General features: G+C 60.0%; 41 protein-coding genes and 1 pseudogene (1 of these 42 only partly in view). 35 read left to right on the top strand and 7 right to left on the bottom strand.

The genetic code is table 11. The features are described 5' to 3' along the window. From EB231_RS30405 to EB231_RS30315, 19 genes and pseudogenes are all read left to right on the top strand, one after another. A protein-coding gene (locus EB231_RS30405; RefSeq protein WP_172352099.1) for a dipeptide ABC transporter ATP-binding protein crosses the window boundary here: on the top strand, nucleotides 1-1357 show its 3' portion. Its footprint begins 515 nt before the window's first position; only the last 1357 of its 1872 coding nucleotides appear in the window; its start codon lies beyond the left edge, outside the window; its stop codon occupies nucleotides 1355-1357. 67 nt (nucleotides 1358-1424) lie between these two features. Then, entirely contained in the window at nucleotides 1425-3023 is a 1599-nt protein-coding gene (locus EB231_RS30400; RefSeq protein WP_172352098.1) for a GMC family oxidoreductase, read from the top strand. A gap of 16 nt (nucleotides 3024-3039) precedes the next feature. Beyond that, a complete protein-coding gene (locus EB231_RS30395) occupies nucleotides 3040-4476 on the top strand; it encodes an aldehyde dehydrogenase (protein ID WP_172352097.1) in 1437 nt (478 codons plus the stop codon). Nucleotides 4477-4487: 11 nt separating this feature from the next. Further along, nucleotides 4488-5897 (top strand): annotated as a pseudogene (locus EB231_RS30390) (M20 family metallopeptidase). Between the two features lie 528 nt (nucleotides 5898-6425). Next, nucleotides 6426-7523 carry an ABC transporter substrate-binding protein gene (locus tag EB231_RS30385; RefSeq protein WP_172352096.1) on the top strand — a complete coding sequence of 366 codons (1098 nt, stop codon included), beginning with the start codon at nucleotides 6426-6428 and terminating at the stop codon, nucleotides 7521-7523. Between the two features lie 11 nt (nucleotides 7524-7534). Further along, entirely contained in the window at nucleotides 7535-8308 is a 774-nt protein-coding gene (locus EB231_RS30380; protein ID WP_172352095.1) for an ATP-binding cassette domain-containing protein, read from the top strand. A gap of 8 nt (nucleotides 8309-8316) precedes the next feature. Beyond that, on the top strand, nucleotides 8317-9537 hold the full coding sequence (locus EB231_RS30375) for a sugar ABC transporter permease (RefSeq protein WP_056567810.1): 1221 nt from the start codon (nucleotides 8317-8319) through the stop codon (nucleotides 9535-9537). A gap of 97 nt (nucleotides 9538-9634) precedes the next feature. Then, nucleotides 9635-11758, top strand: coding sequence for a N,N-dimethylformamidase beta subunit family domain-containing protein (locus EB231_RS30370; protein ID WP_172352094.1), 2124 nt, complete (start codon nucleotides 9635-9637; stop codon nucleotides 11756-11758). 145 nt (nucleotides 11759-11903) lie between these two features. Then, nucleotides 11904-12815, top strand: a complete 912-nt coding sequence (locus tag EB231_RS30365) for a dihydrodipicolinate synthase family protein (protein WP_140774858.1) — start codon at nucleotides 11904-11906, stop codon at nucleotides 12813-12815. Between the two features lie 114 nt (nucleotides 12816-12929). Next, a complete protein-coding gene (locus EB231_RS30360) occupies nucleotides 12930-14576 on the top strand; it encodes a choline dehydrogenase (RefSeq protein WP_172352093.1) in 1647 nt (548 codons plus the stop codon). 137 nt (nucleotides 14577-14713) lie between these two features. Then, nucleotides 14714-15862, top strand: a complete 1149-nt coding sequence (locus EB231_RS30355) for an ABC transporter substrate-binding protein (RefSeq protein ID WP_172352092.1) — start codon at nucleotides 14714-14716, stop codon at nucleotides 15860-15862. Nucleotides 15863-15932: 70 nt separating this feature from the next. Next, entirely contained in the window at nucleotides 15933-16814 is an 882-nt protein-coding gene (locus EB231_RS30350) for an ABC transporter permease (protein WP_172352091.1), read from the top strand. Further along, a complete protein-coding gene (locus EB231_RS30345; RefSeq protein ID WP_172352090.1) occupies nucleotides 16814-17602 on the top strand; it encodes an ABC transporter permease in 789 nt (262 codons plus the stop codon). Before EB231_RS30350 ends, EB231_RS30345 begins: the two co-directional genes overlap by 1 nt. A gap of 8 nt (nucleotides 17603-17610) precedes the next feature. Next, nucleotides 17611-18723: an ABC transporter ATP-binding protein gene (locus EB231_RS30340; RefSeq protein WP_172352089.1), complete on the top strand. Its 1113-nt coding sequence runs from the start codon at nucleotides 17611-17613 to the stop codon at nucleotides 18721-18723. Between the two features lie 93 nt (nucleotides 18724-18816). Beyond that, entirely contained in the window at nucleotides 18817-19500 is a 684-nt protein-coding gene (locus EB231_RS30335) for a GntR family transcriptional regulator (protein ID WP_056567835.1), read from the top strand. 95 nt (nucleotides 19501-19595) lie between these two features. Beyond that, entirely contained in the window at nucleotides 19596-20624 is a 1029-nt protein-coding gene (locus EB231_RS30330; protein WP_172352088.1) for a proline racemase family protein, read from the top strand. Between the two features lie 76 nt (nucleotides 20625-20700). After that, nucleotides 20701-21276, top strand: coding sequence for a DUF1349 domain-containing protein (locus EB231_RS30325; protein ID WP_172352087.1), 576 nt, complete (start codon nucleotides 20701-20703; stop codon nucleotides 21274-21276). Between the two features lie 59 nt (nucleotides 21277-21335). Then, a complete protein-coding gene (locus EB231_RS30320; RefSeq protein WP_172352086.1) occupies nucleotides 21336-22799 on the top strand; it encodes an aldehyde dehydrogenase family protein in 1464 nt (487 codons plus the stop codon). A 28-nt stretch (nucleotides 22800-22827) separates the two neighbouring features. Further along, nucleotides 22828-23847 (top strand): Gfo/Idh/MocA family protein, encoded by a 1020-nt coding sequence (locus tag EB231_RS30315; protein WP_172352085.1) that lies wholly within the window; start codon nucleotides 22828-22830, stop codon nucleotides 23845-23847. Nucleotides 23848-23915: 68 nt separating this feature from the next. Here the strand turns inward: EB231_RS30315 and EB231_RS30310 are convergent, their stop codons facing one another. The 3 genes from EB231_RS30310 to EB231_RS30300 form a co-directional block, all read right to left on the bottom strand. Continuing rightward, nucleotides 23916-24128 (bottom strand): DUF768 domain-containing protein, encoded by a 213-nt coding sequence (locus tag EB231_RS30310; protein WP_172352084.1) that lies wholly within the window; start codon nucleotides 24126-24128, stop codon nucleotides 23916-23918. Between the two features lie 93 nt (nucleotides 24129-24221). After that, nucleotides 24222-25721 carry a M10 family metallopeptidase C-terminal domain-containing protein gene (locus EB231_RS30305; protein WP_172352083.1) on the bottom strand — a complete coding sequence of 500 codons (1500 nt, stop codon included), beginning with the start codon at nucleotides 25719-25721 and terminating at the stop codon, nucleotides 24222-24224. 224 nt (nucleotides 25722-25945) lie between these two features. After that, nucleotides 25946-28711, bottom strand: coding sequence for an AMP-binding protein (locus EB231_RS30300; RefSeq protein ID WP_246740776.1), 2766 nt, complete (start codon nucleotides 28709-28711; stop codon nucleotides 25946-25948). A gap of 295 nt (nucleotides 28712-29006) precedes the next feature. On the opposite strand from EB231_RS30300, the gene EB231_RS30295 reads away from it, so the two are divergent. The 6 genes from EB231_RS30295 (at nucleotide 29007) to EB231_RS30270 (ending at nucleotide 39419) form a co-directional block, all read left to right on the top strand. Further along, nucleotides 29007-30224 carry a glycosyltransferase family 4 protein gene (locus EB231_RS30295; RefSeq protein ID WP_172352081.1) on the top strand — a complete coding sequence of 406 codons (1218 nt, stop codon included), beginning with the start codon at nucleotides 29007-29009 and terminating at the stop codon, nucleotides 30222-30224. Next, nucleotides 30221-31480 carry an O-antigen ligase family protein gene (locus EB231_RS30290; protein ID WP_172352080.1) on the top strand — a complete coding sequence of 420 codons (1260 nt, stop codon included), beginning with the start codon at nucleotides 30221-30223 and terminating at the stop codon, nucleotides 31478-31480. Before EB231_RS30295 ends, EB231_RS30290 begins: the two co-directional genes overlap by 4 nt. Before the next feature lies 1 nt (nucleotide 31481). Continuing rightward, nucleotides 31482-33479 carry an asparagine synthase (glutamine-hydrolyzing) gene (gene asnB / locus EB231_RS30285; RefSeq protein WP_172352079.1) on the top strand — a complete coding sequence of 666 codons (1998 nt, stop codon included), beginning with the start codon at nucleotides 31482-31484 and terminating at the stop codon, nucleotides 33477-33479. A 1-nt stretch (nucleotide 33480) separates the two neighbouring features. After that, nucleotides 33481-35691, top strand: a complete 2211-nt coding sequence (locus tag EB231_RS30280; protein WP_172352078.1) for a GumC family protein — start codon at nucleotides 33481-33483, stop codon at nucleotides 35689-35691. Between the two features lie 73 nt (nucleotides 35692-35764). Then, nucleotides 35765-37996, top strand: coding sequence for an oligosaccharide flippase family protein (locus EB231_RS30275; RefSeq protein WP_172352077.1), 2232 nt, complete (start codon nucleotides 35765-35767; stop codon nucleotides 37994-37996). 235 nt (nucleotides 37997-38231) lie between these two features. After that, nucleotides 38232-39419 carry an acyltransferase family protein gene (locus tag EB231_RS30270; protein WP_172352076.1) on the top strand — a complete coding sequence of 396 codons (1188 nt, stop codon included), beginning with the start codon at nucleotides 38232-38234 and terminating at the stop codon, nucleotides 39417-39419. Nucleotides 39420-39645: 226 nt separating this feature from the next. Here the strand turns inward: EB231_RS30270 and EB231_RS30265 are convergent, their stop codons facing one another. Then, nucleotides 39646-40776 carry an NAD-dependent epimerase/dehydratase family protein gene (locus EB231_RS30265; protein WP_246740775.1) on the bottom strand — a complete coding sequence of 377 codons (1131 nt, stop codon included), beginning with the start codon at nucleotides 40774-40776 and terminating at the stop codon, nucleotides 39646-39648. A 180-nt stretch (nucleotides 40777-40956) separates the two neighbouring features. Beyond that, nucleotides 40957-41634: a helix-turn-helix transcriptional regulator gene (locus tag EB231_RS30260; protein ID WP_172352075.1), complete on the bottom strand. Its 678-nt coding sequence runs from the start codon at nucleotides 41632-41634 to the stop codon at nucleotides 40957-40959. 290 nt (nucleotides 41635-41924) lie between these two features. On the opposite strand from EB231_RS30260, the gene EB231_RS30255 reads away from it, so the two are divergent. Next, the gene (locus EB231_RS30255; RefSeq protein ID WP_172352074.1) at nucleotides 41925-43667 is read left to right on the top strand and encodes a PAS domain S-box protein; all 1743 of its coding nucleotides are present in this window, start codon (nucleotides 41925-41927) and stop codon (nucleotides 43665-43667) included. Nucleotides 43668-43757: 90 nt separating this feature from the next. Here EB231_RS30255 and EB231_RS30250 read toward each other — a convergent pair whose 3' ends face one another. Further along, nucleotides 43758-44432: a LuxR C-terminal-related transcriptional regulator gene (locus EB231_RS30250; protein ID WP_172352073.1), complete on the bottom strand. Its 675-nt coding sequence runs from the start codon at nucleotides 44430-44432 to the stop codon at nucleotides 43758-43760. Between the two features lie 558 nt (nucleotides 44433-44990). On the opposite strand from EB231_RS30250, the gene EB231_RS30245 reads away from it, so the two are divergent. From EB231_RS30245 to EB231_RS30205, 9 genes are all read left to right on the top strand, one after another. Continuing rightward, complete coding sequence (locus tag EB231_RS30245) at nucleotides 44991-45713, top strand: nucleotidyltransferase family protein (protein WP_172352072.1); 723 nt, start codon at nucleotides 44991-44993, stop codon at nucleotides 45711-45713. Nucleotides 45714-45764: 51 nt separating this feature from the next. Next, entirely contained in the window at nucleotides 45765-46901 is a 1137-nt protein-coding gene (locus tag EB231_RS30240; protein WP_172352071.1) for a DegT/DnrJ/EryC1/StrS family aminotransferase, read from the top strand. Next, on the top strand, nucleotides 46898-47572 hold the full coding sequence (locus EB231_RS30235) for a sugar transferase (protein WP_172352070.1): 675 nt from the start codon (nucleotides 46898-46900) through the stop codon (nucleotides 47570-47572). Before EB231_RS30240 ends, EB231_RS30235 begins: the two co-directional genes overlap by 4 nt. 45 nt (nucleotides 47573-47617) lie before the next feature. After that, entirely contained in the window at nucleotides 47618-48622 is a 1005-nt protein-coding gene (locus EB231_RS30230; protein WP_172352069.1) for an NAD-dependent epimerase/dehydratase family protein, read from the top strand. Beyond that, nucleotides 48619-49887: a hypothetical protein gene (locus EB231_RS30225; RefSeq protein WP_172352068.1), complete on the top strand. Its 1269-nt coding sequence runs from the start codon at nucleotides 48619-48621 to the stop codon at nucleotides 49885-49887. Before EB231_RS30230 ends, EB231_RS30225 begins: the two co-directional genes overlap by 4 nt. After that, nucleotides 49874-51133: a polysaccharide biosynthesis/export family protein gene (locus tag EB231_RS30220; protein ID WP_172352067.1), complete on the top strand. Its 1260-nt coding sequence runs from the start codon at nucleotides 49874-49876 to the stop codon at nucleotides 51131-51133. Before EB231_RS30225 ends, EB231_RS30220 begins: the two co-directional genes overlap by 14 nt. 82 nt (nucleotides 51134-51215) lie before the next feature. Then, nucleotides 51216-52133 carry a class I SAM-dependent methyltransferase gene (locus EB231_RS30215; RefSeq protein ID WP_246740773.1) on the top strand — a complete coding sequence of 306 codons (918 nt, stop codon included), beginning with the start codon at nucleotides 51216-51218 and terminating at the stop codon, nucleotides 52131-52133. 379 nt (nucleotides 52134-52512) lie between these two features. Then, the gene (locus EB231_RS30210; protein ID WP_172352066.1) at nucleotides 52513-54264 is read left to right on the top strand and encodes a type I secretion system permease/ATPase; all 1752 of its coding nucleotides are present in this window, start codon (nucleotides 52513-52515) and stop codon (nucleotides 54262-54264) included. Nucleotides 54265-54290: 26 nt separating this feature from the next. Further along, nucleotides 54291-55634 (top strand): HlyD family type I secretion periplasmic adaptor subunit, encoded by a 1344-nt coding sequence (locus EB231_RS30205; RefSeq protein WP_172353090.1) that lies wholly within the window; start codon nucleotides 54291-54293, stop codon nucleotides 55632-55634. Between the two features lie 46 nt (nucleotides 55635-55680). On the opposite strand, the gene EB231_RS30200 is transcribed toward EB231_RS30205, so the two are convergent. Further along, on the bottom strand, nucleotides 55681-57057 hold the full coding sequence (locus tag EB231_RS30200) for a hypothetical protein (RefSeq protein WP_246740771.1): 1377 nt from the start codon (nucleotides 57055-57057) through the stop codon (nucleotides 55681-55683). Nucleotides 57058-57671: the final 614 nt, after the last annotated feature.

The following is a 57671-nucleotide window of genomic DNA, read 5'->3' as shown; positions in this document are numbered from 1 at the left end:
CGACGCGCTCGTCACAAATCCGGACCTGCTGGTGGCGGACAACATCACGCAGCCGCTCGACGTGACGGTGGCGGCCCAGATCCTGCGCCTCCTGCGCGATCTGCAGCGCGACTTCTCGACAGCGATCATCTTCGTCTCGTCGGCGCTCGGGGTGCTGAACGAGATTGCGGACAACATTCTGGTGCTGGCCGATGGCCGGGTCGTCGAATGTCAGGACACGCGCGGCCTCATCGAGAAACCGGAACACAGCTACACCCGCAATCTCATCGAGAGCCTGCCTCGCATATGGGATGCCCAACCGACGGCGGCCGCGCCGGAAGAAGCTGTGGACGACAAGCGCGAAGTCATCCTCTCGGTGCGTGACGTCTATCGCTCCTACGCCACGAAGGATCGCCAGAGGCTGTTCGCGCATCGCGTGGTGCAGGCCGTGCGCGGCGTCTCGTTCGATGTCTACAAGGGTGACAATCTCGGTATCGTGGGCGAATCCGGCTGCGGGAAATCGACGTTGTCACGGCTGCTCAGCCGCCTTGAGGCTCCGAACAAGGGTCAGATACTGTTCAAGGGACAAGACATCGCCCGTCTGGGCGGCCGCAAGCTGATGGACTTGCGCCACCGGTTCCAACTGCTGCTTCAGGATCCCTACAACGCGATCCCGCCACACCTGACCATCGGTCGCACAATCGCGGAGCCGCTGCGTATCCACGGTGGGTTGGCCGCCAAGGAGATCAGGGAACGCGTGGCGGCCACGATGAACGAGGTAGGCCTGCGGTCCGATCTTACGGACAGACTGCCGGTGGGCCTCAGCGCCGGTCAGCGCCAACGTGTCAACATCGCGCGCGCCATGGTGCTGGAGCCGGAACTGCTCATTCTCGACGAGACCTTGTCGGCGCTCGATCAGGTCGAGCAGGGAAAGTTGCTGGACCTGTTCGAGGGGCTGCAGAACCGGCACGGCATCACTTATGTCTATATTTCCCACGATCTGAGCATGGTTCGCCGCGTCTGCAACCGCGTAGCCGTCATGTATCTCGGTCGCGTAGCGGAACTTGCCGGCAACAGGGCCACGTTTTTCGATCCCGCGCACCCTTACACCCGGGCATTGCTCAGCGCGGTGCCAGCCATTGAGCACAAGCCGTACGATACCGGGACTTACCTGCTGGAAGGCGAGCCGCCCGATCCGATCGACATCCCTCCGGGCTGCAGTTTCCGCACACGCTGCCCCTTCGCCTTCGCACGTTGCGTGAGCGAGGACCCCATGCTGATGAAGCGTAGCGGCGACGACTATGCTGCCTGTCATCTTGTCACCGCCGGAGCCGCCGCGCCGGCGAGGATGCCCGCCGTTGAGGTGAGGGCATCGTGAGGATAGCTAGATTTCCAACCGCGTCCGGCGGAGCGATGCGGCTTGCCGCGCCCGCCTCAAACTTCTGATGAGCACGTCCACGATGGAATTCGATTATATTGTCGTAGGGTCGGGCAGCGCCGGCTCACCGCTCGCGGCGCGTCTGGTCGAAAAGGGCGCGAGTGTCCTTCTCCTCGAGGCGGGCAAAAGCGAAAAGCTGCATCTGACGCGCGTGCCGGCCGCGCTGATGCATACGATCGGCAACGTCCGCTACGACTGGAATTACGTGACCGAGCCCGATCCCAGTCGCAATGGTCTGCAGGAATCGTGGCCACGGGGGCGCGTGCCAGGCGGATCCTCGGCCATCAACGGCATGATCTTCATTCGCGGAGCCGCGGCCGACTACGACGCCTGGGAGGCGATGGGCAACAAGGGGTGGGGATGGAATTCGGTGCTTCCCTATTTCCGCAAGATGGAGACCGCCGATAACGACAAGGATAATGCCTATCGCGGCGGCATGGGACCTCTCCGTGTGTCGGCCTTACGCTGGAAGCACCCGATATCGGCCAAGTTCATCGACAGCTTCGTCAATGCGGGCGTGCCCCTGAACCCCGACCTCAACGGAAGGTCCCACGAGGGCGTCGCCTGGAATCAGGGTTCCACCAGAGGCGGCGTTCGTCACTCGGCATTCGACGCGTTCATCTTGCCTCGCCTCGGTGACGCCAAGCTCACATTCATGGACGATGCGTTGGTCGAGCGCATCGTGCTGGAAGGCAAGCGGGCTGCCGGCGTCGACATCCTGCGCGGCAGCCAGAAGGTACGAGCCAAGGCACGGCACGGCGTGGTCTTGTCGGCCGGATCCATTAACTCGCCGCAGATACTGATGCTCTCGGGCATCGGCGATCCGGACCAACTGGCCCGCCATGGGATTGGCGTGCGGGTCGCAAGTCCCGAGGTCGGCCGCAACCTGATGGAACATCCGGGCCTCTATGTCCGTGCGGAGATGAACGTCAAGACGGGGAATGCCTATGCATCGCCAATCGGGCGGGCAAAAGCGTTCGCCGAATGGATCCTTTCGCGCAACGGTGTGTTGAGCGTGCCCACCGCCCAGGTGCTCGCCTTCCTGAAATCCACGCCGGATAGGGAGATGCCGGACCTCCAGTTCCATCTCTTCCCCTTTGGATACTTCAACGAGAACGGCCGTCTGCACGTGCCGACGCGCAACCTTGTTACCATCCTAGCCAACGTCAACTATCCCAAGAGCACCGGCCACCTCGAGCTTCGTTCCAGCGACCCGAGACAGCCAGTGGCGATCTATCCGCGCCTGCTCGACCATCCAGACGACATTGCCTGCGTGCTGCGCGGCTTGGATTGGATACGCAAGCTGGCCTCTACGCCCCCATTCGGCAGCCATGTGCGCGAGCTGATCGAAGTGCCGGCTGAAGGCGCGGGGCCTGCTGCGGACGAAGCCTATGCGCGCAAGGCCACGGTGCCGTTCCTGCATCCGGTGGGCACTTGCCGGATGGGGGCGGACGAAAGCGCTGTCGTCAGCCCGGAGCTTCGCGTACGCGGCACCGAAGGGCTCTGGGTCGCGGATGCCTCGATCTTCCCGCGTCATATCGCCGGCAACACCAACGCGACGGCGATCATGATTGGCGAGCGTGCGGCCGACCTCATCCATCCGTAGCGGAGAACTGGTTACCATGACGCGGAATTTCACGCAGAACTTCGTCGGCGGCAGGCGCGTGGATCCCCTGGGCGCCGATTTCATCGAGGTCCGCTCGCCCTACGACGGAAGCCAGGTCGGCGCGGTGCCGCTGGCAGCGCAGGCCGACGTGGATCTTGCGGTCGCGACGGCGCGCAAGGCATTCGATGAGGGCGCTTGGCCGCGCATGCCGGTGGTCGACCGTATTGCTGTCATCCGCAGGTTCGCGGAACTCTACGAGACCCGCTCCGACGAGTTCGCCGGTTTGGTGACGGCGGAGATGGGCGCGCCGGCCTGGTTTGCCAAAGCCATCCAGACCCTCATTCGTGATCAGGGCCAAGCCTATCTGGTTGCCGCCGAGGAGTATCCTTGGGAAGTGCATCGCGCTGGCTATCCGCGGGGTAGCGCAGTTTGGGTCCGTGATCCGGTAGGCGTGGTCGCCGCTGTCATCCCGTGGAACGCGCCACATCAGGTCGCTCTGGCGAAGCTCTTTCCGGCGCTGCTCGCCGGCTGCACGGTGATCCTGAAGCTGGCGCCGGAAACCGCGATTGACGGCCAGTATCTGGGCGAGTTGTTCAATGAGGCGGGACTGCCGGAAGGCGTCCTGAGCATCCTGGTTGCTCACCGGGAGGTCAGCGAATATCTGGTGACGCATCCGGGCGTGGACAAGATCGGCTTCACCGGCTCCACTGTTGCCGGCAGCCGCATCGCCAGCCTGGCGGGCGCACAACTGAAGCGCGTCAGCCTTGAGCTCGGCGGCAAATCCGCGGCGATAGTGCTGGACGACGCCGATATAGGCCAGACAGTCGATGCGCTCCGCTATCGTTCCTTTCCCAACAATGGGCAGGTCTGCGTCGCACAAACGCGTATCCTCGTGCCGCGCCGGCGCCACGATGCCTTTGTCGACGCGCTTGTGGACAATGTCTCCGACATGACGATTGGCGATCCGGCTGATCCTGAGACTTTTCTGGGGCCGCTGGTGGCGGAACGCCAGCGGCAGCGTGTGCTCGATTTCATCGCTGCGGGCATCGAAAGCGGAGCCGATCTTGCCGTCGGTGGGCTCGGGATGCCGGAAGGCATCAATCACGGCGCCTTCGTCAAGCCCACGGTTTTTGCCAATGTCAACAACGCCTCGCGCATCGCTCAGGAAGAAATCTTCGGCCCGGTCGTGTGCGTCATTCCCTATGACGGTGTGGAGGATGCCGTTCGGCTCGCCAACGACTCTATCTACGGCCTGTCGGGGTCGGTGTGGACCTCCGATCCTGATCGAGGATTGGAGATCGCGCGTCGCATCCGCACCGGGGGTGTGACCGTCAACAACGCTGCCTCCGATCTCCTGTCGCCATTCGGTGGCTTCAAGCGCAGTGGAATTGGACGCGAATTCGGTCCCGAGGCGATCAACCACTACATCGAACACAAGACCATAGCTGTCTGAGCAGGGCCGACATGAGCAATAGTCCTGCCGTCTGGGGGCACGTTGAGGCATTGGGGGGCGCGCTTTGTTGAGCTGAGCGACAGGGTGTGGGCAACGCCCGAACTCAACTATCAGGAACACCGCTCGTCAGAGGCGCACGCGCGCATGCTGCGGGAGCAGGGTTTTCGGGTCTAGACGGGGCTCGCCGGAATGCCGACCGCAGTCATGGGAGAAGCGGGGGAGGGCGGACCGGTATAGCCTTCCTTGGAGAGTTCGATGCGCTGCCGGAACTCAGCCAGGAGGCTGGCGCGGCGGAGCACAGGCCTCTCGCAGGAAACGGGCTAGGCCATGGCTGCGGCCACAACCTTCTGGGGTCGGGCGCGATGCTGGCCGCCACGGCGGTGAAGGAATGGCTGGCCGCGGGCAACCTGCCCGGCCGCGTGCGCTACTATGGCTGTCCGGCGGAGGAAGGCGGGGCCGGCAAGGCCTTCATGGTCCGTGACGGCATTTTCGATGATGTGGATGCGGCGATCTCGTGGCATCCCTTTGCATTCGCCGGCGTGATGGAGCCAGCCGCGCTCGCCTATGCCATTCTCGATTTTTCCTTCACGGGGCGCTCGGCTCATGCTGCTGGCTCACCGCACCTTGGGCGTAGCGTGCTCGATGCCGTCGAACTGATGAGCGTTGGCTCGAACTACCTGCGCGAGCACATCCCCTCCGACTGCCGGCTTCACTACGCCTATCTCGACGCAGGTGGTCCGGCACCCAACATCGTACAGGCTCAGGCGACGGTGCGTTACATCGTCCGATCGCCCCGCGCCCGCGAAGTCGTGGCGCTTGTCGACCGTGTCAAGGGCATCGCCGATGGCGCTGCCCTGATGAGTGAGACCACAGTAAAGTCGCGCCTCGTATGTGCCATGAACAGCTTGCTTGGGAATCGCGTGTTGGAGCGGGCTTTGGCCCGCAATTTCGAAATGCTCGGGCCACCGGAATTCGACGCGGAGGACGAGGCCTTCGCGCAACGGATACAGGCAACCCTGACGCAGGATCACGTGCGGTCGGCATATGCAATGTTCGGGCTGGAGCCCGGCGCAACGGCATTGTGCGACCGCATTGTTGGAGTGGGATCGAGCGGCAGGCAGATGCTCGGATCGACTGATGTAGGAGACGTGAGCTGGAAGGTACCCACGGTCCAGGCTTATGGCGCCACTATGGCGATCGGGACGCCGCTTCACACCTGGCAAGTCACAGCCCAAGGCAAATCGCCTCATGCCCATAAGGGCATGGTGCATGTTTCGAAGGTGATGGCAGCCACCGGGGCGGACCTGCTGAGCGACGCTGCCATGTTGACCGAGGCGAAGAAGGAGCACGCCTCCAGACTGGCGCGCGATCCTGTCGTGAACATTCTTCCGTCCGACCTCTCCCCGCCGCTTCTTGGCTAGTCCGGCGCGTGCACCGGGACGCGGGGTTGGCTCCAATTCTTGTTCGTGCCCCAGCCATGGGCTTCGCGACAGGAGACGCGAGCCTGCCCTGATTGAGTTGTACGGGTGGAGCATATTGGCGAATCCGATCGCTGTACTGAAATGGCTGCCTCATTGTGAACTCAGCTCGAGCCGGCTTCGGTCAGTCCGGGATTGCGACGTCCGACAGGGTGAATCGGTGACAACTGCGAAAGTGGAACCGAGTTCGCGCCGGGCAGGATAACCGAGTCGGCAATGCGGATTCGTGGTCGCCATATCGATCGTGAACCAACGCTTGGATCGCTGGCGATAAGACTAGTCCAACCTCGATCTCCACGGCCGCTCTTCGCACGAAATTGCGGATTCAGCGCGTGAACATCAGCGCGCGCCTGCTCAAGGGCGAACCGCTTTTTTTGAAGCCCAGGCCCTCATACCCGTCACCATGCGACTTGACAGCCTTCTTTTTTGTATCCAATATCCTTTATAAATATGAGAACCAAGGGGAATGGTATGAAACTCACCAGGAATGCTGCGCGTGGCCTGTTCGCATTGACGATCGCCTTTTCGGGATTGGAGACCCCGGTGGCCCAAGCCGAGGAAGTCGCCTCAAAGATCGAGGGAACGGTATATTTCCTTACGCCCAATTCCCAAATCACGCGGTTTGAAGCCTATGACAAACCGGGGATGGATGAGGCACTGAAGAAATACGCTCCCAATCTGAAGCTTGTCGTTCTGAGCGCCGACAACGATCCGTCGAGGCAACTCGAGCAGGCCCAGGCAGCCGTGACCCAAGGCGCCAAGGCAATCATTCTGGCGCCGGCTGTGCCCAATCAAAGCCAGGGCATTGTGCAGGTGGCGCACGACGCCAGCATTCCGATCGTCGGGTATGCCTACAATTCCGACAACAGCGACATCGACTACTATGTCACCGTGCCGTTTGAGCCGATCGGCGAGGCGGCTGCCAATTTCGCGATCAAGACGCTGGCCGATGCAAAGAAGCCGATCCGAATTGGCCTGATTACGGGCGACCCATCCTTCTTCTTTGACCGCGAGATCGTCAGCGGCACGGAGAAGGTCCTCGCCCCCCTGGTTCAAAAAGGCGAGGTCGAGATCGTCTGCAAGAGCGACAACCTGCAGCTCTCGGAGGAAAATGCCCGCGTCGCGACGGACGGTTGCCTGCAGCAGGCCGGTGGCGATATCGACGCGTTCCTTGTCCATAATGACAGTTCCGCGAACGGCACCATAGCCGCGCTGGCGGCACAGGATCTGCTTGGAAAGGTCAAGGTTTTCGGCGGCTATGACAGTCAGGCCGGGACGATCCAGCATCTTCTCGCCGGCAACATCGAGAACGATATGGTGCCGCCATATCGTGCGATGGCCGACAGCGCCGTCCGGCTGGTCGTCGCCCTTCTCGAAAAGAATGGCGAAGAAAAGAAGATGGTGAACGGGACCTACGATAACGGCATGAAGGCGGTTCCGGCGATCTTCAACGAGAACGTCTTCATCACCCGCGACAACGTGCAGGCGGAACTGATCGACAAGGGAATTCTGACACGCGAGGAAGTCTGCGCGGGTCCCGCCGTCAAGAGCGCCTTGTGCACCAAGTGACGGTGAGCGCGATGGGTTCCACAAACACGAACAGCCAGCCCGTTCTTGAACTCATAAATATCAGCAAGCACTTCGGCGGCGTCCACGCTCTCGAAAGCGTATCCTTGGCGGTTCGTCCTGGAGAGGTTGTCGCACTGGTTGGCGACAATGGCGCCGGAAAGTCGACTTTGGTCAAAACCATTGCCGGCATCAACACGCCCGATGCCGGGGAAATGCGGGTCAATGGCGCAAAAGTCAGGATCACCGCCCCACATGATGCAATGCGGCTGGGTATCCAGACCGTCTATCAGGATCTCGCCTTGTGCGACAATCTCGATACGGTCCAGAACCTGTTTCTGGGACGTGAACTGCAGGGCGGGATCCTGACCGCCGGCCGTTTGCGTCGTGCCGACATGGAGAGCCGGGCGCGAAAGGTGTTGCGCGAACTGGGAGTCAGTACATTGCGCGACCTCACGGTGCCGGTGGGCAGTCTCTCGGGGGGGCAACGCCAGTCGGTCGCCATCTGCCGCTCGGTGCTCTGGGAACCGAAAGTTGTATTGCTCGACGAGCCGACGGCGGCGCTGGGGGTTGCCCAGCGCAAGGAGGTCATGGCGTTGATCATGCGACTTCGCCAGACCAATCATGGCGTCATCGTCATTTCGCACGACCTGGCCGATGTACAGGAGATGGCCGACACGGTTGTCGTCCTGCGGCTTGGGCGCAAGGTGGCTGAATTCAGCCGTGGAACATTCTCGCGCGACGATCTGGTCTCGGCAATCACCGGCCTGTCCGCATCAGCCGCCTAGGAAAGCCCATGAACAATTCAAAAGGCCTGCGGATAAGCAAGGGGGCCAATTTGCAAAATGATCGTACAGGCTCCCGGGATCTGCAGAGACGGATACTGAGTGGGGTCAGCGGCAAGTATCGGTTTATCCCCGTCCTTATCGCGATCGCGCTCGTCTGGGCTTTCTTCTATGCGATGAACGACCGCTTCCTCTCGCCGCGAAACCTGACGAACCTCGCCGTTCAGATCGTTGTGACGGCTATGCTGGCGCTGGGTCTCGTGCTCGTTCTCATCGTGAAGGAGATCGATCTTTCGGTGGCCGCACTCAGTGCGGTGGCATCCGGTGTCATGGGTTATCTGTTGGTAACGGTCGGTCTTCCGTCGTGGCTGTGCCTGTTGGCGGCAATTGTCACGGGATCGGCGGTCGGCTTGGTCCAGGGTCTGATCATCTCGAGATTCCGGGCGCCCGCTTTCATCGTTACCTTAGGCACCTCGCTTGCCATGCAGGGCGTGCTGCTGATGCTCTTGCCGAGGAGCGGGTCGATCCCGCTATCGGGGACCGATATCCAGTGGATCGCCAACAGCTTCTTGCCGCCGATGGCCGGCTACCTGCTTCTGGCCATCGGTATCGGCGTGGTTGCCGCGCTCCTTGTCCAGTCGTCAAACCACAAGAGGCGTCTCGGCATCCATCAATCAATCCCGAGCAATGTTTTGCTGCCAATCGCGGCCTTGAGCCTCGCCGGTGGTCTCGTTGTCGCCATTCTCAATCTCGATCGCGGCGTTCCAACGCCGGTGGCGATATTGATCGTTCTCCTCTCGATCATGGCCTATGTCACGACCCAGACGAAGTTCGGCACGTATCTCTACGCCATTGGCGGGAACGTGGAGGCCAGCCGGCGCGCCGCCATCAATGTTGGCCAGATCCGCATTTACACGTTCATCATCGCTGGCGCGCTGGCTGGCATTGCCGGCATCATCTCCGCGTCACGCACATTGGGGGTTTCCGCGCAATCCGGCAGCGGAACGCTCTTGCTCGAGGCGGTGGCCGCCGCTGTCATCGGCGGGGCCAGCCTTTTTGGCGGCCGTGGGTCCGTATGGGCGGCCCTTCTTGGGGCCTTGCTTATCGGCAGCATCACCAATGGGCTTTCGCTGCTCAGTGCCCCCACCGAGATCAAGTACCTGGTTCAGGGGTTGATACTGGTGCTTGCCGTCACCGCCGATGGGCTCCTGTCCCGGGATGCAAAATCATGAGTTTGCCGACGCAACTCGGTTCGGTCGCGGCTTTAACCGGGTGTGCAGCAGCGTATTTCGAGGAAACACGGTGAAGATCCTAGGGTATGCAAGTCATGTGAGCATCCAGCCGGGTGGTACGATCGATTTCAAGGTCAGTGCGGCCCAGGCGCCATATTCGGTCGAGTTTGTTCGGCTGCATGGCGTAGCCATCAATGGCGATGACCAATCAGTGAGAGAAGAGAGCATTGGCAACGCGGCGGCCGGTTTCTACCAGGGGCGGCTTCAGGACCTTGATCCGGGTTCGTACGCGATCGTGGTGCCAACGTTTTCCCCGGTGATCTCGACTTTTGGTTTCGAGGTCTGGGTCCAGCCAACTCTCAAGGATCGCGAGTGCCAGACAATCCTGGCTGTCGCCACCGACCGGACCACGGCTTCCTGGTCTCTCGTCATCGCGAGAGACCAGCTTGAACTGCGCGTCGGCTGGGGAGAAGACGCCAGGATTCTTTCCATGAACCTCAATGATCACGAGGGGAAGTGGATCCATATCAAGGGCGGGCGCAGCGATCGCGGCATCGCCCTTGAGTTTGCCGTCGACGGATTATGGCCATCCCAACGTTTTGGGCAAACGCGGTTTCTCGCGCTGCCGGATACGCCGGAGCCAGCCCGAGTCGATCGCATTCTCATCGGTTCCAACCTGGATGAGCGCGACCGCCCGGTGGACCGGTTCAACGGCCGGATCGACAATCCCTCCGTGTTGTCTGCACCCGGAGAGGGGGCAAAGCCGATCGCGTCATGGGACTTTGCGATGGGGATCGACACACTCATCGTCACCGATGTTTCCGGCAACGACCTGCATGGGACGCTTGTCAATCGGCCTGCTCGCGGGGTTCGGGGCCATCTGTGGAAAGGAACGAAGGTCCGCTATCAGGAAAATCCATCCGAGTGGTCCGCCATCCATTTCCATGAGGATGATCTGAACGATGCACGATGGGAAACTGATTTCAGTGCCACGTTTCCCGAGGCGACGCCGAGCGGCATTTATGCCGCCAAGCTCACACAGGGCGACCAGGTCGAACATCTGCCCTTCTACATCCAGCCGACCGAGCGATCCAAAAACAAGGTCCTGTTTCTGGCGCCCACGAACACCTATCTCGCCTATGCCAACGAGCATCTGGGATACGGTGAACGCGGCGAGGCTCACCAAAAGCGCATGCGCGACAAGATCCAGCTCAATGAGACGGATGTTTTCGTTCATACGCACCCTGAACTGGGGCTTTCGATTTACGATCGGCATGCGGATGGCAGTGGTGTCATGCATTCCTCGTGGAAGCGGCCTGTCGTCAATTTTTCGCCCAACTACATCACCTGGCTCAACGCCGCGCGCCGGCATTTTGCGGCTGACTTTTACATCACCGGCTGGCTGGAGAGATCCGGCGTCGGTTTCGACGTGGCGACGGACGAGGACCTGCATCGCATGGGCCTGGAACTTCTGGCCCGCTATGATGTCGTTGTCTCAGGATCTCACCCGGAATATCCGACATCACTGGAGATGGATGCGCTGAAGGCCTATGCCGGACAGGGCGGGAGCCTCATGTATCTCGGCGGCAACGGCTGGTATTGGGTGACGAGCTATGACGGCGACGACACCATGACGCTGGAGTGCCGGCGCGGCTATTCGGGTGAGCGCAACTGGACGTCTCATCCGGCTGAGTTGATGCATGCCACGACGGGAGAGATCGGAGGCCTCTATTCGCACCGAGGTCAAAGCAGCCGCCTGTTTTTCGGCGTCGCCTCGGCCGGCGTCGGTTGGGGCACCGCTTCGGGCTATTCTCGCACGCAGGACTCCTACAGTCCCGACCTTGCCTTCATGTTCGAGGGCATCGGCGATGAGATGATCGGTGACTTTGGCTATGTCCTCGGTGGCGCCGCGGGCGACGAGTTGGACAGCGCTGACTTCGCGGCCGGGACGCCAAGCAATGCCCGCGTGATCCTGAGCTCGCGGCACAATGATACCTACTACCCGTTCCTCGAGTCCGTCACGCAGGTCGAGCCGAATGTCAGCGGACCGAACAACCCGAATGTCAGGTCCGATGTCGTCTTCATCGAAACCGGAGCTGGAGGCGGGATATTCTCCGTCGGGTCGATCTGTTGGGCCGGATCGCTTGCCTACGACAACTACGACAACAACGTTGCGACGCTGACGGGCAACGTGCTCCGTCACTTTCTGCGGGAGGCGTAGGCCACTCCATTCCGAAAAAGGAGTTGAGCTTTTCGTCCAGAGTCTTCGAATTGCCAGGAAGGCCAGGGCTGGACTCGAAATATTGGATATTGTAGATTGGATATAGTGATGGCGTAAGGTATGCCATCGAACGCAAGAGGAAAAAATGAACAACTGGACTGGGGTGTTTCCCGCCGTAACCACCAAGCTGAATCAGGACGGCTCGATCAATGTACAGGCTAATCAGTCTGCCATTGACAGGCTGATCACCAACGGGGTTTCGGGCGTGATCGTTTTGCCGATGCTCGGCGAAAATGCCTGCCTCACTCCTTCCGAGAAGGAACTCGTCATCCGTAGCGCTCAAGAAGCGGCCGGCGGGCGGGTTCCAGTTCTGTCCGGACTTGCCGAGATCACCCAGGCTGACGCCAATTCTCGTGCTCGTGAATTCGAGAAACTTGGTGTGGAGGGCCTGATGGCGTTCCCCACCCTTGGGTACAAGTCCGATGCTCGAGAGACAGCCGAATGGTACAAGAGCCTGGCCAGGGCCAGTGGGCTACCGATCATGATATACAACAATCCGATCGCCTACGGTGTCGACGTTACCCCTCGGGTTTTGCAGGAACTGGCCGACTCGCCGACCATCGTAGCCGTCAAGGAAGAGACCGGCGATGTCCGTCGCGTGACCGACATGTATGTAGCGCTCGGCAATCGGTATCAGATTTTCTGTGGCGTCGACGATCAGGTCGTCGAGAGCGTCGCGCTCGGTGCGGTCGGCTGGGTGTCGGGCATGACAAATGTATGGCCCAAGGAATGCGTCACGCTGTTCAACCTTTGCAACCAGGGGCGCAAGGATGAGGCGCTGCAGCTTTACAGATTGCTGACACCGGCTTTCCATCTCGATACTCACGTGAAGCTCGTCCAGTACATCAAGCTCTCCGAGAGCCTGGTCTATGGCGCGCCCGAATGGGTGCGTGGACCGCGCTTGCCGCTCGTTGGCGACGAGCGGGAATTCGTGACGCGTACCATCAAGGACGCGATCAAGCAGCTCGAAAACTACTCGCTACCGCAGGCCGCATGATCTCTAAGATCATCATCATGATCTTCGGATCGTCATATTGAGAAGGACCGGCGGACAGTGGCACTAGGTTGTCCGCCGGTTTCATCGCCGAATTTTGAAGCCGGAGTGAGACAGGTGCGTTCGAAGAAATACGATTACATTGTCGTGGGATCTGGAGCGGCCGGCTCCATTGTCGCCGCCCGGCTCGGCGAGGACCGTAATGTCAATGTTCTCGTCCTCGAGGCGGGGCCGCACGACAATTCGATCTATGTTCGAATGCCTGCCGCAATGTCCTATCCGCTGACTGACAAAAAGCGGACGTGGGAATTCGAAACAGGGCCCGAGGCGGCTCTCGATGGCCGCATGGTCACACATCTTCGCGGCAAGATGCTTGGCGGCTCGGGATCCCTGAATGGCATGGTCTATGTGCGGGGAAATCCACGCGACTTCGACCGCTGGGCGGAAAATGGTCTTCCCAACTGGTCCTATGCCCATTGCCTTCCCTATTTCAAGAAACTGGAATCGTATGACAAGGGGAGCAATGAATACAGGGGCGGGCAGGGGCCAATACGGATCACGACGCTGAAGGCCGAGCTCGAGCCCTTCCGTGCGTTCCTGGAAGCCGGGCAGCAGGCCGGGCACCCGTTGAGCGAAGACTACAACGCCTATCGCCAGGAAGGCGTCCACGCCTATCAGGCCAACATCGACAATGGTATCCGCGCGAGTGGGGGGAGAGCCTATCTTCGCCCAGCCATCAAGCGCGGTAATGTCGAGCTGCTTTTGAACGCCCTGGTTCACAAGGTCGATTTCAGTGGGCGGAAAGCTGTCGGCGTCACCTTCGAGAAAGATGGCGTGGTTCAGTCAGTTGAAGCCGAGCGCGAGGTTATCCTGTGCGGCGGCGCCTTCAACTCGCCGCATGTGCTTCTCCTTTCCGGTGTTGGTCCCGCCGCGGAACTTGCCGCGTATGGCATCAAGGGCGTGGCTGAGGTTCCCGGTGTGGGAAAAGGCTTGCAGGATCATGTCGCCGTATCCGTCAAGTATCGTGCCTCGCATCGAGGCGTGTCTCCGGCGGTCGACATGAACCTCATCAAGATGGCGTTCATCGGCGCACAATGGCTGTTCTTCAGAAAGGGCTTGGGCATTACCAATCTGTGGGAAGTCGGCTCCTTCTTCAAAAGCAGCGATTCCGTCGAGTATGCCAACATCCAGCACGAGTTCCTGCCGATGCTCGGCGAGCTGATGCATGGAAAGGTCAACATCGAGGAAGGATTCCAATATCAGGTGTGCCTTGGCCGGCCGGAAAGCCGAGGGGCGGTGACGCTCAAATCGGCTGACCCGAGACTGCACCCGTCAATCGTGTTGAACTATCTCCAACAACAGCAGGACAGGCGGAATCTGATCGACGGCGTTCGTCATACCGACGAGATCATCCAACAAAGGGGTTGGGATAGCATCCGCGGCGAAGCTATCGTCCCCGGCCTGCGCAAGAAATCCGACGAAGAGGTCTTCTCTTGGCTCAAGGAGAATATGGGGACGCAATACCATCCGTGCTCGAGTTGCCGGATGGGCAATGACGACATGGCTGTCGTTGATGACGAAGGCCGGGTCCATGGTGTCGAACGCCTCCGGGTGATCGATGCTTCTGTCATGCCGCGCATTCCCAACGGCAACCTCCACTGCCCGACAATGATGATCGCCGAGAAGATGGTCGATCGCGTGCGAGGTCGCCAGGCGCTGCCACCGCAAGTGGCGCACTACGCCGACGAGAAGCGCTTGAGCTGAAATCCACCGGAGGGCGATCGGCCGCGGAGCCGGACTGCCTGGCCCGCACCACGCTTCACAAATGATTTGACTGCGAATTTATTATATCCAATATCCATTATAAAAAAGTGAATGAACCAACACGAAAGGGGAATGACATGGCGAAAGAACCGAAGACGTCTATGCTTGAAACAATCCAGTTTACCCGACGTACCGCGCTGCTTGGCCTGGCAGGGGCCGGCCTTGGAGTGTCGACGGGACGACTGTTCGTAACGCCAGCCCGTGCGGCGGTTGGCGGCTCATTGCAGATCATGGCGTGGGAAGGCTACGACATGACGAATGAGCTGCGGGAGTGGCGGTCGACCAATGGTGTCACCGCGGAAACCTCATCGATAGCGTCTCAGGACGATGTCCAGGCCAAATTTATTGCCGGCAATCCTCCCCCCATCGATCTTGCCGAATACAATCAGGCCTACAGCAAGCTTTATATCAAGGATATGAAGATCGTTTCGCCGATCGATATGTCCAAAATACCGAACTACAACGCGGACAATCTCTTTGACGTATTCTTCGACAAGCCGACATGGTTCTCGGACGGCAAGCATTGGGGATCGCCCTACATATGGGGCTTCAACACCCTCCTCTATAACTCCGACATGATCAAAAAACCCGCGTCCTACAAGGATCTGCTGGACCCGAGCCTGAAAGGAAAGATCGCGATAATGGACGATGCGACGGGCAACTGGCCGTTGATCGCCCGCCTGGTCGGCTTGGGGGACAAGTATCCTCTGCTGACTCGTGAGGAGTTAGGCAAGGCGTTCGAGAATTACGTCCTGTATCGAAACCAGGCGCGCCTGATCTCGATCAATCAGGGCGATGTGGCAAATTTCGTGGCATCGAAGGAAGTCGCGGCAGTTCTTGTGGCGGATCCGTCAATCATCACGCAGGTGCGCGCGCAAGGCGTGCCACTCGAAATGGCGATCCCCGAAGAAGGCCCGGTGCTGTGGGTCGACGCTTGGTTCATTCCCATATCGGCCGACAACATCGATACCGCGCACGCGTTCATCAACCAGTCTCTCGATCCCCAGATCCAGGCCAAGGTCGCGACGGCGGTCGTGCAGGCGCCGGTCTCGAAGAAGGCCGTCGCGCTTCTGGATGCCGACGCCCGCAAGCGGATCGACTATTCGAAGATCAACGAAATATTCGCGTCTGGCTTGCCGGGTATTCCCCCCGTCGACGATGATGGCGAGCACGCGACCTATGCGGACTGGGTCCAGGCCTGGCAGGAATTCAAGGCAGGCCTGTAGTCCACCGTAACCAGTCGTCGGGGCCGGTCGGCGAGACCGGCTCTTGCGCTTTCTTGTCAAAGGAATTGCGATGACCTCATCACAAAGAACCGGAGGCATTCTGGCCGCGCCGGCGGCAATCTACATGCTGTTGTTCTTCGTGGTGCCCGCTATATTGCTGTTCTCCTATAGTTTCTGGATGTCATCCGGCTTCCGCATCGTTCCAGACTTTGTGCTGACCAATTACATATCGGCGATACGATCGCCGCTTTTCCTGCGTGTGACCTACAACGCAATCGTAATCGGTCTCATCACCGCGTCCGTAACGCTCTGTCTATCGATCCCTGTCGGATATTACCTGACTTACGTCGCCAGATCGAAGATCATCTTCTATCTCATTCTCGTCACGTGGTTCTCCAGCTACCTCGTCAGAATCTACGCCTGGCGCACATTGCTTGGCACCAACGGCCTGCTCAACGCGGTTTTGCTTCAACTCGGAATCGTCCACACACCCGTCCAAGCGTTCCTGTTCAGCCCATTTGCGGTCGCGATAACGCTGACCCACATCTATCTGCCATTCGCGATTCTGATGGTCGTTTCAGCGATGAGCGAGATCAAGGCGGAACTTATCGAGGCATCGCGCGATCTCGGCACATCGGCTTTGGGGGCCTTCTTCCGGGTTGTCGCTCCCAACGCCGCGCAAGGCCTTGTCGGCGCCTTCATGCTGACATTCATCCTTGTGGCAGGTGATTACGTCACGCCGCAGATGGTCGGCGGGTCCTCGGGCCAAACGACCGGCCTTCTTATCGCGGATCAATTCCGAAAGACCGGCAATTGGCCGCTCGGGGCCGCCCAGGCCTTTCTCATGTTCCTTGTATCGCTGGTCATCTATGCGCTCGTGCTTGCCCTGGGCCGCCTCACGGGACTCATTCCGGCCAGGCGTAAAACCAAACCTGCCAAGGAGGTTGCGTGATGTTGCTGAAGGCGGTCGTCTACGCGACCTTGGCATATCTCCTGATTCCGCTCGTCGTAATCGTCTTGTTCAGCTTCAATGCGGAGCAATCGTTTTCCTTCCCCATCAACGGTTACAGCCTGAGATGGTACACGCTGATCTTCGAGGATCCGCAGCTTGGCCAGGCTCTTGTCAAAAGCCTGGTGATCGCCACGGCAACAGCCATCATCACCCTTGTCCTTGGCACGGCCGCGTCCCTTGCCTGGTTGCGGCTAGGGAGGATTGGTCGAAGCGTTCTCGAAATCCTGTGCATCACCCCGATCGCACTGCCTGGCCTCTTCCTTGGTGTCTCATTGCTGGTCTTGGCCGCGCAACTGGGCGTCCGTCTTTCGACGGTCACGATCGTCGTTTCTCACGTCGTTCTATCCGTGCCGATGCTCATGATCGCCATGCGGGCCCGGCTTGCGCTTTTCGATCGAACGCTCGAAGAGGCCTCCCGCGACCTTGGCGCCTCGCAAATCGGGACATTCAGGAGAGTAACGCTTCCGCTGATCGCGCCGACCTTGATCTCCTGCGCGATCCTGAGCTTTGCCTTGTCGTTTGACGAGTTCGTCGTCACGTCATTTGTCGCCGGCACCGAAACCACCTTGCCCATGTACATCTGGTCGATGATGCGCCGCACGGTCACGCCACTGATCAACTCGGTCTCGACGCTCGCCCTCTTGTTCTCGATCGCCGTCATGGCGATCGGCTTCCTCGTCGGGCGGTTCAAGCGAGCATCGGCCCTGTCAGAACGCGCGTCCTCTTGAGGCTACAAATGAACAGCGGAATATCAACTGAAACACCGTTGATTGAACTGTCGAACGGTCAAAAACAGTTCGGCCTTTTTCAGGCCCTGACCAACATCAATCTCACGATCAACGAGGGGGAGATCGTGACCTTGCTCGGCCCGAGCGGCTGCGGCAAAACAACCTTGATGCGCATCATCGCCGGCTTCGAGGCACTCACATCCGGTACTCTGAAGATTGACGGCAAGGACGTTGCTGTGTTGCCCCCGGAAAAGCGGCCAGTGAACATGGTCTTCCAGCGCTACGCGCTGTTCCCCCATCTGGACGTCTTCGACAATGTCGCATACGGCCTCAAGGTCAAAGGTGTCGAGAAGGACGAGCGCCGCAAAAGAGTCCAGGCGATGCTCAGGACCGTGCAGATGGAAAGCCTTTCGCATCGTTTCATCGGCGAGCTCAGCGGTGGCCAATGCCAGCGGGTGGCGCTGGCCCGAGCCCTGGTGAATGGCCCCCGGGTTCTACTACTCGACGAGCCTTTGGCTGCGCTCGACCTCAAGATACGCCAACATATGCTCGGAGAAATGAAACGAATCCAATTGGAGACGGGCGCAACGTTCGTTTATGTCACGCACGATCAGGATGAAGCGATGATCCTTTCGGACCGGGTTGTGCTGATCGATCACGGCCGGATCGTTCAGGTCGACAGACCTCAGGACATGTACTTTCGCCCAAGATCCCTGTTTGCGGCAAAATTTCTTGGCGAAACAAATCTGTTCGAGGGAAAACTGACTTCGTCTGGCATCGGGCAGCTTTCGCTGGAGACCAGGGACGGACCGTTTGATGTGGTTTCGAATGATGTCCCGGTGTCTGAGAATGACGCCGCGGTAATGTCCGTCCGGCCGGAAGCGATGTCCTTCCGGCAATCCGATGCGCGGCTTGACTATGCGATGGACGCCGAAGTTGCCGACGTGATCTTTTCAGGCAGTCGCTCTTTCTTCCATCTGGTCAGCCCGGGCGGCCAAAAATTCCGAGTCCAGGTTCAAAACATGCCTGGTGCGGCCCTTCCGACGGCGGGCGACAAGGTCCATGTCTCGTGGCGTAAGGACAGCGCGACCGTTCTGCCTCTTGCCCCCACGTCATCCTGACATCCATTTGGACGTGCGGTCCGAGCGCCGCACTAGCGTTGCAATTCTATATCCTATATTCAATATGCTTGGAATTTTCCTGATAGGTAATAAATGGATCCGTCTGTCGCCATTAAGCGCCGAACCGTCACGTCTTCGGTCGTTGACCTGATCCGCGACAGGATCATATCCGGGTTCTACAAAGGCGGCCAGCAAATCAGGCAGGAAGCGATCGCCGAGGAAGCCGGGGTCAGCCGTATCCCGATCCGAGAAGCTCTTCTTCAGCTCGAAGCGGAGGGACTTGTCGTCATTCACACTCATAAGGGGGCGGTTGTCGCGTCGCTGACCGTGGATGACGCGATCGATATCTTCGAAGCACGTCTCGCGCTTGAGCCGTTCATCCTGAAGAAGGCGATCGAACGGGCAACCGAGGTTGACATCGAGCATGTACGACGCGCCCTGGATGACTATACCAGAGGGGTGGAGGCAAAGGAATCGCCAGCGAAGCTCAGTGAACTCAACTGGTCGTTTCACAAGGCGATGTCCCGTTCCGCAAGGCGGCCGCGGTCTCTCGCTCTTTTGTCATCACTTTACAATTCCGCCGACAGATATCTCCGTCTTCAGATCGATGCCCGATCAGCGCAGACCAAAGCGCTGGAAGACCACAAGGCGCTGGCGGTTGCATTCGCCGAGGGCAATCAGACCCTGGCGCAGAAGCTTCTCAGGAAGCACATCGAGGACGCTCGCGACGACGTGATGGCTGGCCTGCAGGCGCTGCCGGATTTCGAAAACTCCTGATCGTTGGTTTGTAATTTTTGCGCGAAGCTGCCATTGGCTATTGCTTGCTTTCAATAAATATTGGATATTGGATATAGAAGCCACTGGAGTCTGGCATGCAGTTGGATCGCGTTATAACCGTCGTTGGCGCACACGCCGAAGGTGAGGTCGGCCGGGTCATCACGGGTGGCATTCTCCCCCCGCGCGGGGCGACGATGTTCGAAAGGATGGAGAACCTGGAGCGCGACAGCTCATGGCTCAGGAACATGCTGCTGTTCGATCCGAGGGGCAGCGTGAATGCCGCCGTCAACCTCATCACGCCGCCAATCCATCCTGATGCCGACATCGGCATGATCGTCATGGAGTCCGATTACTTTGTGCCGATGTCGGGATCGAATCTGATCTGCACGGTGACCGTCGCGCTCGAGGCCGGAATGATTCCCATGAAGGAACCTCGGACGATCGTGCGGGTCGACACGCCTGCGGGATTGGTGGACGTGATCGCCGAATGCCGCGCAGGCAAGTGCCGGAGCATCACTTTTCGCAATATCCCCTCCTTCGTCATGCATCGCGACAGCATGATCGACGTTCCGGGACTCGGTTCGCTGCGGGTCGATGTCGCGTATGGCGGCATGATCTACTGCATCGTGAATTCGGCGGATCTGGACCTGACGCTCGCGCGCGGCGAGGCCAGGCAGCTTGTCGAGATCGGCGAACGGATCAAGGCGGCGGCGGCCGTTCAACTGCCGTCGATTCATCCCGAAAATCCGCTCATCCATACGATCAATCAGACCGAGTTTGCTGGCCCAGTGGAGGTCATCAACGGCGTCAAGACGTCCAAGAACGCGGTCGTCGTGTCGCCCGGGCGGCTCGATCGCTGCCCATGCGGGACAGGCACCTCGGCGCGCATGGCGCTTCTTCATGCCCGTGGTGATCTCGCTGTCGGTGAGAAGTTCAGGCACCTCTCCATTCTCGACACGGTTTTCGACTGCGAAATCATCGCCGAAACCAAGGCAGGTGATGTGCCAGCGGTCATTCCGCAGGTCTCTGGCCGCGCCTGGTTGACGGGTGTGAGCCATTACGGCGTGGATCCCGAGGATCCGTTCCCGGAAGGCTACCGCCTATCTGACACCTGGTTCAATTGATCGACAGGCACCCTTGTGGCCCAGGCGCTGACTGAGCCTCGGCGCCACAAGCGCAAACGAATGGGAAGGTGGGGAGATGGCGGAAGAACAGTTGAAATGGCTCAACGAGCCACCGCAATACACAAACGACGGCGCTCTCCTTCGTGTCACGACAGGCCACGAAACCGACTTCTGGAGGGAAACCTTTTACGGTTTCTGGCGCGACAACGGTCATTTTCTGTATCGCAGCGTCACCGGGGATTTCACCGCCGAGGTGACGATCAAGGGTGAATATGAAGCCCTCTACGACCAGGCCGGCCTGATGATGCGGCTCAGCGAAACACATTGGGTGAAAGCCGGCATCGAGTTTACCGACGGGCGGATGTACTTTTCCGTCGTTATCACAAACGATGTTTCCGACTGGTCCCTGGTTGCCATTCCGACGGATCCGACGGGCGTGAGGATCCGCCTCACCCGGCATCGCGAAGCGGTTCGCGTTCAGTATCTGGACTCCGGCGACAAGAGCTGGAAGCCGGTAAGGCTCGGCTATTTTCCGCCATCCGACCGGGTGGATGTCGGCATGATGTGCTGCTCTCCTCAACGTGCGGGGTTCGAGGTGGCTTTCACTGACTTCGTGGTCGGACCACCGATCTCCAAAGAGCTGCATGACTGACCTGAAGCCGCAGGATGCGAAGCGTCTCCTGCCTTGCCGATCTTCATCGGGATTCTGAAATGACCAAACGTGAATACGGCATCTGGATCAATGGGGCTGCCGAGTTGCCAGCGGGAAGCACTCTCTTCGAGAGAAGTTCGCCTTCCACAGGTGAAAGCGTGGCCAGAGTTCATCTGGCCGGGACAGCAGAACTTGACCGTGCCGTCGTTCTCGCGAAGGAGACGTTCAGGAAAGGCGCATGGAAGGGGCTTGCGGCAAGCGAGCGCGGGAAGATCCTGCTGCGTTGGGCCGATCTCATCCTGGAGAATCTGGTAACGCTCAGTCGCATTGAGGCCGATGAAGCAGGGAAGACGATCGCTGCCGCCAAGGGCGAGATCGAGTGGTCGGTGGAGTTGCTGCGCTATGCCGCATCGCTCGCCTGGAGCATTCCCGGTCGTATCGTCAATCACGAGGGTGCCGAGAAACTGGGCCTTGTGACCTACGAGCCGCTTCCCGTCATCGGTATGATTCTTCCCTGGAATTTTCCGACGGTAACCCTGTTTCAGAAGTTGCCCTACGCCCTCGTTGCGGGATGTTGCGTCGTGATCAAGCCGTCGGAGCTCACAGCGGGCACGGCGATCGAATATGCGCGGCTGGCCAAGCAGGCTGGTATCCCCGACGGAGTCCTTGCGGTCCTGCCCGGCACGGGTGAGGTGGTCGGCCAGGGCATGTGCCTGCATCCGGACATCGACATGATCTCCTTCACGGGGTCAACCGCCGTTGGGCGCAAGATCGCCAGCCTTGCCGGCCAGTCGTTGAAGAAGGTGGCGCTTGAACTCGGCGGCAAGGGCGCCAACATCGTGTTCGCCGACGCGCATCTCGACGCGGCGGTCGCCGGTGCGCTCGCTGCCTTCACGATCAATCAGGGTGAGGAGTGTTGCGCCGGCGGAAGGCTGTTGGTCCAGGAGACTATTGCATCGGAGTTTGTCTCGAAGCTGGCCGAAAAGGCCAGGGCGCTGAAGCTTGGCACGCCTGACGACGTCGATGCCGATCTCGGCCCGATGATTCATGCGCAGCATCAGCGGAAGGTCCTCGATTATATCGAAAAGGCCCGGGAGGAAGGTGCAACACTCGTGACAGGCGGGAGAGCGCCGACGAGCCCGGGGCTGCACGACGGCTACTTCGTCGAACCGACCATATTCACTGGCGTCGAGCCGCACATGACGATCTTCAGGGAGGAGATATTCGGACCGGTGCTTGGGGTCACCACTTTCAAGGACGTCTCCGAAGCAGTCGCGCTGGCCAACCTGACACATTACGGCCTGGCCAACGGCATCTGGACCTCTAACCTCGACACCGCAATGGCTGTCTCCAGTGCCCTTGAAAGCGGGTTTGTCTACGTCAACACCTATCTCGAGACGGTCCCCCAGTTGCCATTCGGCGGCAGCAAGTCCAGCGGGCTCGGCAGGGAAAACGGTCCTGACGGATTACTGGAATTCATGCAGGCGAAGTCCACATTCGTTCGCCTGCGCCCGAGCGTGTGATCCATCAAATGCAAGAGAGACCAAGACGATGAAGCCGGTCCGTTTCGGGATTGTGTCGACAGCGAAGATCGCCCGCGACTGGGTGATACCGGCGATGAAAGCCGTGCCGGAGTGTGAAGTGGTAGCCATTTCCTCACGCGACGGATCTCGTGCGGCCCGCGTCGCCTCGGAATTCGGTATTTCGAAGCACTATACCTCTTTCTCCGACTTGCTGAACGATGACGAGGTCGAGGCAATCTATATCCCGACGCCGAACAATCGGCACGTCGAAGATGCAATTGCCGCGGCGAGGGCCGGCAAGCACGTCTTGTGCGAGAAACCACTTGCCTTGGACGCGGCGGACGCCCTGCGCCTGGCCGAGGTTCAAATGCAGACAGGCGTGCAGATATCGGAGGCCTTCATGGTCCGGTATCATCCACGATGGCTCGCCGCGCGTGAAATCATCCGCAGTGGCAGGCTCGGACGTGTCACCCAGATCCACGCAACCTACAGTGTGATCAACGACAATCCGCAGGACATCAGGTTCCAGCCGGAACTCGGCGGTGGTGCCTTGGGAGACGTTGGCGTCTATCCGATAACGGCAGCCCGCTTCCTCTTCGAGGCTGAGCCGATCGCCGCGACCGCTACATTCGAAAAGCTCGCGCCCGATGGTGTCGATATTGCTGTCGCCGGCCTGCTCGAATTTCCGGACAACCGCAATCTTCTGTTCAGCGGCGCCCTGCTGCAGGCATGGGCACACTGGATCATGGTTATCGGTACGGACGGCTGGATGGAAATCCCGGTCGCCGTCTGGCCCTCGGCAGAACAAGAGACGATCATCAAGCTGCGCAAGCGTGACGATATTTATGACCGGGATGTCGAAACCATCCGCTTTCCGCCGGCAAATCAATATGAAGAAGAGGTCCGCGAGTTTGCGCGCGCCATAAGGGGTGAGATCAGGCAGTCCTGGCCAATCAGCGACGCGGTAGCGGGAATGCATGTACTCGATGCCATCAGACGGTCTGCCGCGGAGAGGGCGCGTGTCCTGGTCCACAGGGATCGAGGTTAACCCCGGATATAGGTCCCACACACGGCAGCCTGCGGTGATGCGGGCTGCCGATACCGCCGGATCCGCAATCACTCGGTGTCGCGGTGATCGAGGACTTCAAGCATGGTGGTCAGCATGCTTCCGACTTCTTCCGAGATTTCCTCAGGCCGAATCCCCGCCTTGATGGCGTCCGCGGTCGCCTGTTCGGCGAGTTTCGCCGCAAGGGCCGGATCGGCCTTCGAATAAGGTGGAATATTTTCCTCCACCCATTTCTGCAGGAATTCGATGCCGCGAGCGCTCATGACGAACAAAGCTCATTGGAGCGATTTCGTTCCGCCGAGATACATTCAAGAAAACGTCAGACCCTTTTGGTCAGGGCCTGACGTCCCCAAGGCTCACGTAACGATGAACGAGGATGCCGTCAACGATAGGTGCGGAGAAAGAGTGGCAAACTGGATCTGATGTGCTCTGCCTGTACCATCGCTGTCGAAAGAGAGCGCGCCGGTCGAGCTGTTGTAAATGATGTGGTCATTGCTGTCGTGAGCACCCGCGCCGGCGAAGAAGGCCGAGGTGGGAAGGGCGCCCTTTTGAAGGCCGGAAAATATAGTGTGGTCGAGCTGGATCTTGTCCTGGTACGCATTAAAGTCGGTGATCTTGTCGACATTGCTGGCCTTGAGGGCGGAATTGAAGACAAAGACGTCCTTGCCCCCATTTCCGGTCAGGACGTCTCGCCCACCACCGCCATTGATGATGTTGTTGCCGGCATTGCCGTCTATGGTTTGGGAGAACTCGTTTCCGGTTAGGTTGATGGCGGTGGTTCCGGATCGGCTCGTGGTGGCGAGATGTTCGATCTCCGACCCGGCCGACAACGCATAACTCACCGATGCCAGCACGGTGTCGTTGCCGCTGCCCTTCACTTCCACCACCTTGTCACCGACGTTGTTGACATAATAGGTGTCGTTGTAGCCGCGACCGGCCATTGTGTCGGCGCCGGTGGTGCCGTGCATTACGTCCGCTCCGCCAGTGCCGTAGAAGACGTGATCGCTGCTCGAAGGCGTACTGGTCGTCGGGGGCACGGGTGTGGTGGTGGGCGGCGGCGTCACGGTGGTGCCGCCGGATGAACTGGTGCCGCCGCTCGAAGATGTGCCGGTGTCGCTCTGGTTGTGCTGGAGGAAAAGGGCCTGCAGCGCCGGCGAGTTTCCAAGCGCCGTGTCACCCTGTTGGGAACCCCATGCATAGGCATAGTCGAAGGCGGGGGTCGGAACCAGCTTGGACCAGTGGTCCAGCATGGTCTGCTCCTGGGCGACGGAGGGAAGGACATATTGGCCGCCGGTGTCGGTCGTGAAGCTGCCGCCCCCGAATGTCTGGTAAACCGGAACGATCTGGCTGACCGGGATGCCCGAGGCGACGGCCGCGGCCACGGTCCTGTCGATCATGTTGTAATCGACCGTGCTTGTTCCGGTGCGCACCGGGTACGGATCCAACCCGTAATAGTCGATATGCGTGTTGGCGGGATTGTAGGTGTTTGAAAAATCAGGGTTTGCGGAAGACCCCATGTTCATCATGGTAATGAAGGTCTTGGCGCCCGGCAAATGCGAATGGATCCAGTCGGATTCCGCCTTCAAATTCGCGGCGGTGGCGTAGGTTCCCCATTTGCCGGTTGGGTCCGGCTCATCGACGAGGAAGAAGCCAAACACCTTCGGATTGCCGATGAAGGGTGTGACTTTCTGGATAAAGGACGAGGTCGCCCCATTGGCTTCATCGAGCCAGACCAGGCCTTTTGTGCCAGCCGGCAGGGCGTTGAGTTCGTCCACGGATGAAACGTCGACAAGGTTGAATCCGGCGGTTGCGACCTGGGAGGCCGACCCACCCGAGGCATAGTGGAGGGTTGTCATGCAAATATCCTTCGTCCGATTCAGTAGGTGCCCCACACCTGCCTAGTGGAAAGGATATATTAGAGACAAATCAAAAACCGGCGTCCCTTGATAGAATCGTTGATCACAGCGAGCAAAACGCCGTGGACTTGGATGGCCGACTTGGCTCCGAAGCTTGTTGACTATCCAAGCATATTCGGCGCTCCACGCTCGACTGTGGAGTGTGCATGGCGACTGTCTATTTGCTATGCGCCGCGCACCAGAAAGGCCCTTTCTATCAACGGACGGTTATGGCTGAGATAGGGTTCAATGAGCATGTCGAGGTGTCCGCCCACGATCGGGATTATGTTCAGATCGGCAACGAAAGCACTCCAGCCAAGGTCTGCCGGAACGCCTTTGCGCCTGCACCGAAACACGGTGGCGGTAATCGGCAATGCGGGCTTCGGTCGCGCGAGCCACTGGCCGAATGCACGCATCCGTAGGATTTCCTCGAGCTCGAGGCGCAGAATGAATCGCGTCCTGGCGAAAGCCCTCCATTTCAGCCAGTCGATGCCCCTTGCCAGCACAGCCTCGGCACCAAATTGGGCAAACAATTTTGCGAGCGCCCGCAAGGTCATGCGATCCACCGTCACTCTATGCGTGCGGATCCGCTGGGCGGTGCGTGCAAGGGCTTCGCGGTAGTTGTGCCGCCCTGGCCCGATGTTGGTGTCGAGGATTCCCAGGAACGTGACCGATCGACCCGCGGCAACAAGTTTGGCGGCGGCCTCGAACGCGACGCCGCCGCCAAGCGAATAGCCGATCAGATTCACATTGCCCTCTGGCTGGGTCTGGCTGATCTGCTCGACGACCGCATCCACCATTCGCGGTATTGTGTCATGGCCCTTGAGCAGATCGTTGAGATCCCCGTAGCGCACCGCAACAACCTTGGCGACAGTGCCCATTTCGGCGCCGAAGGCCGCCAGGCTTGGACCGTAGCCGATCGATCCCGGCACAATGAACAAGATGGGCTTGGGGCCGGAGGCATCGACGCGCGAGCTGCCTGCATCTTGCCCTGGAGACGCTGCCCTGACCACATCTGCGAAGCTCATCCCGACGGTGAACGCCTCCAGGTTGAGTTCACGTCCCAAAGCTGTCTCAAGTTCCATGACGAACTGCAGCAGTTTCAGTGAATCGCCACCGGCATCGTCCCAGTGGCTGCCAGCCGCTTTTTTACCCGGGAGTATCCTCTCCCATACGGCGGCCGCGGCGCCTTCGATATCAAGCGGGTCGGTCGCCTGCCGGACATCTTGCGCGTTCTGGGCGTCTTGCGCATTCAGCGCGCGATCCAGGTCCCGCAACTTGACGCCGTCGACCTTGCCGCCCTTGAGTTGGGGGATCTCGGCAACACTGTGCAGCCGTGTTGGATGAACCGCAGGCGGCAGGGCTGTCCTGATCAAGTCGCGCAGTTCAGCAATGAGCTCGCTTCCGCCAGGTCTCGCGGGGACGACAAAGGCCACCAGTTCGTTCGCGTCCGTCACCACCGCAACGGCATCATTCACTTGAGGCGCGCGGCGCAGGACGAGTTCCAGTTCGGCGGGCTCGACGCGTCTTCCGTTAATCTTTATCTGGCGTCCCTTTCGTCCGACGATCCACATCCGTCCAGTGTCGTCGACCTTGACCAGATCGCCCGTTGCGAAGATCCGAAGTTGGGGATCGGCGGAGCTTGCCTGAAGAGGGACGTTTTCCCCATCCATCCAATAGCCCAGCGTGGTGTAGTTGCTTTTGATCAACAACTCGCCCTCATCCCCCGGGGCGACCTCGCATGCGTTTTCTCCCACGACCGTGTACTCGATGCCGGGTAGGACGAAGCCCACCGGGACCGTTGCGCCCTGTTCCGGATAATCCCTCGGCAGGAACCACTGCGTGCCTGTCGTTTCCGTGGACGAATAGCTGATCTGCACAAAGCAGGACTCGGGAACGCTGGCGCGGAGCCGGTCGATGTCCGACCATAAGATCTTTTCTCCACCAACGCGCACGATCCGCAGCGAAGAGAATGTGTCAGACGTGGAACCATTCATCAGTACACGCAGCAGCGCGGGCACGAGATAGGCGACCGTCACCTGCCATTTCTTGAAATTGTCGCGGGCGGCGCGAATGCCGGCGCTCTCGATGTCCAGGAGATACAACGTGCCCCCACACAGCATGGGGGTCATCATCTCGCGGCATCCCGCGATTGTCGCCGGCCCTGTCAGCGGCATGAACACATCGTCAGGACCGATGTGGCAGGCATCTACATATTGCTGAACGCGGTGAAGGATCGCCCGTTGGCTGTTTACGACGCCCTTCGGTGCCCCGGTGCTGCCTGACGTATACAGAACGATTGCCGGGGCATCGACCGACGGATCGGACGGCTGCGCCGGCAAGCTGCCCTCGGTTGCTGCCATGCAGCTTGCCGCATCGATCCATTTCAGGGGCGTGGCATCCGGCCAGCCTGCCGGCTTACCTGGTCCTGGCTTGACGATCGCGGCCAGCCGCGCGCTGGTGGCAATTGCAGCGAGGCGCTGAAACGGATCCCGGGGATTTAGCGGCACGGCGGGCCTGCCAGCGCGCATGGCGGCGAGCATGGCCACCGGATACCACAGCGTATTTCCGATAAGGAGCCCGACCGCCTTGCCCGGTGGGACCGAACCAGCGATCGCACCCGCCAGGTTCTGGACTGCGTTCAACAATTCCGCAAAGCTGAGCGATGTAGAGCCGTCACTGATCGCGGTTTTGTCCGGGTATCGTTCGACAACTCGCTCCAGATGCCAGAACGCCGGTTTTTCGGAGAAATCGTCGTACATCCATTGGAATGGACGGCTGGTTGGTCCGTCCACGTCCAGAGGGCGGGTCGATGCCCGTTTCCATGTGAAATCGTCTGGAGGTCCGATATCGCGATTTATCGCAACGTCCTGCTGCGTTGCCAGCCCGCTAACGGACGCCAAGGCGCATGGAAACGAGCTTTCTGAACGCGGGCGCTCGAACGCTTCCAACACAGTCCCCCTTTTGCTGACTGGCTTTGCAGTGTCCTACGCGACCATGCCGGTCGTGGCATCGTTAGAACGAATGATTCTGGACCGGACTCGGCGATCCGATATGCGCCGATCGATCATCGCCGCATCGTCCATCGCCCTGCTTCATTCAAACAGACGAGGACAGCGGGAAGGCCTGCTCCTAGCGTGGATTTGGGCGTTGTGTGCGTAGGGGCGATGAACCGGTCATGAGAGCAGATCCAAGAGCCAGCCATTTGATGCGGTCGGGATACTGCCGGCATCCTGGGGGCATGGGATGAGCCCGCACCTTGTCTGCATCGGAGGCGAGGATCACCGCCTCAGAATCCCATTCCTGCTGGCGATGCGCGAAAAGGGTTTTCGAGTCACTGCCGTGTCGAGCGATGTGGGGGGAGCCTTTTCGCTCCATGGCATTCCCCATCGCCGATTTGGGTTCGACCGTTTTAGCAGTGGCGGCGCGGAATGGGGCGCTCTCGGCACGGTCCGCAAATTGATGTCCGAACTGCGTCCAGACATCGTTCAAAGTTTCGACACCAAGCCCAACCTCCTGACCCCCTTGGCCGTGCGCGGGCAGGTTCCGGTCGTCCGCACCATCAATGGACTTGGTTGGACATTCTCGTCGCTGGAGCCGCGCGCTCTGGCCCTGCGTCCGGTCTTCTGCGCCCTTCAGGGCCTCGCGTCGTTGTGGACAGCGATGACCGTCTTCCAGAATCGCGACGATCAAGCCTTCTTCGAGCGCTGCCGGCTGGTGGGCGACGGCAAAGCGCGACTGATCCGCAGCTCTGGTATCGACCTGAATGCATTCTCGACAGCAAGGTATCGTGGTCCGTCGGCTGCCACGATGCGCGAGGAACTGGGGCTTCAATCGGCCGAAGTCGTAATCTTTGTCGGTCGGCTGACCCGTCAGAAAGGGATCCCGACCCTGCTCAAGGCGGTTCCCCGCGTCCTCTCCGAGAGGCCCAATGCACATTTCGTGCTCGTCGGCCCGCAGGATTCCGAAGGTCCATTTGCGGTCAACAAGTCCGATATCGAGCGATATGCTCCTCACGTGATCGCTTTGGGATCGAGGCGGGATGTTCCGGCCCTCCTTGGCATGGCCGATCTGTTCGCGTTTCCGACGCAATATCGCGAGGGGATCCCGCGCGTGCTGCTGGAAGCAGGATTGTCCGGATTGCCTATCGTGGCCTCGAGAATGCCCGGCTGCAATGACGTGGTCGAGGATGGCTGGAACGGTTATCTCGTCGCGCCGCGCGACGCGGAAGGCTTCGCATCCAGGATAATCGAGATCCTGTCCGACCGCGCCCGCGGAAAAATCATGGGCGGCCGCTCCGTCGGACTCGTGCGGGAGCGCTTTTCGCTGTCGTGGGTCGTCGATCAGTATTGCGAGCTATACAAGACCGTACTCGGTGGCAGCGGCAGTCTTGCTCGATCGGCCCCTGCGACCATGATGGAAGAGCGTGCGCGACCCCCCCGATTGGGTGAGGCGCGGCAATGATCCGTGACGCGTTCCTGGCCTTCGGCATAGCAATGTCCTACGCGGTGCAGCTCAGCATTCCGGGGCTGCCGTTCGGCTACAGCGAACTCTTCCTCACGCTCTGGATATTGATGTCGATCACGCGGGTCCTTGCTGGCGGCCGACTGGAGGTAACGCCGGCCCTGGCCAAACTTGCACGTTTCTGGCTGATCCTGACGCTTGCCTTGGGCGTTGGTTCCATCATCGGCTTTCTGACGACCAAATTGTTCCTCGATCCGTTGCTGCATGACACGATGGCGTACGTGTTGTTGGCCTGCGTCACCTGCCTGGCCGCCGCGGAGCCGAACGCGGCTGTCCGTTTACGTCGTATCGCCTGGTGGATGATCGCTATCGCGAGTGCCTGCTTTGTCATTCAGGTGGGGGTTGGTTTCGGCTGGATCCATCAGTCTGGCGTCCGACCCTGGTATTGGGACCGCTTTTGCGGTTGGTCTGAGAATCCGAACCAGCTTGCGCTCTACTGCGCTCTGCTTGGTCCCCTTGCCCTGCATCTTGCCATAACCACCAGCAATCCGTGGGGAAGATGCCTTGGGCTATTCAGCCTGATCCTCATCTTCTATGTCGGAAGGCTGACAAAGAGCGATACCTATCTCTATACGACAGTCCTGGCCTGCCTGATCCTTCTGGGATTGCGGCTTCGGGCCTTGCTGGCAGGCGACGGCGGCAAGGCCAGCCTTTCGCGCCAACTTGCCCTCCTGCTCGCGGTTGCGTTCCTTCCATTGGCGGTGTCGATGGCGCCTTACGCCCTCAGCGAGGCCGCCAACGCCGAGGATTTCGCCAAGAGCCTCACCAAGGACAAGGGCGGGGAAGCGACAGCGGAAACCGCGGCACTTCGCCTTTATCTTTGGGACGCGGCATTGGACAAGGGGGCAAGGTCCGGATCTCTGGGGCTGGGCCCAGGCCCACACCTTGATACTCCCCCCGTGGTCAATCAGCAGTTTCTACCGCGGCCTTTCGAGGCCCACAGCACGATCCTCGATCTCTACACTCAGGGCGGCCTGATTTCAGTCCTGGCCCTGGTGTGGGTCCTCGGCTCGGCCGCCTGGTCCGCCTGGCGTGCGAGGCTGGACGCTCTCGTGGCGCTTACGGCATCGATCGCTGTCTTCAGTGCTCCGCACCTGATCATCCGCCATCCGATCGTGTGGTTCTCTTTGACCCTCTGCCTTGTCGCTGGAACGTCTCAGTCGGTTCCCACGATCATTCGCCAGAGGAGATATTAGAATGTGCGGGATCGCCGGAATTCTCTTGGCGCCAGATGCAGCCGATACCAATGCCCTCAGGGCGATCGGACCGATGGCGATGGCCCTTCGTCATCGCGGGCCCGATGGCGAGGCATTCTGGATGAGCCGTGAGGCCGGGATCGCCTTCGGCCACCGACGCCTGGCCATCGTCGACCTCTCGGAGGCGGGTCGCCAGCCGATGCATTCCGCAAGCGGCCGGTATGTCATCACCTTCAATGGCGAAATATACAATTTCCGCGATCTGCGCCGCGAACTGGAGGGGAAGGGCCACCATTTCCGCGGCACCAGCGACACGGAAGTCATGTTGTGCGCGATCGAGAGCTGGGGCCTCGATACGGCACTCCAGCGCTTCGCCGGCATGTTCGCTTTCGGGCTGTGGGATCTGAAGAAACGGATTCTCCATCTCGCCCGCGATCGAATGGGCAAAAAGCCGCTCTATGTCGCCTCGACACGTGAAGCGCTCGTCTTCGCCTCGGAGCTGAAGGCGATCACGTGCTTCCCGGGCTTCAACCTGGAACTCGACGTCGATGCGGCGGCGACGATGCTTTCGAAAGGGTGGGTGCCGGATGACCTTTGCATCTGGCAGGGCGTGTTCAAGCTGCCGCCCGGTTCAGTTCTGTCGGTGACGGCGGCGGATTTCGCCAATGCCCGCGGCGCCGGGTCGCTTGCGCATCGTGTTCGCCGCTGGTGGTCGCTGGCCGATGTCGCCAGCAAGGCGCAGCGGGATCCGATCGCCGGCAGCGACGAGGAACTTACAACAGAGCTCGACAGGCTGCTTAGCCTTGCCGTCAAGGAACGCATGATTGCAGATGTCCCGCTTGGCGCCTTTCTGTCTGGCGGAATTGACAGCTCGGCGGTCGTCGCCCTGATGCAGGCACAGTCCCGGAAGCCCGTTCGCACCTTCACCATAGCATTCGGTGAGAGCGGGTTCGATGAGGCCCCCCACGCGGCTGCGGTTGCTCGGCATCTGGGCACCGATCATACCGAACTTCACCTTTCACCGGCCGCGGCGCTTGAAGTCATTCCGGAGCTGCCGCGGATCTGGGACGAGCCGTTCGCCGATGAGTCGCAGATACCAACGCTGTTGGTTTCGCGTCTCGCCAGGCAGCACGTAACGGTGGCGCTATCGGGCGATGGTGGCGACGAGTGTTTCGCGGGCTATTCCCGGCACTTCCTGGCAACCCGCCTCAGAAGGCAGCATGAGCTGCCATCATCGTTTCGTCGAATGTTGGCGGCGGGGGCAGGATTGCTGGCTCAGGCCTCCCACCTAGACATCTTCGGCAGCCTGCCGCTTTCGGCAAGTATGCGGCACGGATTGCGCGGTGACAGGTTGAACCGCCTCGCCGGCCTGCTCGCGGCGCGAAATGAAGACGAACTGCTTCGGCAACTGACGGGGTCTTCCACCAACAGCCTCCTTCATCACAAGCCGCCGGCATCGCTTGCCGTCGCGGCAAAGCTCGACGACTTGCTTTCGCGTCTCCTGTTTGACGACATGACAGGCTATCTGCCGGGCGACATATTGGTGAAGCTCGATCGCGCCACCATGGCCAACAGCCTCGAGGGGCGGTGCCCGGTCCTGGACCATCGCGTCGTGGAATTCGCCTGGCGCCTGCCGACCAGTGTCAAGGTCCGCAATGGCAAGGGCAAATGGATCCTTCGCCAACTCCTCGATCGTTATGTCCCGCGCTCACTGGTCGATCGGCCCAAGCAAGGTTTCGACGTTCCGGTCGGGGCTTGGCTGAAAGGGCCCCTGCGCGACTGGGCAACCGATATCATCGCCACGATGCGCCTGTCGGGGGACGGGATCATCGACTGTGCGAAGGTCGACGCATGTTGGCGCGATCACCTGCGTGGAAACCAGGATCATTTCCGCGACTTGTGGCCGCTGCTGATGTTCCAGGCGTGGCGCAACGAAGCCATGCGGCCATCGGCGCCGGCAACGCATCTTTCTTACGATATCGAACTGACAGGGGATTGAGATGGAAGGTTCCATAGCCAGCCGCGCCAGACTTCCGCGCGCTACGCAAATGGCTGTTGCTACGCTCGACACCAATCAGCGAATGAGGCGACCGCCACGCGAGCATATGCAACCGTTGTCTCCCTTCCATCAGCTCGTCATCACCCTGGCGACGAGAAAATGGTTGTTGCTTGCCATCGCCCTTCTGGGTGGCATCCTGGCCGGCCTGGCGGGCCTTACCCGTCCGGTGCTGTTCGAGGCGACGACGCAGGTCATCATCGACGCCCCAAGCACCGGCAATCCGGGTGGCACGGCGCTCGTTCAAGATTCGCTGGATTCCAGCATAGATGATCATCTGACGATGCTCTCGTCGCAAGCCCACCTGCGTCGAGTTCTGGTCGCACTGCGCAAGGCTCAGGATGCCGATGCTGCCGGAAAAAGCGGCATCAGTGCTGTCCCGCCCGTCACTGGCTCATTCGTGAGTAATCTCCTGAACCGGATCTGGTCGCAGGGCAAGCCGGCGGCGGGAAGTCCGGAAGCAGCTGATGCCGCCGATGCCGCCGAGCTGAAGACGCTGCGGAACGGGATGAGGGTCGGACAAGAGCTGCGCTCGCGCGTCATCACCATCGGCTTCACCGATACCAGTCCGGCGCGTGCAGCGCTCATCGCCAACACATTCGCTCAGATCTATATCGAAGACCTCGTGCAGAAACGTCGTGCATCGGATCAGCTCGAGCTGGAGTCGCTGGTCGCCGGTCTGCCGCAAGTACAAAAGGATCTGGTCGCCGCGACCGATCGGTTGGAGACCTACCGGCTGACACACGGCGCCGTTGATCAAAGTGCGGCTAACAACGCAGCCAATGAAACAGCGGAGCTCGGCCGGCAGATTTTCTTGTCGAAGGCCAATCTTTCCGCCTCGGAATCGCGCCTTCGCCATATCGAGGACCTGCGAAAGGCGGGCGCCCCTGTCTCGGCCATAGCCGAAGAGATCGGATCGCCTGTGTTGACGGACCTGATGGCACGCCAGCCGGCCGCCGCGGACGGCGATCCGGACAGCGCGATCACCCTCGAGATGGAACAGGCCATCGCACACATCGCCGCGGAGGCGAATGTCTACCGCGCGCAGGTCGCGGCTCTCGAGGACCGCAAGAGGGTGCTCGACGCGGCCGTGGCCGACACCGCGAGCCAGCTTTCCGGATTGCGTGCCCTTGAGCCGCAGGTGGCCATCGTGACACAGCACTACAACGAGCTCCTTGGCCGCCAGCAGGATCTGATACGGCGCATCGCCGCTCCTTCGCCAGGCGTAGCGGTCCTTTCGACGGCATGGCCGCCGTCAAATCCCAAGACCCTGTCGCCAATTTTCCTGATTCCACCCGGCATGATCGTGTTTGGCTTGATGGGGGCGGTGTTCGTTCTGATCCGCAACAACTTCAATCAGACCTTGCGCAGCGAAGCTGAAGCCGAAGCCGAGCTTGGGATTCCGTGCATAGGGCTGCTTCCCAAGGTTTCGGGACTTCATGCGAGACAGCTGCGGCATCTGGTGCTGGGCCAGCAGAACTCACCGTTCAGTCGAGCCGCGACATCCCTTCTCGTCACCGCGGCGCCCACCCAGGGCAGGGGTCAGCCGCCGCATATCGTCCTCGTGACGTCCAGCATCCAGGACGAGGGCAAGACAGAGTTGGCATGGAGCCTGGCGCTGGCGGCAACGAGACTGGGCGGAAGGGTGCTTTTCCTCGACCTCGATCGCAAGGACGTGCGGCTCACGAAGGAGTTTCGTGGTGAATTCAGCACCATCAAGGCTCACAACTCCTTCGGAGACTATGTGAGTGAACGCTGCTCGCTGCAGGATGCAATCACGAGAATGCCAGAAATCGGCATCGATCTCATGGCCGCTCCAGCACCTTCGGATGATCTGCTGACACTTCTGTCGACGGTCGACAAATCCCAGTTCACCGATGAACTGCTCTCGGTCTACGACGTCGTCATCATGAACGGGCCCCTGGGACTCGGCGGCCCTGAAACCAGACTCCTGAAGCGCTGGGCTGACGCGGTGCTTTTCGCCGTTCGCTGGGACAGGACGAGGCGCAGCATTGCTCGTGGTGTTCTGGAGTCGCTCCGCGGCGGTGGATCCGTCGCCGTTCCAGTAGGGAGTGTGCTCACCCAGGTGAATCTAAAGAGACACGGCGGCTACCGGCTCGGGGATAATGCCGACCTCCTGTTGGCGAAGGTTTGATGGGCCGTCGCCTCCGCTTTCCGACAATACCACAGGGAACCAGCTGCGTTCCCGCAATCGGACCTGACCCGGAATGATCATTGAATTTTTTGGACCGCCAGGATCCGGCAAGACAACCTTTGCACACGCGCTGGCAGAGCAATTGCGTGGCAAAGGTTATCACGCCAAGGTCGCCCTCAGCTATAAGCCCAGCACGAGGGTGGGGAGCCTTGATCTTGGAATCGTTCTGTTCATCACGAGAATCGCGTCGGCAATATTATCGACTTTAAGAATATTGCTTTCCTTGAGGGGGATAGCGAACGATCTTTCCATTTCGCTGTCTATGGTAAGGTTGATAACACCAAAGAAGCGAATCTGGCGCGCTCGAATCTGGCGCTATATTCTGCATCTTTCGCATTGCTGGAGCCGTGCCAAGCAATCGCCCGATATTATAATTTTCGACCAGGGATACGTTCAAGCGATTGGATCGCTGGCGATTTTCAATGGGCGCACCGACAACGATGTGCTCGCAACGGCGCTCAGCCTCGCGCCGCGGGCCGATCTCACCATCAGGCTGGTGGTGCCGTCCGCTGTCGTGGAGAACCGTTTACGACAGCGGATCAAGCACCAACCGCCGGCGGAGCGGGCTTTTGAGGCCGACTTGAACGTGAATATGCTTTCCGTTGATGTGTTCGAATCCATAAATGATCTTCTCGCGACTTCCGGCCGAAAAATTATTCCTGTCGACAATGTCGATTGTCAATCGAAGTTCAAGGGTATTTGTACGGTCGAGAAGCAAGTCATTTCCGCTCTTTCGCGGATGGATGGAGGGTTGGCAGGTCGAGACCGAAAAGGCGTTCCCGATGCCCATGCCATGGCTCTCGACAGTCGCGTGTCCCGAAAGGCTCCAGTTTATCCCGCTGCCCCTCCTTCAGCAGTCAAACCTCGACGGAACAAGGACGTCGGCTCGCGGCTCGCTCGAGCAAGCGTCTTCGCCCTTTTGATATATATCGGAGGTGCCGGGCTGACGAGCCTTGCACAGCTGGCCATTGCACGTCTCATCGGGCCCGGCAATTACGGCATCTATTCCTATGTTCTGGCTTGGACCTCGGTGCTCGCCTATCTGGCAACGCTCGGTTTCAATGTATCCCTGTTGCGTTTTGTGCCGGCCTACAGAGCCAACGGCAGGCTTGATCTGGCGCGGGGGGTGATAAAATTCGCCCTGCAGAAATCGCTTCTTGCGGCGACCCTATTTGGAATGACGGGCGCTGCCTTGGTCCTCTTCTTTTCGGATCATGCGCAATCGGATCATATGCGAAGCGGACTTGAGATCAGTATCGTGCTTGGCATGGCGGCCGTACCCTTGATTACCGCTTATGCCATTGGCGCTACGCTCATACGTGCCTTTGGGGGCGTCGTCTCGGCGCTGTTGCCGGAGCGCATCGTACGAGATGGGCTCCTGCTGATATTGGTGGCGATCATGGCCAAGTCCGCACTATGGGTCGTGGACGCGCCGGCGGTGATGGTGGCGGTGCTGATAAGTTCCGCCTTCACGGTTGGGCTGGTGTTCATCACCGCGAGGAAGTTTGAACCACCTGGCTTGCGGCAGACCCAGCCTAGTTATGCATCAAGGGAATGGTGGTTTGCCGCCCCCCCGCTCATGCTCATCACCGGGCTCGATGTTTTTGTCAGCCGGGCAGGGGTGCTGGTTTTGGGCTGGACAGACCATATTCGTGAAGCCGGTATTTTCGCCTTGGCGCTGAATGTCGCGATGCTTGTAGGACTCTCTCGCATCGCCGTCGCTACCATGTTTTCGCCAACCGCGGCCGATCTGTACGCCAGGGGAGATCGTCAGGCTCTGCAGCAACTGTTCGCACGGGCTACATTGCTTTCCGCCGGTGGCGCCATAGCGGTGGCCATCCCGATGATGCTGATCGTCGAACCGTTCTTGAGTTATTTCGGTGAGGGCTACATCGCGGGAGCACCAATCGCGCGTGTTCTCATTTTGGGATATGTCTTTGTCGCGCTGTGCGGGCCTCAGCAGAATCTCCTGACCATGACTGGGAACGAATGGGCCGCCGCAACGACGATGATCGCCGGCGCCGCGGCCAACATCATAGCCTGTGCCGTGGGCGTCGCGATTTACGGCCCGATCGGCGCTGCCGTGGGTGTCGCGCTTGCCCTAAGTATCTGGAGCGTTGCCATGGCCATCTATATCGGCAAGCGACTGAAAATCTTGCCGGGCTTGGTCTTTGCTCTGCTCTCGATCAGGCCAAGCGCGATTGACGCCCAGCAAGGGAATTGGTTCTTGAGGGCGGGTAAATAAGGGCACTTCATCCATCGGTGCCGGTCCCCGTCTCCGACCAGTCGGTGAACGAAAGCCCGATGCATGTTCATCGGCATCGCGGCGAGTGAGCTTGGCACCATTCGAGATGGCTGAAGGCCTGCCGGCAGGGCCATCATGTTTTACGGTCTGTGTCCGTCATTTGAAGGATGCGTGAGTTCCGGACGCGCGTCACCGTGATGTGGCAAGCTGCGGAGCATCCATGGGACAAGAACCAATGGCGGCGGTCTCGACGCCTTCGATGCGCCATCGGTCCGAAAGATCGACGCCTGTCGAGCCCGGCCACCGTCAAACCCTCACACAGGTCCAGGTTCTGCGCGCCCTCGCGGCGACTTCGGTTGCGCTGCGCCACGCCCAGCACGATGCGGCGACCTTGGAACTGGAGGCCGGCCGCACCTTTCAAGCCTGGGAACCGATACCATGGAGCGCTGGAGTCGATATCTTCTTCGTGATTTCCGGCCTGATCATGGTGCACACGTCGCGACAGCTGTTCGCAAAGACGGGTGGCGCGCGCCTCTTTCTTTCTCGCCGGATAGCCCGGATTGTCCCGCTTTATTGGTCGGTCACCACGCTCTATCTTGCCGTGGCGTTGCTCGCTCCCACCTTCCTCAACCAGAGCTACATCAATTCCAGGTTTGTAATCGAATCCTACTTCTTCATCCCTGCCACTCGCCCTGACGGCGTCGTTCAGCCCCTCTACGAGCTAGGTTGGACGCTCAACTATGAGATGCTTTTCTACGTGTTGTTTGCGGCGGCGATCGTGCTCCCCATGCGTTGGGCCGTCACTGTCCTGCTCACGACCCTGGTGGGGATGGTGTTCGCAGGCCGTCTCGCGGCGCCTTTGCGGGAGCCATTCGCGTTCTGGACCGATCCGATCATCCTCGAGTTCGCCTTTGGCGTGATAATCGGCATCATGTGCACCTCGGGCCTGCGGCCATCCGGTTTCATCAGGGCCTGCGTCGCTGCAACGGGACTGGCCGCCCTGATGCTCGCGGCGGCATTTCCCGATATCTCCATCGGCCTCGCCCGCCCCGTTGTCTATGGCATCCCGGCATCTCTCATCGTCTGGAGTGCTGCCTTGGCGCCAGGCGAGCTGCGGCAGGAAAGCCTGGCCGCGCGATGGGGCGCTGGCGTTGGCGATGCGTCCTACGCTCTCTACCTGCTGCATCCGTTCGTGATCCGCGCCATGCGCATCTTCTTCTGGCGAACCGGCCTGATTTTGGTGCTTGGCCCATGGACCTTTATCGCGTTGGCGCTGGCGACCACCTTCGGCGTGGCACTCATCACCTACCGCCTGTTCGAGAAGCCGCTGACTGGCCGTGCCCGACGCCTCTTGGGAGTCGGGTCCAGCGCCCGACAGCAGTTGCGCCCATTTCCGGTGCCGGCTTATCCCAAGGCAGACTGATCGAGCACCACAACGCTGCCGGCCAGGGCAATTCCAGGAAAGTGTGAAACGTTCTCCCGTAGGAATCCCATCAAAACAAATAGTTAGAGCAGCTCGCCATCTCCGTGAATGGTGAACTGCTCAAGGGCAGGGGGAACGCCATCCGTTCGCATGTGGAATTCCATGAGCTTGGGCAGATGAACCGGCATTGTCCTCTTTCCGGTTGCCGCGCCGTCACCCGTTCTCGCTATGCCGGAATGAACACTTGCCGTTCCCGGCCGGCGGGTTTTCCGTGAAAATCCCGGTACCATTCCACGAACCGTTGCACGCCGTCCTCGAGTGCGGTTGCCGGCGCGAAGCCGACAGCGCGGCGAAGATCGCTGACGTCGGCGCGGGTTTCCAGAACGTCGCCCGGAGGCAAGGGCACATTGACGCGAAGCGCGCGGCGGCCGAGCGCCGTCTCGATGATCGCGATCAGGCGGTTGATCTCTTCGGGCCGGTCATTGCCGATATTGTAGATCCGATAGGGCGCCGAACTGGTGGCGGGATCGGCTGCCTGACTGTCCCAATCGGGATCCGCGCGCGGCGGCGCGGCGAGCACGCGAACCACCCCTTCCACGATGTCGTCGATATAGGTGAAATCTCGCCACACGTGGCCGGCATTGGCGATTTCAATCGTTCGTCCCTCGGCTATGGCATGGGTGAACGTATAGACCGCCATGTCGGGCCTGCCCCAGGGACCATAGACGGTAAAGAAGCGCAGTCCGGTCACGGGCAGCCCGAACAGGTGGCTGTAGGAATGCGCCATGCATTCGTTGGCGCTTTTGGTCGCGGCGTAGAAGCTGACCGGATGACTGGCGCCATGGTGCTCGGAAAACGGTATGCTTCGATTGGCGCCATAAACGGAACTCGACGAGGCATAGACGAGATGGTCGACGCCGGTGCGCCGGCAACCCTCCAGGACATTGAGAAACGCGACGATGTTCGACTGCACATAGGCATGCGGGTCGACGAGCGAATAGCGCACCCCGGCTTGAGCGGCGAGGTGCACAAAATGCGATGGCCGGAAGTCGGAAAACAGCGCTTTCACGAGCGCCTGGCCCGCGAGGTCCATCCGCATGGGAGTGAACCTCGGCTCGGCACAGAGGCGTGCAAATCGCTCTTCCTTTAGCCTTGGATCGTAGTAGGGCGTGAAATTGTCGACGCCGACAACCTCGACGCCGTGTCGCAAAAGCCGCGACGCGACATGAAATCCGATGAATCCAGCGGCACCCGTGACGACGACCGGCCCAGCGCGCGCAAGTTCCGACACAGCGCCGTCAGACTGCACGCGAGCGGCATCCGCCAGCTTCTGCCCTGTCGAGTTCAGTTCGACCATAGCAAGTCTCCTGTTTCGAGGTCCCAGGCACTGCCTGTGTCCGACCGCGCGGCGAAATGGGCAGAGACGGCGCCGTCAGTGCCACGACCGTTGCAACGCGGCCGCACGGCTGCGTTGCAACGCTCGGTTCCCGATCGTGTGTATCCGGACGGATGCTGACACCTGGCGAAGTCGCCCAACTCACGGCAGGACCGAAATGCGCCCCAGAAGAGCCACCAGCTCTGCCTGCCGCTTTGTCTCGGTCTTGGCGAACAGCGAGGCAAGCTGGGAGCGGATCGTCGTGCGGCTGAGGCGCCAACTGCGGGCGATCTCCAGCGGCGCGTCGCCTTGAGCCAGGCGCAATGCCAGCTGCGTTTCCGCGCCGGTCAGGCCAAACATCCTTTGCAATGTCTGAGGATTGGCCGCTGACGTGTTCTCCCGATCCAGCAAGGCGACGATGCTCGTCCCGTCGGGTGCGATGACGCCCGTTTCATTCAGGATCACCGGCCTGTCGCCTCTGCTGCGGATCACCACCCATGACAGTGAGCCTGGCTGGAAATGGACCGGAACATTCGCGACCAGCCGCCTTAGCCCCGCGGAAAGCTCGCTGGCCGTTTCGGCCGCTTCGCCCTGGCGCTCTAGTGTGTCTTGAGCGGCTACATTCCATTCGATTACTTTTCTGTCGCGATCCAGCACCAGATAACCGCAGCCGATGCGGTCGAGCATGCCGGTTATGGATTCCAAACTGCGTCGCTGCGCCCCGCCGATTCTGGCGTCCGATCGATCCGAGAGGTGTGTCGAGCGTGCATTGCGAGTATTCCTCAGTACGATGTATTGGCTGCTCGCAGCCACGTCGTTGTGCCTGTCAATCAGTGTCATAGCTTCTACCCCAACCCTAGTTGCTTCTGACGCAAGTAAATTACGCATCATTTACTTGCTATAAGTTTCACATATCGCCCAGAGCGCGCTCCTCTGTCTTGGGTTTCGACATAGTTGAAGACCTCCGCGGCAGAACGATTCCGCAGCGTTTGTTGAAATGTACGTTCTGATGAGCCCTTCCAACCCTCGATTTTATTCGCCGTGAAAGGCGTGGCAATCCGGCAGTGGTACTAGGTTGCCCCTTCACGGCCTAGTCTCGACGGACTAGACGGAAGGTTGTAGTCTGACGCATGGGTTCGCTTCTGCGCCGACTGAAATTGAATGTGTCAGGCACCCCGTTAGCTCATGTAGCTTCGCTGTTGGTGCTGGCAATCTCTTTAATATTCGTGGTAACAAATACAATACATGTTGGGCAGGATGCGGCGTTTATTGCATTTGTCCCCGCGATTATTATTATTGCATATCTTGAAGGGCGATTGCTCGCCATCACCGCGACGCTTCTCATGGCAGTTGCCGGCTTGTGGGAACGGCGCGTCCTGAACTCTCAAATCTCCGCGGAGGATTGGACGCGCGCCATCTTCCTCCTGATTTCGGGCGGCTTGATCGCGTTTGTGTTCCACCGCCTGCGACAGGATTTGCGCGGGGCACTTGAGGTCGCCGAGGCAAGGCTTGCTGCCATCGATGCCGCCGAGGGCCGCTATCGTTGGGCCTTCGAACGCGCGGCTTTGGGTTTTGCGAATGCCAATCGACGTGGCGAACTGCTGCAATCGAACAGACGTCTGTTTGAGATGACCGGCTACGGAGAAGAGGAACTTGCGCAGCTGGAGCTGGAGGCGCTTGTTCTTCCTGACGATCGAGATGCCGTGCGGGATTTGTTGAAGGATCTGAGCAATGGCGCCGCTTCATCCGCTGCGGATGTTCGCCTGTTGAGGAAGGACGGCAAGGCATTCTGGGCTCGTCTGGCCCTGTCTTCTTCGCGGCCTGACGAGGTGTCCACCGAGAGCGTGTTCGTGGTGATCGACGATATTTCCGAGCGACGAGCCGCACGCGAGGCTCTCTGGGCTCAGAAGGAATGGCTTGATCTCGCTCTGTCTGCCGGACGCCTGGGCACGTGGCGTATCGATCTCAAGGAGGGGACAGTCACGGGCTCCGACAAGTTCTGGGACATCCTTGGCCTGCCGCCAACGCGCGTCCGCCCCTTGGAAGAACTCTCGACCGTGATTCATCCGGCCGATTGGCTGAAGCTGGCGGCCTCGGCAAAACCATCGTCGGCTGTGAATTACGACATCGAGATCCGTGTCCGGCGGACGGACGGCCATGTGCGCTGGATTGCCCTGCGCGGTCGGCAGGAAAAACACGGCGATCGACCGTTGCGCATCGGGGTGGCTGCCGATCTCACCGAGCGTCGACAAACCACGCTTCTTCGCGCTGCCGTGAAGAAGCGCGAGCGCATCATGCGCGAGGAACGCCATCGGTTCAGCAACCTGTTCCCGGTCATCACGGCCCTGGTGAAGATGATCAATGTTCCCGAGAACGACGTTGCCAAATACAAGGAAATGCTGATCGATCGGATCAGAACGCTGGAAGCGACGCACATGCTCCTTTCAGGTCATAGCAATATTTCAGGGCTGCTCCACGAACTCGTGGCCCAGGAACTGCAGCCGTTCAAGGAAACACGGGATATAACGATCAGCGGCCCCTCCGTTTTAGTACCAGGTGGCGCCGCCGAGAGCTTTGCTATGATACTGCACGAATTGACGACAAACTCCGTGAAGCACGGTGCGCTGGGTGACTCACAAGGCAAGGTCGAGGTTAAGTGGCAATTCGCACCCGACGGCGCGGGCGACGATCTTGTGTTCGACTGGGTGGAATCGGGGCGGCGGAAGAACGCAAAGGTCGTGCGCCACGGTTTCGGTTCCATGATAATCGGCGTCGACGGCACGCCGCTTGTCGGTCATTCCCCGAAACTGGAAATATCGGAGCACGGACTGCGGTATTCATTGCGGCTATCGCGGAAGGAAATCGAACTCTGAAGCGCGCCATCTGTGAGACGATCTCGTGACACACTTTAAGTGCTTGTACCGTGCATTTCACCCAAACCGCTCGCCTTGAGCGACCCGCCGTCAGTTGACATTCCTCGACAGCCAGCTTTGCAGCAAAACGGCTGCTTCGGTCCGGTTTCGTACCCCGAGCTCGCGCAGAATGGCAGCAGCATGGATTTTCGTTGTCGCCTCGGCAATATCCAGATTGCGTGCGATCTCCTTGTTCGAATATCCCTCCGCCATCAGTTTGAGGACGTCCTGCTGTCTCGGTGTGAGCTTGTCGAGATTGGCGCCGTTCAAGCTCCGACGAGTTTGATTTTTCGCCGGGGGCAAGGTCGGATATGGCTTCTCGGCCAACGCTCGAGACAACAGCGCCGGCACATAGATCCGGCCGGAGAGGATCTCGCTTACGGCCAGCACGACTTCCTCGTCTTTCTGCGACTTGACGATGTAACCGTGAAGTCCGATCGAAAGAGCGGTCAGTATCTCAGAGCGCGAATCGTCCCCGGAAACGATCGCAAAGCGCGTACCAGGATAGGCCGCCAGAACGTCTCCGAGAACCTCCTGATTAAACAGTCCGGGCATGTTAAGGTCGAGGATCGCAAGATCGATGGATGCCTGCTCCTCGAGAAGATTGACCACGGCATCGAAACACGCAGCCTCGAATATCTCGGCATTCGGAATCCCAGCCGTAAGTGCCAGCCGCAAGCCGCGCCGATACAAGCCGTGATCGTCAGCGATGACGATCCGATACATTGAACTACCCCAACGCTCACTCGGTTCCCGACGAGAAAACCCGCCGAAACCTCCCATTCCTCCGTGGTGAACACTACTGTGGTGACCAACCACCAATCGTGACATCACAATGATATCCACGGCGTCCCCACCCGCGAACATTACGCATGGATAATATAATCCTAAATTGCGAAAAAGCTTCTGTTATTTTTTTTAACCCTGCGCGAGCGACCTGGCCTGCCGAGCGATATCGAGCATCAGAGGTCGTGGTGCCTCATGACTTTTTGATGCCAGCACCTGCCTTCGCTGGGGCTCAAGGGCCAATCCCGGCATTCGGCGGACGCTGCTCGCGGCCAAGTCCTGACCGCTCAGGCCGGCCTCGATTTCGCGGAAAATTCAATACCGGAAAAGCGTTGGCTCGTTCCCATTCGAATGCACGACGACAGCCACCCCAGCTGTCACATACCCTTCTCCTATGATGTTCGGATTGCCGCCGAGGGTCGGACCGGATGCCAAGTCCGAATGAACTCGAACACGAGATGCCCGGACACAACCAAATTGTAAATCAGGGAGGATCGGATGAAAGCGGTGATTCAATGTGGCGGAATGGGCACGCGCCTTCGGCCCTTCACGTCGGTCTTGCCGAAGCCCTTGATGCCGATAGGAGCCCGGCCCGTTCTTGAGTTGCTTCTCAAGTGGCTGCGGCGCAACGGCATAGAAGAGGTCTACATCACGACCGGCTATCTCGGGCACCTGATCCGCAGCGTCTGTGGAGATGGATCGCAATGGAATCTGAAGATCAGATACACCCAGGAAATGGAGCCGCTCGGCACCATCGGGCCTCTGTCCCTGATCAGGGATGAACTGAACGATACATTTATCGTGCTCAACGGCGATGTTCTTACCGACCTCAGTCTCAGCCGGTTCGTAGCCGCGCACCGCATGCACAAGGATCCGGTTACGATCGCCACCGCCTGCCGGTTGATCAAGATGGACTTCGGCGTCATCGACGAGGTCGACAACGCCGTTCAGCTCTTCAGGGAAAAACCGACACTTTCCCATCTCGTCAGCATGGGAATTTACTGCATGAACCCGGATGTCCTGCGGTTCATTCCCTCCGGCATCCCATTCGGGTTCGACGATCTGATGCTCCAGATGATGCAGGGCGGCACGGCCGTGCATGTGTACAAGCACGACGGTCTCTGGCTCGACATCGGTCGTGTTGACGACTTCCAGAACGCACAGGCGATTGCCTGGGAAGAGCAGTCGACCTCGATCGAGGTCGCCGCCGCGGCCGCGTGAAGAGTTCAGATGTAGAGGCCGAACCAGCAAATAACAGTTCAGGAGGTCAAGATGCTCTTGGTGAGCGCACCAATTCTAGGTGTACCGGAGAAGGTAGCCCTATCGAAGGTGATTGATAGCGGCTGGCTTACCATGGGAGAGCGGGTACAAGCTTTCGAACAGGCCTTCGCCGACATCCATGGCGCGCAGGATTGCGTTGCGGTCGGTTCTTGCACCGCGGCGCTTCATCTCATCCTGCATGCGCTGGGAATCGGCCCGGGCGACGAGGTACTGGTTCCGTCACTGACCTTCGTGGCGACCGCGAATGCCGTGCTGTATGTCGGGGCCACGCCGGTCTTTGTCGATATCGAGTCGGCCGACGTGCCGCTGATGTCACTCGCGGAGGCCGAAGCGCGGTGCACGTCACGCACAAAGGCGGTCATTCTCGTTCACTTCGCGGGCTACCTTCCCAATCGGGAACAATGGCAGCGTTTCGCCCGAGCTAGAGGGCTGCATATCATCGAAGATGCCGCGCACGCTCCCGGCCTGAAGGAAGTGGGGACATTCGGCGCAGCCGCTGCCTTCAGCTTCTATGGCAACAAGAACATGACAACGGCCGAAGGGGGCGCCGTGATTGCGCGCGACCCCGATCTGCTCGACAGGATTCGCCAGGCCCGCGGGCATGGCATGACCACCGGGACACATCAGCGGCTGAACAGTCGTACGCCGCAATATGATGTCACCATGCTCGGGTTCAACTACCGCATGGATGAGCTGCGTGCGGCGATCGGACTGGTTCAGCTGCAGAACCTGCAGGAGTGGAACGAAATCAGGCGCATCCTGGCCGTACTATACCGGCGCCTCATCGCGGAACGCTGCCCTGCCGTGACGGTTCCCTTCAGCGAACCCCGGACGTCGGCTCACCACATCATGCCGATCCTTCTGCCGCGCTATGCAAGGCGGCAGGATGTTATCGACGAACTGCGGACGCTGGGGATACAGACCACGATTCATTATCCGCCGGTGCACCAGATGACGTTCTATCGTGAGCGTTATCCCGACACCCATTTGCCGCGTACAGAGGATTTTGCCCAGCGAGAGCTGACAATTCCACTGCACCCCCAGATCACGTCACCCGTCGCAGAAGCAGTTGTGGCTGCGCTGGCAGCCGCGCTTAACAGCGGCGCTCAGACAGGAACCGCGGCATGAATGCATCAGACCTTTCCCTTCACCGGCGTCTCATCTCAAGCCCCACGCATGGCCTCGTGAGACGTTCGATCGATCTCACGGTCGCCGGCGCCGCGTTCGTCATTTTGGCGCCGCTGATGCTGCTGATTGCCGTGGCGCTTCTGCTCGAAGGTGGCCGCTCCGTCTTGTTCGTGCAAACCCGTATGGGCGCCGGCGGCCAACCCTTCCGCATGTACAAATTCCGCAAGTTCAGGGTGGACTGCAGCTCCCAAGGCCTCGCCCTGACCATGGTTGGCGACAGCCGCATGACGACGGTAGGCCGCTTCCTCGCCGCGACCAAACTCGACGAATTGCCGCAGCTATGGAATGTCCTCAAAGGCGAGATGGCGATCGTTGGGCCACGACCCGAGAGCCTGGCTTTCGCAGATTGCTTCCATGGTGGCCTGGAGGCGGTCCTGCGCTACAAACCCGGCCTGCTGGGCCCAACGCAGGTTCTTTTCCGGCACGAGGCGCGTTTGTTTCCCCAATCCGTGGATCCCATCCTTTTCTACCGGGAGGTCATGTTCCCGGCCAAGGCAAGACTCGACCTGTCCTACTATCCGCAGCGCACCATCGGCTCCGACATCATGTGGATGGCGCGCGGCTTCCTGGCGGTTGTCGGCTGGGTTCCATCACCGCCGATCGACGCATGAACCCCAAATGGAAAGCGCTCCATCAAGCCAACGGAATGCGTAGTCATGAGCTACAATGGCAAGAAAGTTCTGGTGACAGGCGCGGATGGATTTATCGGTTCGCATCTCGCCGAAGCGCTTGTGCGCAACGGGGCGGATGTCACGGCCCTGGCGCTCTACAATTCCTTCGACAGCCATGGGTGGCTGGACGATTTGCCGGACAACATCCGCAGCCGGCTGAAGCTCGTCCGCGGTGACGTCCGCGACAGCGCATTCCTGAACCGGATCATGCGTGGCCAGGCCGTTGTGTTTCATCTGGCTGCCCTCATTGCGATTCCATACTCCTATGCGGCCGCCCAGTCTTATGTGGAAACCAACATCCTGGGCACGGTGAACGTGCTCGAAGCGGCGCGTCAATGGGAGACGGAGCGGGTGGTGCATACCTCCACGAGCGAGGTCTACGGAACCGCCCAGACCATGCCCATTCGCGAAACGCATCCGCTGCAGGGACAGTCACCCTATTCGGCATCCAAGATCGGCGCCGACATGATGGCGGAGTCCTACGCCAGGTCGTTTGATGTTCCGGTCGTCATCATGCGGCCCTTCAACACATATGGTCCTCGCCAGAGTGAGCGCGCGATCGTGCCGACCATCATCCGGCAGGCGCTCGACCCGAACTGCCCGGCGATCATGGTCGGTGATACGAGCCCGATCCGTGACCTGACCTTTGTCGAAGACACCGCCGCGGCGTTCCTGACGGCCGGCTTGGCGGGGCTCGAATTCGGCCACGCCTACAATGCCGGCAGCCAACGCGCCGTGACCATCTCCGACGTATTGGACCTCGTCCTCGAATTGAGCGGTTCCAAAAAGCCGGTCCATCGCGACGAAAGCCGTTTGCGGCCGCAAAATTCGGAGGTTCGCGCCCTGCTCGCCGATACCTCGCGCTTTGAAAGCGAGACGGGATGGCGGGCGCAGACCAGTCTGCGCGATGGGCTCGAGCGGACGATCGCATGGTGGCGCGCGCGCCTTGGCGAAGGCCGGGTACGGCGCGAAAAGGGCTATATGACATGATCCTGCTGCGCCGGCATGTGGTGGCACTGTTGCTGGTTGCCGGTGCCGTGTTCCTGAACTTCTACATGGCCGGCGGTCGGGCAAGCAACGCATCGGGGCCGCCGGTGGCGGCCAACCTTCCGGACTATCTCCGTGAAACAAGGGATCCGGCGTCGGGCACGGTCTTCCTACGGATCACAGGACCCGGAGTTCTCGGCCTGGCCGGTGTATGCGGGACGAAATACTGCACTCACCGCTACTCAAGCGCACAGGCTTGGAATGCCGACCAGAGCCTTCTTTTGATCGTCAATGGTTGCGGTGGCATGTGCTTTCTCGACGGGCACAGCTACGTCCCATTGTTCCACCGCGACCGCTCGATTGAATGCGAATGGCATCCCAGGGATCCCCGGCTGATGATCTGCGTTGCCGGCCGGCAGATTTCAACCTGGGCGCCACGCACCGACCAGGAGGACGTCGTGTTCGCCTCGTCGGCCTACAGCAAGCTTCAGTTCGGGCCTAACAAAGGCAATCCGAGCCGCGATGGCAACCGCATTGCTGTGCGTGCGACGCGCAATGACGGCAAGGCGGTGGTCTTTGGCTACGACCTAAAGGAGCGGAAGAAGTTCCCGGATATCGATCTTGCCCAGCTTCCAGGAACCACCGGCTCCTGTTCGATCTCCCCGCTCGGGATCAACATTGTGTGCTCACAGGCATTGCCGGACGGCAATGAACCGAACTTCATCTTTTCCATCGACGGCGTCCTGCGCCAGAAGTGGATGGAGCACCACCGGCCCGGTCACGGCGACATGACGGTCGATACCGACGGCAGCGAAATCTATGTCGGGATCAGCAAGTCGGAGCCCGACAAATATCAGGTGATCAAGCGCCGATTGGCTGACGGCAAGGTCACCTCGCTGATGAAATATGGCGAGGCCATGCATGCGTCGCTCAGGTCGCTCGACAGGCCGGGCTGGGTGTTTCTAAGCTATGGCGGCACGCCAGCCGAAATAGCGCGGCACCCGGATTGGGCGCCTTACGCCCAGCAGGTCATTGCACTGCGCTTGGACGGCAGCGGAGAGGTCCGCCGTGTCGTCGACACGCAAAACGCGCACTTCGATTACTGGAGCGAGACGCATGCCTCGCCGTCTCCTGATGGCTCACAGGTGATCTGGTCGAGCAATTGGGGCGTGCCCGGTGGCCCGGTATACGATTTCGTTTCCCGTCTTGAATGGCCTTCGGAGCCGGTGCCGAACCAGAAGGAGATTGTCGCAAATGGCCTTCACTAAACGAACCGTTCTCGCCTCGGTTGCCGGGATATTCCTGGCATCGATGGCTGCCGCCGGCGAGGTCGAGCCCTATCGCCTGTCACCTGGCGATACGGTCGAGATAGGGATAGCACCAATTCCGGATCGGACGCAGCGAGCCGTGGTCCAGATGGACGGCAACATCGCCCTTCCCGAAGTCGGGATGGTTATGGTCGGAGGGTTGACCGCGTCCGAGTTGCAGAACCGCATGCAGACGCTTCTGCCGACCACGATCTTTCACGTGCGTTTGCCCGATGGACGAGAGCAGATGGTTGTCGTCAAACCAGGCGATATAACGGCCATCATCGCCGACTATCGTCCGATCTACGTGACGGGCGACGTGCTCACGCCGGGGCAGCAGGCCTACCGTCCGCTCATGACAGTGCGGCAGGCGCTCGCCGTCTCCGGCGGCTTCAGCCTCTTGCGGTCACGGGCGGGCCAGACCGGACCAGATCCGGTTGATCTCAGGCGCGATTACGAAACACTTTGGGGAGACTACACCAAAGAGTATTTTCACGCCGCCCGTCTCCGCGCCGAACTTCAGGACCAGGCGGATTTCGACAAGCAGACACCGCAGGGGTCACCTCTGTCGCCCAGCGTCGGGGCAGCGATCGCCCAGGCCGAGGAAGACGCGCTGAAGATTGCGCTGAGCGACTTCCAGCAGGAACAGGCTTTCCTTGAGAAGGGCCAGAAGGACGCGGCCGATCAAATCGAGCTTTTGCAGAAGCGCGAAGAGGTCGAGTCCGAGAGCGTGAAGGCGGATCAGGATGACCTGGCGAAAGTAACCAAGGCGTTCGAGGCAGGCAATCTGACCAACACCCGGCTCGCCGATGTCAGGCGCGCCTTGCTTCTCTCTTCAAGCGGCGCGCTGCAAACCTCGGTCGAGCTCATGAGAGCGCGGCGCCAGCAGGAGGATTATGTCAGGCAGCGCGAACGCAATGACAATCAGAGGAAAGTTGGCTTGCTAACGGATCTGAAGGACACCAATGCGCGGCTGGGGGATGTCACCACCAGACTCCGCGCCGCCAGCGAGAAGTTGCAACCGACCGGAGCATCCGCCCAGCCATTGCCGATTGCCGGTGAAACGATCCAGGCTCAAGTCACTATCGTGCGCAAGATAGGCGACGAGTGGCGCAAAATCTCGGCAGACGAAGATACGATTGTGACGCCGGGGGATACCGTCGAGGCCAAATTCAGCAGTGATCTGCAAAGTGCTGCAATCCAATAGGCGGCTTCAATCGCCGGCCGATAAAAGGGGGGCTTGGGAACTGTTCGATTGGAGGGTCGAACAAGCCGAATAGGAGATCCTGGTGAGGCTCAATTCCAAGCGAGATGCGAAGCGGAAATGGTTGACGAACACGGCTCGGATGGCTCAGCCGGCGGCCTATGCTGTCGATACGTCTTCGGCGGTTAGAATTCTCATAGCCGAGTCCCAACCCGGCAAGTCCGCGATTTGGCAGGACCTGGCGTCCGGCCAACAGATCCACACGCAGGGCGACCGAGCGTCGGACGACTACAGGGCCAGTCATTGCGCGCCGGGCTACGGCGCGCACTACAACATGACGCACGAGTCCGGCTATTACGGTGCGCTGTGGGACAAAATCGAAAGGCCCATGATCCTGGACGTTCTTCGCCCCATGGGCGGAGCCAATCGAAATTGTCTCGATTTTGCATGCGGAACAGGTCGCATCACCAACGTCGCGGCTGAGGTTTTCGGCGAGGTGGTCGGCGTCGACGTGTCCAGATCCATGCTTGCCTGCGCGCAAGTTCCGAGCAATGTGAAACTGCGCAACATCGATATGACGATGGAGTCCCTCGAAGAGACCTTTGATGTCGTAACCGCGTTTCGCTTCTTTCTGAACGCCGAGGATCAGCTGAAACGGGAGGCGCTGAAAGCGATAAACCAGCAGCTGAAGAATGGCGGACGGCTCGTGTGCAACGTTCATATGAATGCGACTTCGCCCATCGGCCTGGTTTGCCAACTGCTCAATTGGTCGCTTGGACGCACGGTTCGCAACACGCTAGGCGAAACAAGATTCAAGAAACTCCTGACCGCTTCGGGCTTCCTCGTGGAGGAGGTGATACCTTATGGCTATCTGCCTCGGCCGGGACGCCTCTTGCCGGGGATCTGTGAAGCATTGATCGAGCCCTTCGAGAAGCTATCCAGAACCCTGCGCGTTCCCGGACAACTGGCGCAGCATTTCCTGGTTATCGCGAGGAAGCACTAGAAAGCCGAGATCGCTCACTCAAATGGCGCAGTGACAAATGGGTCAGTGAAACGGCCATGAGCCGGGCGCCGTGGCTTTGCCTCTGCGGCGATTCACCCTCGAAAAAAATGGTGCGGGTTCGATTTCGTTTGCCTGAAACGCGATCTGTACAGCCCTCCTTGCATCTTAAAACGGCAGTTTTCCCCCGGTTTAATGCGTCGATTCCCGGTTTTTCGGGCCAGCGTCACGATTTTGCTACATTTTGACCGAAGGCCACGTACGTTAGTGGGGCGTAATATTATAAGGCAAAAAGGGAAACGCTCCTGAAAACCAAAAAATTGTTGATGGCCGGCGGAGCCAGTGAACCTGCCCGACGACTTCTTACCGGAGGTCGCAAGCCATGAGCCTTGGTGGAAACTCGCCCGATCTGCGTGGCGCTATGCTTGGCGCCGCGCCCGCACTGGTAGGCGTTGGCGTGTTCTCGGCGGTCATAAACATTCTTGCGCTGACCGGCTCCGTCTACATGCTGCAAGTCTACGACCGCGTTCTGCCTTCGCAGAGCATTCCGACGCTGGTCGGATTTACGATCGGGATGCTGGGCCTTTACGCGGTCTACGGCCTGCTGGATTTCGTGCGGCTTCGCCTCCTGGTGCGAATCGGCAATCGCCTCCATAAGACTCTGCAGCAGAGGGTCTTCGGCCTCTCATTGTCCTTGCCGCTCATCGGCGGGCAGGACGCGAGCCGGGTACAGCCGCTTCGTGACCTGGATCAGTTGCGCGGTTTCCTTTCCGGATTGGGGCCGACTGTCGTCTTCGACGCACCATGGATACCGTTTTATCTGCTGGTCATCTTTCTTTTGCATCCTTCGCTCGGTCTGCTGGCGACGGGCGGCGCGATTGTTGTCGTGCTGCTCACGGTTGTCGCGGAAATCCTTGGCCGCGGCCCAGCCGCGCGCGCGTCCGAGACGCTTGTGTCACAACGCAACCTTGCCGACTCTGGCCGCCGCAATGCGGAAGTTGTCCGCGCGATGGGCCTTTCCGGGCGGCTTGCCCGCCGTTGGGGTGAGGTCAATCACGCATATCTCGCGCACCAGGAACGCCTTTCCGACATCGTCGGCGCCACCGGTTCAACGTCGAGGGCGCTGCGGATGGCCTTGCAGTCCTGCGTCCTGGGACTTGGTGCCTATCTCGTGATCGGAGGTGAAGCGTCGCCCGGCGTGATCATAGCATCATCCATATTGCTGGGCCGCTCGTTGGCCCCGGTTGACGCGGCGATGGCAAACTGGAGAGGGTTTGTGGCGTTCCGTCAGAGCTATTCCCAGCTGGCAAGGGCGCTGACCGCCTTCGGCAGCCATGACGAGCTCATGGAGCTGCCAGCCCCGCAGGCGATGCTTGCGGTCGAGGAACTGACAATAGCCCCGCCAGGCCAGCAAAGACCGACCGTGGCCAATGTCAGTTTCCGCCTGCAGGGGGGCGCGGGAATGGCGATCGTCGGCCCAAGCGGTTCTGGGAAAACGACACTTGTGCGCGCGCTGGTGGGCGTGTGGCAGCCGCTTCGCGGAACGGTAAGGCTGGACGAAGCCTCGCTCGACCAATGGGGTCACGAACAGCTTGGCGCCCATATCGGCTACCTGCCGCAAGATGTTGAACTGTTTGATGGAACGGTTGCCGACAATATTTCGAGATTTGGCGGCAAGGGCGACGCCAAGGGCGTGCTGGCAGCCGCCAGGGCGGCGGGCGTCGACAAGATGATCATGCGATTGCCGAATGGATTTCAAACACGCGTAGGCGAGGGAGGGGCAGCCCTTTCGGCCGGACAAAGACAGCTCGTTGGGCTTGCCAGGGCACTTTATGGCGAGCCGTTTCTTGTCGTCCTCGACGAACCGAATTCAAACCTGGACGTCGATGGCGATGCCGCCCTGGCCGGCGCGATCCTGGCGGTGCGCCAGCGCGGAGGCATAGTCATCGTCGTTGCGCACCGTCCTTCCGCCCTCACCAATATCGACAAGGTGCTCGTAATGTCGAATGGGACGCTTCACTCCTTCGGCTCGCGCGAGGAGGTCCTGGCCAACGTTATCCGGCCCTTCCCCTCGCCTGCTGAACGGCCAGCGTCGGTTGTCCCGATGCAGAAGGGAGTAAGCGGTCATGCGTGAGGTGCTGCTCCGTGTCTGACACGACGATGTTTTCATACGTGCCACTCGGCGATGCGAGCCGAAGGACCGAGGCGAATTCGGCCGAGGCGCGGGATGATATCCGGGCCAACCTGATCCTGGGCGCCGCGATCACGGCCCTGTTGATTGTCGGCGGCGGGCTCTGGCTCGGCTTGACCAAGATCGCCGGCGCGGTGATTGCGCCTGCCACCGTGGTGGTCGAGAGCAACATAAAGAAAGTCCAGCATCTGACCGGCGGCACGATCGGGGGCATCTTCGCGCAAGATGGCGATCATGTCCGGGCTGGCGATGTGGTGGCCAGGCTGGACGACACGCTGACGCGGGCCAACCTGCAGATAATCACTGAGGATCTCGATCGCGCCACCGTTCGACTTGCACGGTTGGAGGCCGAGCGACAAGGCCTGTCGGAGATGCAGCTTCCTTCCGGCCTTCAGATACGGATGGGCGACCCGGAACTGGCCGCACTCGTCAATGGCGAGCGCGCCCTGTTTGAAAGCCGCGCCGCGGCGTTGACGGGGCAGAAGGCACAGTTGCAAAGTCGCTCAAAGCAACTCGAGCGTCAGATCGATGGCCTCAAGGCACAGCAGGCCGCGGAAGACCAATCCGTGGTCTTGCTGGATGGAGATCTTGCCGACGTCCAGGCGCTTTTCTCAAAAAAGTTGGTGTCCAAGGAGCGACTGAGCAACATCAGATTGGATGCCACCCGGGCGCACGGAGAGTCAGGGCGCCTCGCGGCGGCGGTTGCCGAGGCGCAGGCCCGGATCAGCGAGACCGAACTGCAAATTCTTCAGCTCGATGAACAGAGGCGCAGTGAGGTGACCAGCGAACTTCGCGAAACCGAAGCCAAGCAGACCGAACTCGAAGAGCGCAAGGTTGTGGCGCAAGACGAATTGACCAAAACCACCATCCGCGCTCCGCAATCGGGAACGGTGCAGGAATCCTCTATCCACACAATCGGCGGCGTCATCGCTCCCGGCGAAGTGCTCATGATGATTGTCCCCGACACCGACAACCTCGTCGTCGACGCGCTGATTCCGCCGTCGCGCATAGATGATATTCGTCCCGGCCAGCGGGTCTCGATCCGGTTTCCCGCTTTCGACGCCGGCACCACGCCTGCTTGCCAGGGATCGGTCAAGCGCATCTCGGCGGACCTGATCAAGGATCAACAAAAACAGCTTTCGTATTTCTCGGCGCGTATCAATGTCGAGAACAAGACAACCTGCCTGACCGATGCCAAGGTGCTCAAACCAGGTATGCCGGCAGAGGTTCATATAAGCACGGACGAACGCAGCGTCTGGTCTTATCTGCTGAAGCCTCTTACGGATCAGATGTCGAGGGCTTTCCGTCAATGACGTGAGGATCTTTGGAGGCGGGCCGCGAATATGGGCAGCTCTCCTCCTATGATGCGGTGAGCGCCCTCCGACGAACGCGGCGCATGGAGCGCGCTGTTCGCTCCACCGTCACGGGAACCTTGGCGGCATCGCTCTTGTGCGGCAAGGCGTTCGTTGCCTTCGTCGTCGCATGGAGCCTCTCAAGAGGCAGGAGTTCCCTGATCCGGGCGTTGACCGACGCAATTTCGGTCCGCAGGTCTTCGCATTCCTGCCGGCGGACATCGAGTTGAATCTGATCGGACGCCTGCTGCAGGGAAAGCTGTGAAAAATTGGCGGTTATCTTCGAAAGGTTCAGCTTGTCGGTTTCGGCTTCCTTGGTGAGAGCAGCCAACCTTTCATCCGCGACCTGCTTCTCCGCCACGGCCTCGCTCCATTGAAGCCTGAGCTTGGCGAGTTCGTTCGAGGCTTCGCTGTTTGCGTTTGATGCGAGTTCCAGTCGCGAACGGAGGTTCTGAATCTCGGAACGCGATCCTCGAATCTCGGCACGGCAGCGTTCGATCTCGGCGTTCTTCTCCGCTTCCATGATACGGGCGGCTTCCGTCATCTCGGACAGTTTCGCCTGGGCGACCTCAAGCGACGTATGGAGTCGTGTCGCTTCCTTTTCGCTCTTGCCAAGTGCAGCCAGCAATTCGGAATTTCGTGCCGCTTCGTTGGCATGGATCGTGGAAAACCCGTCGAGCCTGTGCCGCGCCTCGTCTTCCCGCTTCAGCGCTTTCTCCAGGTCGATCGACAGGCTGACATTCTTTTCACGCAGCTGTTTGTTTTCGCGCGCGCGTCTGTCGGCCTCGACCGTTGCAGCCGCAAGTGCGTTCGTGAGGTCTCCGAATTCCGCTTCGTTCTTTGCGTTCGTGTTCGCGGCCTCCACGAGTTCCAGCCTTGCCCCGGCCAATGCGCCGCGAAGCGCCTCACAGTCTTGAACCAGGCTTGCCTCGCGCTGCTGCAAGGCCTCCACAATGCCTTCCCGCTCATGCTGCCTTCGGTTCAGGTCATTGAGCCTGTCCGACAGGCTCCTTTGCTCCGCGGTCAGGTTCAGATTAGCCAGTTCCAGTTCGTTGGCTCGCAGAATGTCGGCGTGAAGAATGTGGAACAATTCGCGGGTCAGGTGATGCGTGCTTGCGATCTCCGACAGTTTCGCGTTGATCTCCTCGAAATGGAGCTTCGCATCGCGAAACAGCCCATCAAACGAAGTCAAGGCAGCCATACGGCTCTGCGTATGAGAGGTCAGTCGTCGCGCGGGTTCCGCAGTGACGGCACCGTCTTCCGTTTGGGCGCTGTTGTCCTGTTCGCTGTTGTCCTCTTGCATGGGCGTCTCGCCAGCGACGGCATCCCTTGCCTGCTCTGACAGATCGGACAAACCAAGGCACTCGTCGACGGCGTTCGCCAAGTCAGCTTCGAGGTCCTCGAAGGACTTCTCGGCGTTGTCGGCACGCCTGATCAGGTCTCTGAACTTCATGCCCTACATCTCCCTGGATCGAGCAAGGCGAGGATTAAGCTTCTCTCTTGTACCGAGAGGTCAGTTCGGCGTCTTCGTGCAATCAAACGATGCCGAGCACCAGCGATTTCAGCGCCTTAACAGCGAGGAGTGGTCGAAAATTGTGAGCGACAGGCCAAGGTTTGTTCATCTCCTGCGGGACTCAGTGCCGCTCGCTTGCCGGCATCCGGGGCAGTCCGGGCCCCATGTAGATCAAGCGGCCCGACAGCCTCTTGGAGGGGGGCATCAGGCGGCCGGGCCTAACCGGCTGTTGGGTGTGTTTTGGTTTGCCGGCTGAGTCAACATGCGCCTCGACTGGCGGAAGCGCATCATTCGAACGAACTGTCCGTCTTCAGGTGTTTCGTGGCCGACCACGTAGGCTCCGCCACGGAACTACGCCCTCTTGGGCGACTTCGGACTTCAAGCGCGACAGTTCAGCTTTGATTAAGTCCATGGGCTCCTTCAAATGAACGATCAGCCCGTGGTCGGGGAGGGATAACATGGCTCTTGTGTGCAATGGGGCTGGA

Source organism: Mesorhizobium sp. NZP2298 (assembly GCF_013170825.1).
Classification (GTDB): Bacteria; Pseudomonadota; Alphaproteobacteria; order Rhizobiales; family Rhizobiaceae; genus Mesorhizobium.
Note: the sequence above shows the minus strand (reverse complement) of the source record. Positions and strands in the feature narration are given on the sequence as shown.

What these genes read in the sequence shown, in the direction of transcription:
- EB231_RS30400 (WP_172352098.1), top strand. Translation starts at nt 1,425, where the DNA reads ATGAGCACGTCCACGATGGAATTCGATTATATTGTCGTAGGGTCGGGC.
- EB231_RS30395 (WP_172352097.1), top strand. Translation starts at nt 3,040, where the DNA reads ATGACGCGGAATTTCACGCAGAACTTCGTCGGCGGCAGGCGCGTGGAT.
- EB231_RS30385 (WP_172352096.1), top strand. Translation starts at nt 6,426, where the DNA reads ATGAAACTCACCAGGAATGCTGCGCGTGGCCTGTTCGCATTGACGATC.
- EB231_RS30380 (WP_172352095.1), top strand. Translation starts at nt 7,535, where the DNA reads ATGGGTTCCACAAACACGAACAGCCAGCCCGTTCTTGAACTCATAAAT.
- EB231_RS30375 (WP_056567810.1), top strand. Translation starts at nt 8,317, where the DNA reads ATGAACAATTCAAAAGGCCTGCGGATAAGCAAGGGGGCCAATTTGCAA.
- EB231_RS30365 (WP_140774858.1), top strand. Translation starts at nt 11,904, where the DNA reads ATGAACAACTGGACTGGGGTGTTTCCCGCCGTAACCACCAAGCTGAAT.
- EB231_RS30355 (WP_172352092.1), top strand. Translation starts at nt 14,714, where the DNA reads ATGGCGAAAGAACCGAAGACGTCTATGCTTGAAACAATCCAGTTTACC.
- EB231_RS30350 (WP_172352091.1), top strand. Translation starts at nt 15,933, where the DNA reads ATGACCTCATCACAAAGAACCGGAGGCATTCTGGCCGCGCCGGCGGCA.
- EB231_RS30345 (WP_172352090.1), top strand. Translation starts at nt 16,814, where the DNA reads ATGTTGCTGAAGGCGGTCGTCTACGCGACCTTGGCATATCTCCTGATT.
- EB231_RS30340 (WP_172352089.1), top strand. Translation starts at nt 17,611, where the DNA reads ATGAACAGCGGAATATCAACTGAAACACCGTTGATTGAACTGTCGAAC.
- EB231_RS30335 (WP_056567835.1), top strand. Translation starts at nt 18,817, where the DNA reads ATGGATCCGTCTGTCGCCATTAAGCGCCGAACCGTCACGTCTTCGGTC.
- EB231_RS30330 (WP_172352088.1), top strand. Translation starts at nt 19,596, where the DNA reads ATGCAGTTGGATCGCGTTATAACCGTCGTTGGCGCACACGCCGAAGGT.
- EB231_RS30325 (WP_172352087.1), top strand. Translation starts at nt 20,701, where the DNA reads ATGGCGGAAGAACAGTTGAAATGGCTCAACGAGCCACCGCAATACACA.
- EB231_RS30320 (WP_172352086.1), top strand. Translation starts at nt 21,336, where the DNA reads ATGACCAAACGTGAATACGGCATCTGGATCAATGGGGCTGCCGAGTTG.
- EB231_RS30315 (WP_172352085.1), top strand. Translation starts at nt 22,828, where the DNA reads ATGAAGCCGGTCCGTTTCGGGATTGTGTCGACAGCGAAGATCGCCCGC.
- EB231_RS30310 (WP_172352084.1), bottom strand. Translation starts at nt 24,128, where the DNA reads ATGAGCGCTCGCGGCATCGAATTCCTGCAGAAATGGGTGGAGGAAAAT.
- EB231_RS30305 (WP_172352083.1), bottom strand. Translation starts at nt 25,721, where the DNA reads ATGACAACCCTCCACTATGCCTCGGGTGGGTCGGCCTCCCAGGTCGCA.
- EB231_RS30295 (WP_172352081.1), top strand. Translation starts at nt 29,007, where the DNA reads ATGAGCCCGCACCTTGTCTGCATCGGAGGCGAGGATCACCGCCTCAGA.
- EB231_RS30290 (WP_172352080.1), top strand. Translation starts at nt 30,221, where the DNA reads ATGATCCGTGACGCGTTCCTGGCCTTCGGCATAGCAATGTCCTACGCG.
- asnB (WP_172352079.1), top strand. Translation starts at nt 31,482, where the DNA reads ATGTGCGGGATCGCCGGAATTCTCTTGGCGCCAGATGCAGCCGATACC.
- EB231_RS30280 (WP_172352078.1), top strand. Translation starts at nt 33,481, where the DNA reads ATGGAAGGTTCCATAGCCAGCCGCGCCAGACTTCCGCGCGCTACGCAA.
- EB231_RS30275 (WP_172352077.1), top strand. Translation starts at nt 35,765, where the DNA reads ATGATCATTGAATTTTTTGGACCGCCAGGATCCGGCAAGACAACCTTT.
- EB231_RS30270 (WP_172352076.1), top strand. Translation starts at nt 38,232, where the DNA reads ATGGCGGCGGTCTCGACGCCTTCGATGCGCCATCGGTCCGAAAGATCG.
- EB231_RS30265 (WP_246740775.1), bottom strand. Translation starts at nt 40,776, where the DNA reads ATGGTCGAACTGAACTCGACAGGGCAGAAGCTGGCGGATGCCGCTCGC.
- EB231_RS30260 (WP_172352075.1), bottom strand. Translation starts at nt 41,634, where the DNA reads ATGACACTGATTGACAGGCACAACGACGTGGCTGCGAGCAGCCAATAC.
- EB231_RS30255 (WP_172352074.1), top strand. Translation starts at nt 41,925, where the DNA reads ATGGGTTCGCTTCTGCGCCGACTGAAATTGAATGTGTCAGGCACCCCG.
- EB231_RS30250 (WP_172352073.1), bottom strand. Translation starts at nt 44,432, where the DNA reads ATGTATCGGATCGTCATCGCTGACGATCACGGCTTGTATCGGCGCGGC.
- EB231_RS30245 (WP_172352072.1), top strand. Translation starts at nt 44,991, where the DNA reads ATGAAAGCGGTGATTCAATGTGGCGGAATGGGCACGCGCCTTCGGCCC.
- EB231_RS30240 (WP_172352071.1), top strand. Translation starts at nt 45,765, where the DNA reads ATGCTCTTGGTGAGCGCACCAATTCTAGGTGTACCGGAGAAGGTAGCC.
- EB231_RS30235 (WP_172352070.1), top strand. Translation starts at nt 46,898, where the DNA reads ATGAATGCATCAGACCTTTCCCTTCACCGGCGTCTCATCTCAAGCCCC.
- EB231_RS30230 (WP_172352069.1), top strand. Translation starts at nt 47,618, where the DNA reads ATGAGCTACAATGGCAAGAAAGTTCTGGTGACAGGCGCGGATGGATTT.
- EB231_RS30225 (WP_172352068.1), top strand. Translation starts at nt 48,619, where the DNA reads ATGATCCTGCTGCGCCGGCATGTGGTGGCACTGTTGCTGGTTGCCGGT.
- EB231_RS30220 (WP_172352067.1), top strand. Translation starts at nt 49,874, where the DNA reads ATGGCCTTCACTAAACGAACCGTTCTCGCCTCGGTTGCCGGGATATTC.
- EB231_RS30210 (WP_172352066.1), top strand. Translation starts at nt 52,513, where the DNA reads ATGAGCCTTGGTGGAAACTCGCCCGATCTGCGTGGCGCTATGCTTGGC.
- EB231_RS30205 (WP_172353090.1), top strand. Translation starts at nt 54,291, where the DNA reads ATGTTTTCATACGTGCCACTCGGCGATGCGAGCCGAAGGACCGAGGCG.